Source organism: Haemophilus parainfluenzae ATCC 33392 (genome assembly GCF_031191205.1).
GTDB lineage: Bacteria > Pseudomonadota > Gammaproteobacteria > Enterobacterales > Pasteurellaceae > Haemophilus_D > Haemophilus_D parainfluenzae.
In genome coordinates this window covers 1,851,745-1,909,415 of record NZ_CP133470.1, presented here as the reverse complement: position 1 = coordinate 1,909,415, position 57,671 = coordinate 1,851,745, and the positions used below count along the sequence as shown (strand labels likewise).

42 protein-coding genes, 1 tRNA gene and 1 pseudogene (2 of these 44 only partly in view) are annotated in these 57,671 nt (G+C 38.1%); 18 read left to right on the top strand and 26 right to left on the bottom strand.

Translation table 11 applies throughout. The features are described 5' to 3' along the window. The 3 genes from uspE to RDV53_RS09195 form a co-directional block, all read right to left on the bottom strand. Window positions 1-162: the 5' portion of a universal stress protein UspE gene (uspE, locus tag RDV53_RS09205; RefSeq protein ID WP_005696126.1), read on the bottom strand. It extends 762 nt beyond the left edge of the window; only the first 162 of its 924 coding nucleotides appear in the window; the start codon lies at window positions 160-162; its stop codon lies off the left edge, out of view. Between the two features lie 134 nt (window positions 163-296). Next, the gene (fnr, locus tag RDV53_RS09200; protein ID WP_005696125.1) at window positions 297-1,070 is read right to left on the bottom strand and encodes a fumarate/nitrate reduction transcriptional regulator Fnr; all 774 of its coding nucleotides are present in this window, start codon (window positions 1,068-1,070) and stop codon (window positions 297-299) included. Between the two features lie 282 nt (window positions 1,071-1,352). Continuing rightward, complete coding sequence (locus tag RDV53_RS09195; protein WP_005696124.1) at window positions 1,353-3,530, bottom strand: YadA family autotransporter adhesin; 2,178 nt, start codon at window positions 3,528-3,530, stop codon at window positions 1,353-1,355. A 447-nt stretch (window positions 3,531-3,977) separates the two neighbouring features. Here RDV53_RS09195 and mukF point away from each other — a divergent pair, with 447 nt between their 5' ends. From mukF to RDV53_RS09145, 10 genes are all read left to right on the top strand, one after another. After that, entirely contained in the window at window positions 3,978-5,312 is a 1,335-nt protein-coding gene (mukF, locus tag RDV53_RS09190; protein ID WP_005696121.1) for a chromosome partition protein MukF, read from the top strand. A 46-nt stretch (window positions 5,313-5,358) separates the two neighbouring features. Further along, window positions 5,359-6,111, top strand: a complete 753-nt coding sequence (gene mukE, locus RDV53_RS09185; RefSeq protein WP_005696120.1) for a chromosome partition protein MukE — start codon at window positions 5,359-5,361, stop codon at window positions 6,109-6,111. Then, on the top strand, window positions 6,111-10,628 hold the full coding sequence (gene mukB, locus RDV53_RS09180) for a chromosome partition protein MukB (RefSeq protein ID WP_005696119.1): 4,518 nt from the start codon (window positions 6,111-6,113) through the stop codon (window positions 10,626-10,628). The genes mukE and mukB overlap by 1 nt, the downstream gene beginning before the upstream one ends. Window positions 10,629-10,697: 69 nt before the next feature. Beyond that, entirely contained in the window at window positions 10,698-11,570 is an 873-nt protein-coding gene (locus tag RDV53_RS09175) for a DMT family transporter (protein WP_005696118.1), read from the top strand. Window positions 11,571-11,572: 2 nt separating this feature from the next. Beyond that, window positions 11,573-12,994, top strand: a complete 1,422-nt coding sequence (sbcB, locus tag RDV53_RS09170) for an exodeoxyribonuclease I (protein ID WP_005696116.1) — start codon at window positions 11,573-11,575, stop codon at window positions 12,992-12,994. Between the two features lie 769 nt (window positions 12,995-13,763). Beyond that, window positions 13,764-14,249, top strand: coding sequence for a non-heme ferritin (gene ftnA, locus RDV53_RS09165; protein ID WP_005696115.1), 486 nt, complete (start codon window positions 13,764-13,766; stop codon window positions 14,247-14,249). A gap of 19 nt (window positions 14,250-14,268) precedes the next feature. Then, window positions 14,269-14,769, top strand: a complete 501-nt coding sequence (gene ftnA, locus RDV53_RS09160) for a non-heme ferritin (RefSeq protein ID WP_005696114.1) — start codon at window positions 14,269-14,271, stop codon at window positions 14,767-14,769. A gap of 194 nt (window positions 14,770-14,963) precedes the next feature. Then, window positions 14,964-15,049 (top strand) — tRNA-Leu (locus RDV53_RS09155). Window positions 15,050-15,107: 58 nt separating this feature from the next. Continuing rightward, on the top strand, window positions 15,108-16,037 hold the full coding sequence (gene ttcA / locus RDV53_RS09150) for a tRNA 2-thiocytidine(32) synthetase TtcA (protein ID WP_005696113.1): 930 nt from the start codon (window positions 15,108-15,110) through the stop codon (window positions 16,035-16,037). A 1-nt stretch (window position 16,038) separates the two neighbouring features. Continuing rightward, window positions 16,039-16,368, top strand: a complete 330-nt coding sequence (locus RDV53_RS09145; RefSeq protein WP_005696112.1) for a TusE/DsrC/DsvC family sulfur relay protein — start codon at window positions 16,039-16,041, stop codon at window positions 16,366-16,368. A gap of 95 nt (window positions 16,369-16,463) precedes the next feature. Here the strand turns inward: RDV53_RS09145 and RDV53_RS09140 are convergent, their stop codons facing one another. From RDV53_RS09140 to RDV53_RS09085, 12 genes are all read right to left on the bottom strand, one after another. Next, the gene (locus RDV53_RS09140) at window positions 16,464-17,912 is read right to left on the bottom strand and encodes a hypothetical protein (RefSeq protein WP_005696111.1); all 1,449 of its coding nucleotides are present in this window, start codon (window positions 17,910-17,912) and stop codon (window positions 16,464-16,466) included. Window positions 17,913-17,921: 9 nt separating this feature from the next. Further along, a complete protein-coding gene (locus RDV53_RS09135) occupies window positions 17,922-19,412 on the bottom strand; it encodes a VWA domain-containing protein (RefSeq protein ID WP_005696110.1) in 1,491 nt (496 codons plus the stop codon). A gap of 104 nt (window positions 19,413-19,516) precedes the next feature. Further along, window positions 19,517-20,002: a hypothetical protein gene (locus tag RDV53_RS09130; RefSeq protein WP_005696109.1), complete on the bottom strand. Its 486-nt coding sequence runs from the start codon at window positions 20,000-20,002 to the stop codon at window positions 19,517-19,519. Window positions 20,003-20,017: 15 nt separating this feature from the next. Beyond that, window positions 20,018-20,722: a glycine zipper domain-containing protein gene (locus tag RDV53_RS09125; protein ID WP_032822432.1), complete on the bottom strand. Its 705-nt coding sequence runs from the start codon at window positions 20,720-20,722 to the stop codon at window positions 20,018-20,020. A gap of 20 nt (window positions 20,723-20,742) precedes the next feature. After that, window positions 20,743-22,320 (bottom strand): SUMF1/EgtB/PvdO family nonheme iron enzyme, encoded by a 1,578-nt coding sequence (locus RDV53_RS09120; protein WP_005696107.1) that lies wholly within the window; start codon window positions 22,318-22,320, stop codon window positions 20,743-20,745. Then, the gene (locus RDV53_RS09115) at window positions 22,313-23,521 is read right to left on the bottom strand and encodes an ABC transporter permease (protein WP_005696106.1); all 1,209 of its coding nucleotides are present in this window, start codon (window positions 23,519-23,521) and stop codon (window positions 22,313-22,315) included. Before RDV53_RS09115 ends, RDV53_RS09120 begins: the two co-directional genes overlap by 8 nt. Window positions 23,522-23,539: 18 nt before the next feature. After that, window positions 23,540-24,259, bottom strand: coding sequence for an ABC transporter ATP-binding protein (locus tag RDV53_RS09110; protein WP_032822434.1), 720 nt, complete (start codon window positions 24,257-24,259; stop codon window positions 23,540-23,542). A gap of 13 nt (window positions 24,260-24,272) precedes the next feature. Continuing rightward, window positions 24,273-26,276, bottom strand: coding sequence for a vWA domain-containing protein (locus tag RDV53_RS09105; protein ID WP_005696102.1), 2,004 nt, complete (start codon window positions 26,274-26,276; stop codon window positions 24,273-24,275). Next, complete coding sequence (locus RDV53_RS09100) at window positions 26,276-27,265, bottom strand: hypothetical protein (protein ID WP_005696101.1); 990 nt, start codon at window positions 27,263-27,265, stop codon at window positions 26,276-26,278. Before RDV53_RS09100 ends, RDV53_RS09105 begins: the two co-directional genes overlap by 1 nt. 10 nt (window positions 27,266-27,275) lie before the next feature. Beyond that, a complete protein-coding gene (locus tag RDV53_RS09095; RefSeq protein WP_032822435.1) occupies window positions 27,276-29,957 on the bottom strand; it encodes a putative virulence factor in 2,682 nt (893 codons plus the stop codon). A gap of 12 nt (window positions 29,958-29,969) precedes the next feature. Beyond that, a complete protein-coding gene (locus RDV53_RS09090; RefSeq protein ID WP_005696099.1) occupies window positions 29,970-33,008 on the bottom strand; it encodes a virulence factor SrfB in 3,039 nt (1,012 codons plus the stop codon). Window positions 33,009-33,044: 36 nt separating this feature from the next. Further along, window positions 33,045-34,631 carry an SrfA family protein gene (locus RDV53_RS09085; RefSeq protein WP_032822436.1) on the bottom strand — a complete coding sequence of 529 codons (1,587 nt, stop codon included), beginning with the start codon at window positions 34,629-34,631 and terminating at the stop codon, window positions 33,045-33,047. A 328-nt stretch (window positions 34,632-34,959) separates the two neighbouring features. Between RDV53_RS09085 and RDV53_RS09080 the strand changes: the two genes are divergently transcribed. The 6 genes and pseudogenes from RDV53_RS09080 to RDV53_RS09055 all read left to right on the top strand — a co-directional run. Beyond that, a complete protein-coding gene (locus RDV53_RS09080; protein WP_005696096.1) occupies window positions 34,960-35,946 on the top strand; it encodes a FecCD family ABC transporter permease in 987 nt (328 codons plus the stop codon). Beyond that, window positions 35,946-36,734: an ABC transporter ATP-binding protein gene (locus RDV53_RS09075; protein WP_005696095.1), complete on the top strand. Its 789-nt coding sequence runs from the start codon at window positions 35,946-35,948 to the stop codon at window positions 36,732-36,734. Before RDV53_RS09080 ends, RDV53_RS09075 begins: the two co-directional genes overlap by 1 nt. 21 nt (window positions 36,735-36,755) lie before the next feature. Next, on the top strand, window positions 36,756-37,790 hold the full coding sequence (locus tag RDV53_RS09070; protein ID WP_005696094.1) for an ABC transporter substrate-binding protein: 1,035 nt from the start codon (window positions 36,756-36,758) through the stop codon (window positions 37,788-37,790). A gap of 80 nt (window positions 37,791-37,870) precedes the next feature. Then, window positions 37,871-38,080 (top strand): TOBE domain-containing protein, encoded by a 210-nt coding sequence (locus tag RDV53_RS09065; protein ID WP_005696093.1) that lies wholly within the window; start codon window positions 37,871-37,873, stop codon window positions 38,078-38,080. Between the two features lie 232 nt (window positions 38,081-38,312). Beyond that, window positions 38,313-38,954 (top strand): TonB-dependent receptor plug domain-containing protein, encoded by a 642-nt coding sequence (locus RDV53_RS09060; protein WP_005696092.1) that lies wholly within the window; start codon window positions 38,313-38,315, stop codon window positions 38,952-38,954. A gap of 15 nt (window positions 38,955-38,969) precedes the next feature. After that, window positions 38,970-40,580 (top strand): annotated as a pseudogene (locus tag RDV53_RS09055) (TonB-dependent receptor); the annotation flags it as partial. Window positions 40,581-40,643: 63 nt separating this feature from the next. On the opposite strand, the gene RDV53_RS09050 reads toward RDV53_RS09055, so the two are convergent. Both RDV53_RS09050 and RDV53_RS09045 read right to left on the bottom strand, forming a co-directional pair. Continuing rightward, window positions 40,644-41,666, bottom strand: coding sequence for an ABC transporter substrate-binding protein (locus RDV53_RS09050; protein ID WP_005696090.1), 1,023 nt, complete (start codon window positions 41,664-41,666; stop codon window positions 40,644-40,646). 232 nt (window positions 41,667-41,898) lie between these two features. Beyond that, window positions 41,899-44,283 carry a FepA family TonB-dependent siderophore receptor gene (locus RDV53_RS09045; protein ID WP_005696087.1) on the bottom strand — a complete coding sequence of 795 codons (2,385 nt, stop codon included), beginning with the start codon at window positions 44,281-44,283 and terminating at the stop codon, window positions 41,899-41,901. Between the two features lie 245 nt (window positions 44,284-44,528). On the opposite strand from RDV53_RS09045, the gene metE reads away from it, so the two are divergent. Then, window positions 44,529-46,802 (top strand): 5-methyltetrahydropteroyltriglutamate--homocysteine S-methyltransferase, encoded by a 2,274-nt coding sequence (metE, locus tag RDV53_RS09040; protein ID WP_032822439.1) that lies wholly within the window; start codon window positions 44,529-44,531, stop codon window positions 46,800-46,802. A gap of 87 nt (window positions 46,803-46,889) precedes the next feature. On the opposite strand, the gene cdd is transcribed toward metE, so the two are convergent. The 7 genes from cdd to RDV53_RS09005 all read right to left on the bottom strand — a co-directional run bounded on the left by cdd (window position 46,890) and on the right by RDV53_RS09005 (window position 54,545). Then, window positions 46,890-47,765, bottom strand: coding sequence for a cytidine deaminase (gene cdd / locus RDV53_RS09035; protein ID WP_005696085.1), 876 nt, complete (start codon window positions 47,763-47,765; stop codon window positions 46,890-46,892). A 91-nt stretch (window positions 47,766-47,856) separates the two neighbouring features. Continuing rightward, window positions 47,857-48,399 (bottom strand): RNA 2'-phosphotransferase, encoded by a 543-nt coding sequence (locus RDV53_RS09030; RefSeq protein ID WP_032822440.1) that lies wholly within the window; start codon window positions 48,397-48,399, stop codon window positions 47,857-47,859. Between the two features lies 1 nt (window position 48,400). Next, on the bottom strand, window positions 48,401-48,772 hold the full coding sequence (locus tag RDV53_RS09025) for an SMI1/KNR4 family protein (protein WP_005696083.1): 372 nt from the start codon (window positions 48,770-48,772) through the stop codon (window positions 48,401-48,403). A gap of 139 nt (window positions 48,773-48,911) precedes the next feature. Next, window positions 48,912-49,724 (bottom strand): ABC transporter ATP-binding protein, encoded by an 813-nt coding sequence (locus tag RDV53_RS09020; RefSeq protein WP_005696082.1) that lies wholly within the window; start codon window positions 49,722-49,724, stop codon window positions 48,912-48,914. A 1-nt stretch (window position 49,725) separates the two neighbouring features. After that, a complete protein-coding gene (locus RDV53_RS09015) occupies window positions 49,726-51,702 on the bottom strand; it encodes a dipeptide/oligopeptide/nickel ABC transporter permease/ATP-binding protein (RefSeq protein ID WP_005696081.1) in 1,977 nt (658 codons plus the stop codon). Then, on the bottom strand, window positions 51,702-52,655 hold the full coding sequence (locus RDV53_RS09010; RefSeq protein WP_005696079.1) for an ABC transporter permease: 954 nt from the start codon (window positions 52,653-52,655) through the stop codon (window positions 51,702-51,704). The genes RDV53_RS09015 and RDV53_RS09010 overlap by 1 nt, the downstream gene beginning before the upstream one ends. A 291-nt stretch (window positions 52,656-52,946) precedes the next feature. Beyond that, complete coding sequence (locus RDV53_RS09005) at window positions 52,947-54,545, bottom strand: ABC transporter substrate-binding protein (RefSeq protein WP_005696077.1); 1,599 nt, start codon at window positions 54,543-54,545, stop codon at window positions 52,947-52,949. A gap of 351 nt (window positions 54,546-54,896) precedes the next feature. On the opposite strand from RDV53_RS09005, the gene RDV53_RS09000 reads away from it, so the two are divergent. Beyond that, window positions 54,897-55,379 (top strand): Dps family protein, encoded by a 483-nt coding sequence (locus tag RDV53_RS09000; protein ID WP_032822441.1) that lies wholly within the window; start codon window positions 54,897-54,899, stop codon window positions 55,377-55,379. 88 nt (window positions 55,380-55,467) lie between these two features. On the opposite strand, the gene RDV53_RS08995 is transcribed toward RDV53_RS09000, so the two are convergent. Then, complete coding sequence (locus tag RDV53_RS08995) at window positions 55,468-56,598, bottom strand: tetratricopeptide repeat protein (protein WP_005696075.1); 1,131 nt, start codon at window positions 56,596-56,598, stop codon at window positions 55,468-55,470. A 106-nt stretch (window positions 56,599-56,704) separates the two neighbouring features. After that, on the bottom strand, window positions 56,705-57,671 hold the 3' portion of the coding sequence (locus RDV53_RS08990; RefSeq protein ID WP_005696074.1) for a tetratricopeptide repeat protein. It continues 290 nt past the right edge of the window; only the last 967 of its 1,257 coding nucleotides appear in the window; the start codon falls outside the window, past its right edge — the gene reads right to left on this strand; the stop codon is at window positions 56,705-56,707.

The window sequence follows — 57,671 nt, the reverse complement described above, 5'->3', positions numbered from 1 at the left end:
AAGCGCAGACATTTCATAAGATAAGTCATAGACACTCAGCAGAGTGGTGATTTTTACTTTTGTCTCATTTTGCTGTTCTTTAACAAGACGAACAGCACGAGCAAGCGCATATTGTTTTTCGTTATCAGGGTTGAGTACAACAAGAATATTATTAAATTTCATAAAGCCTCCAAGATATGGGATATCAATAGGATAGAAAAGATTTTAAGTGATGACAAGAACCGATTGTAAAAAAAGTGATCTCGTGCAAATTTTTTTTCAAATACTAAAAAAGCGTGAATGTTCACGCTTTTTATCTATTCGGCTAATTGGATTTTAGTTTTATGTACGCCAGTTAAATCAACTAAGGCATTTATATCATTAATAGTAATGTATTTCCCTTGAACAGAGAGTACACCTAATTTTTGGAAACGTCCAAGCAAACGACTGATCGTCTCAACCGTTAGACCGAGGTAATTACCAATATCGCTACGAGTCATAGTTAAACGGAATTCTTTCGCCGAGAAACCACGAGCCGAATAGCGTTTGGATAGGTTATGGATGAATGCGGCTAAACGTTCTTCAGCATTCATTTTAGACAGTAATAAAATCATTTCTTGATCACTTTTGATTTCACTACTCATTAAACGCATAATTTGTTGACGAAGTTTCGGCATTTTGCCAGATAAATCATCCAAGATATCAAATGGAATTTCACATACCATAGCAGTTTCCAACGCTTGAGCAAAACTGGGGTGTTGCATATTGGTGATAGCATCAAATCCCACTAAATCGCCAGGTAAGTGAAAAGAGGTGATTTGTTCTTCACCTGCTTCATTAATGGTGTAAGTTTTAATGGTGCCAGAACGGATCGCATAAATAGAATTAAGCGTATCACCCGCTTTAAAAAGGACTTGAGATTTTTGTATAGGCTTTTTACGCTCAATAATATTATCAAGCTGATCGAGCTCATGTTCGTTTAATGTGAAAGGAATACAAAGTTGACTAATGCTGCAATCCTGGCAATGAATCGCACAACCACCAGATTGAACTCTGCGCCCTGATTTAGTTTCTGAAACGAAATTATTCATTAGTTCCTCAAATCGATAAATATAGTGTAAAATTGATCTAACGCAATTATTCTACCACTAAATAGTAAATTAAAGAAGTTATCTACGAGTAAATAGGTATGGCAGCAGAAAAATTAACCAAAAAACGTTTAATACAAATTATTATTATGTTGATTATTTTAGTCAGTGCATTTGTTTGGCGATATATCTTGTAATAAGTGCGGTCAAATTTTTCATTGTTTTAGAGGATAAAAAAGAGCCACAACACAATTTGTGGCTCTTTGTTTTTAAGTTTAAGTCAGATTACCATTCGTAACCAACACCAGCCCCAACAGTCCATTGACCTCGAGTATCTGCTGCACCGTTTACATTTGATGACCAATGACCATTATCTGAATTGCGAGAGGCTTTGATTGCAATTGCGCTTTCGCCTCGGTGATGAGCAACACCTGTTGAAATCATGCTCTTACCATCCTTACGTGCAGATGGGGCAGAAGCAATCGCTGCAACGCCAGCAATTCCAGCACGAGATTTGCGATCAACATCATTTACTTTCTTATTTAAATTATTGATTGCTCTCGTATTGTTTGAAATAGCTTGAGTGTTATTTGTAATACTCGATTTTACTTTATTCAATTGTGATACATTCACAGCATCCGTTGCATTTGTTCCTTCCGCAACATTGGTAATGTTCTTATTACCTGCATTAATTCCATTTTGATCAATTTTAATATTTGAATTGTTGACGCTATATGAATCTGCTTTAAGGTTTTTTGATGTACTTACTTTAAAGGTTTTTTGTGGATTAGTTGTGCTAGTTGTTTTTTCAACAACAATGTTATCGCCAGCTGTCACTTCAACATCTTTGCCATTTTGAGCACTTTGTTTAATGCTCTCAATAGCTTCATGTATTGTGTTTTTTCCAGTATTACCAATATTAGTTGCATTAATAGTGCCGTTTGGATTAATAGTTGCATTTCCTCCAATAATATTTTTCATTGAGTTTGCGATATTACCGACGGTATCCGTAACGGAATAAAGTTGTGAGCCATTAATTGCATCTGTAGATGTTTTAGATATTTCACCAGCACCAACATTCACAATTTGACGAGTGTATTGTGCATTTTGTGTTGCACCGACTGATACAGTGGCAGTTGCATCAGTTCCTGCAAAATTACCATAAGAAAGATTATTAACAGTTGCATTTTTAACACTTTTAGCTTGTTTGGTCTCTGAACCATTACCTAATGCTACACTTGAGCTATGTTCCGCTTTTGCTTTTGCACCGATAGCTAAACCATATCCTGCAGTTGCTTTTGATTGTTCACCAATAGCAACAGATCCTGTACTTGAAGCTACGGCGTTTGAACCGCTTGCTATAGAGGATAAACCAGAAGCTGATGTTTCGACACCTGTTGCAATGGAACCAATACCAGAAGCATTGCTCTTATAGCCGACAGAAATGCCTTGATGATATGCTGAAGCTTCTGCACCAATAGAAATTCCTCGAACTGTTGAGCTTGTATTTGCACCGATAGCAATAGAATCATCTGACTGAGCATTAGAATTTAAACCAGCTGCAAAACTACGCACACCAGAGGCCGTAGCGCTATCTCCAACAGCAGTTGCAAAAATAGCAGTTGCATTTGTAGATTCACCTAAGGCAACAGAAGATTTTGCTGTTGCATTTGAATCATTACCAATTGCGACAGCAGAATCCTGTTTGGCTTGGGCTCCTGTTCCGACGGCTAATGAGCTAGTTCCCAAAGCATTTGCTTGTGATCCAAATGCATTGCTATTTTGACCGCTCGCTTTCGCTTTTTGGCCAATTGCAATGGTTTCATTAGCAGAAGCTTGAGATTCAGTGCCAATTACAATGGCATTAGTCGCATTTGCTGTTGAATTAAATCCAATAACAGTTGCATTTGTTGTTGAAGTATCTGTAATTTTATTATCTTTGCCTAAAGTAAGGATATTGTTTCCAACCACTGTATTATTTAAACCAAATACAGAAGCTGAATTTGTATTTGTATCAGCTTCTCGTGTTGCTTTAGGCGATTTAGCATCAGACGGTTGTGTACCAATTTGATTCTTGATGCCATATCCAATAGATTCATTTGCATAAACTTTATTGCCGTCTCCAAAGCTTTGAGTTTGTTTACCATATGCATCATTACCATCGCCAAAAGCGTTAGCATGTTGACCTCTAATTGTATTTTGGTTACCGAATGCAGAACTAGATCCTTGATCTTCAGTTGGGTCATTTGATTCAGGCACTGAATAAATCAAATTACTTTGCCCGATAGCTGTGTGGCTAGGTTCATCTACATTAGTTGCGTCTGCATGATTTAGGAATACTGAACCGCCCGAATATAGTACGTTTTGATTAGGCTCAGGATTTGTGGTTCTTGCCGCATGAGCTGTTGCTACATTTAATCCTACGACTAATGCTGTAATTGCATTGATTTTAAAGTTTTTCATTATTTCCTCGCTTTAAAAGAATGTTTTTTGACACAGCAATTGTGTAAAAACTAGAGTTGGGTAACTTGGTGAAATCTATAAAAATAGATGGAAATGCAGCAAGCGAGTAATGAACTGATACTGATTAAGAAAATCATATTGGTAATAATATTCTTCATTTAAGAGAATAAGTGCGCGCTTGCGTGCTTCAGCATTGTAGTTTGTTTAGTTCTGATAGTGAAGTAAATAGTTGACTTCTTTTGTAAAGATTTGTAATTAAATGTAAATCTATGTAAATTAATGTATGCTTTGTAAGTTTTTAGGATGGCTAAAGTACGTTATAAATAAATGATCAAGCGGTATTAAATACAAAAAGTGCGGTCAATTCATAAGAAGATTTTCAAGATTGACGAAAAATCCTGTATAATCTCAAAAATTTTTTGTTCAATTTTAAGCTTTTGTAACCGAATGATAGAAACCTCACAAACCATTCCTGAGCTCGTCTCATGGGCGAAAGAGCGGGAATTTTCGTTAAATCTGCCGACAGAGCGCTTAGTGTTTTTACTGGCCATCGCTATCTATAACAACGAACGCTTAGACGGTGAGATGCTAGAAGCCGATTTAGTGGATATTTTCCGCCACACAACCAGTGCCTTTGACCAATCAACGGATGCGATTGCCACCCGTGCGAATAATGCTATCAATGAATTGGTGAAGCAGCGTTTTCTTAATCGTTTCAGTAGCGAGTTTACTGAAGGGCTTTCTATTTATCGTTTAACCCCATTAGGCGTTGGTGTATCAGATTATTATATTCGTCAGCGTGAATTTTCTGCATTGCGTCTTTCTGTACAGCTCTCTATTGTGGCAGATGAAATTCAGCGTGCATCCGATGCAGCAGAGGAAGGGACTGCAAAAGGGGAAAATGAGCATTTTTGGCGTCGTAATGTATTTGCACCATTAAAATATTCTGTAGCAGAGATTTTCGATAGTATCGATTTATCACAACGTGTGATGGATGAAAATCAGCAAAGCATTAAGGAAGAAATTGCGAATTTGCTTACAAAAGATTGGCAGGCGGCAATTTCTAGCTGTGAACGTTTATTAGATGAAACCTCAGGCAATTTACGTGAGTTACAAGACACCTTAAATGCAGCGGGTGACAAGTTACAGGCTCAATTATTACGTATTCAAGATTGTGTAATTGGTCATGATGAGCTGTATTTTATTGAACAATTAATTACCGATTTACAATCTAAGCTCGACCGCATTATTAGCTGGGGGCAACAAGCCATCGATCTCTGGATTGGTTATGACCGTCACGTGCATAAATTTATCCGTACCGCCATTGATATGGATAAAAACCGTGTATTCTCACAACGCTTGCGTAATTCTATCCATAGCTATTTCGATCATCCTTGGTTCTTGTGGACTGCTCAAGCGGAACGTTTGGTCGATCTGCGTGATGAAGAAATGGTATTACGTGAAGATGATGCATTGGGGGAATTACCTGAAGAATTGCAATACGAGTCTTTGGCTGATTTACATGATCAAATCGTCGAGCATATGCAAGGCTTATTAATTCAATATCGTGAAAATAATCGTCCGATTGATTTAAGTTTAGTCTTAAAAGAACAATTAGAAGCTTATCCGCTTTCCCGTCATTTCGATGTGGCGCGTATTATAGTGGATCAAGCTGTGCGTTTAGGTATGGCAAATGATGATTTAGCCGGTATTTATCCGCAATGGCAGGAAATTAACGATTACGGCGCAGAAGTGCAAGCGCATGTGATTGATAAATATTAATTTCGTGGCTTACCCAAAAACGAATTCATAAAATGAGAAATTAACTATGACAGATATTCAAGATGTAATTTCCCCGAAATTGGCAAATGCCATTGCGAATCCTATTTTCCCGACAGTGGACAGCTTGTTGCGTTCAGGTCGCCATATCAGCACCGATCAATTAGATAATCATGCTTTTTTAATGGATTTCCAAAATGAGTTGGATGGTTTTTATCGCCGTTACAATGTGGAATTAATTTGTGCTCCAGAGGGCTTTTTCTATTTACGTCCGAAAGCAACAACCTTAATTGCACGTTCAGTGCTTTCTGAATTAGAAATGTTGGTTGGGAAAGTACTTTGTTATTTGTATTTAAGTCCAGAACGTTTGGCGCAGCAAGGTATCTTCAGCATGCAAGAAGTCTATGATGAATTGCTGAATTTAGCGGATGAAGGCAAGTTGTTGAAAGCTGTCAATCAACGTTCCAGCGGTTCAGATTTAGATAAGCAAAAATTATCTGAAAAAGTACGCGCGGCGATCGGTCGTTTACGCCGTTTAGGTATGATTCATACCGTGGGTGAACAACACAGCAGTAAATTTACTATTTCAGAATCAGTCTTCCGTTTTGGGGCTGAAGTGCGTTCTGGTGATGACCCGTTAGAAGCACAAGCTCGCTTAATTCGTGATGGGGAAGCTGCAACACCGCAATCTCTGGAATTGGAAAAACAAGCAAAAGCGGCGAGCAATGCTGATGATCTTGATGATGAAGAAAGTGCGGTCGAAATTGATGAAGAATTTGATGATGCAGGAGAACAAGAATAATGTCTGATGTATTAGAACTTGAAAACGAAATCTATCAAGACGAACCTGAGCAATCAACTGAACAGGTTGAAGAAGAATTCATTGCTCCTGTATTAAACCAACATAATGGGGTAGAACGAGGTAAATTCCGTTCACTGACCTTAATTAACTGGAATGGTTTCTTTGCCCGTACCTTTGATTTGGATGAATTGGTGACCACACTTTCCGGTGGTAACGGTGCCGGTAAATCAACAACCATGGCGGGTTTTGTCACAGCATTAATTCCAGACTTAACCTTATTGCATTTCCGTAATACCACAGAAGCAGGCTCGACAGGCGGTTCGCGTGATAAAGGGTTACACGGTAAATTGCGTCCTGGCGTTTGTTACGCAGTATTGGATACCATCAATTCCCGTCACCAACGAATTCTCGTGGGTGTGCGTCTGCAACAAATTGCGGGTCGTGATAAGAAAGTGGATTTAAAAACCTTCTCGATTCAAGGGGTAGAATTATCCTTAAATCCGACCGCACTTTTCACCGAAACAGTCGGTGAACGTCAAGCACGCGTACTCAATTTAAACGAATTAAAAGACAAAATTGAAAACCTTGGTGCGCAATTCAAGCAATATCATTCCATCACCGATTATCACGGCATGATGTTTGATTTGGGCATCATTCCAAAACGCTTACGTAGTGCCTCAGACCGTAGCAAATTCTATAAATTAATCGAAGCTTCTTTATACGGTGGTATTTCCAGCGCTATTACCCGTTCTTTACGTGATTACTTATTGCCAGAAAACTTTGGTGTACGCAAAGCTTTCCAGGATATGGAAAGTGCATTACGTGAAAACCGCATGACCCTTGAAGCAATTAAAGTTACCCAATCTGACCGTGATTTATTTAAACATTTAATTACCGAAACCACTAATTATGTGGCATCAGATTATATGCGTAATGCCAATGAACGCCGAGGCAATATTGAAGCGGCTCTAGGTTTCCGTCGTGATTGGTATAAAGCAAAAGCTGAGCAAGAGTTATCACAACATCGCTTAATTGACTTAAGCCGTGAAACTGCAGAATTGGCAGAAAATGAACGTACTTTAGAAGTAGATCACCAAAGTGCGGCAGACCATCTAAACTTGGTATTAAATGCGTTACGTCATCAAGAAAAAGTATCGCGCTATCAAGAAGACGTAGCTGAGCTTACAGAAAAATTAGAAGAACAAAAAATGGTTGTGGAAACCGCAACCGAACAGCTTGAAGAAAGCCAAGCACAATTTGAGCAAACTGAACTTGAAATTGACCAAGTACGTGCGCAACTTGCGGATTATCAACAAGCATTAGATGCACAACAAACCCGTGCATTGCAATATCAACAAGCAATTGCCGCGCTTGAAAAAGCGAAAACCTTATGTGGTTTAGCGGATTTAAGCGTGAAAAATGCGGAAGATTACCATGCGGAATTTGCTGCCCATGCAGAAAGTCTTACCGAGCAAGTGCTTGAGTTAGAACATAAAATGTCTATTTCTGAAGCGGCTAAATCGCAATTTGATAAAGCCTATCAGTTGGTGTGCAAAATTGCTGGCGATATGCCACGTTCAAGTGCTTGGGAAAGTGCTAAAGAATTATTGCGTGAATATCCAACACAAAAAATTCAGGCACAACAAACACCTCAATTACGTGCAAAATTACATGAGTTAGAGCAGCGTTATGCTCAACAACAAAGTGCGGTTAAATTATTGGCTGATTTTAATCAGCGCGCTGATTTATCTTTAGAAACCGCTGATGAACTCGAAGCATACCACGCTGAACAAGAAGAACTCATTGAAAGTTTGAATGAAGAACTTTCAGAGCAAGTGGAAAACCGTTCAACCTTACGTCAAAAACGTGAAAGTTTAACAGCACTTTACGAAGAAAATGCTCGTAAAGCACCGGCTTGGTTAACTGCTCAAGCCGCTTTAGAACGTTTACAAGAGCAAAGTGGTGAAACCTTCGAGCATAGCCAAGATGTAATGCATTTTATGCAATCACAATTGGTGAAAGAACGTGAGCTGACTATTCAACGTGACAATTTAGAGAAACAACGTCAACAATTAGACGAGCAAATTTCTCGTTTAAGCCAACCAGATGGTTCTGAAGATGCTCGTTTAAATGTGCTTGCAGAACGTTTTGGTGGGGTATTGCTTTCTGAATTATATGATGATGTTCCAATTGAAGATGCACCTTATTTCTCTGCACTTTATGGTCCTGCGCGTCATGCTATCGTTGTTCGTGATCTCAACACGGTACGCGAACAATTAGCTAATTTAGAAGATTGTCCAGACGATTTATATTTAATCGAAGGTGACCCAAATGCCTTTGATGACAGCGTACTTTCAGCCCAAGAACTTGAAATGGGCGTTGTGGTGCAAGTGTCTGATCGTGAATTGCGTTATTCAAAATTCCCGCAAATTCCATTATTCGGCCGTGCTGCACGTGAAAAACATTTAGAAGAATTACAAGCTAAACGTGATGAGATTGCGGAAGAATACGCACAAATCGCCTTTGATGTACAAAAATGTCAACGTTTACACGAACACTTTAGTCAATTTGTTGGCTTACATTTAGCGCTTGCGTTCCAACCAAACCCTGAAGAGGTTATGGCGGAAATCAATCAAGAACGCAATGAAATTGATCGCGAACTCAATCAATTCTCAAGTACTGAGCAACAAATTCGCATTAAATTGGATAATGCCAAAGAAAAAATGCAATTGTTGAATAAGTTAATGCCGCAGCTTAACTTACTTGCTGATGAAGAATTACTTGATCGCATTGAAGAATGCCGTGAACAACTAGATATTGCGGAACAAGATGAAAGCTTCATTCGTCAACATGGAGTTGCGTTGTCACAATTAGAGCCGATTGCCAATACCTTACAAAGTGACCCAGAAAACTATGAGCGCTTAAAAGCTGATTTAACCCAAGCCATTGAACGCCAAAAACAAGTACAACAACGTGTATTTGCTTTAGCGGATGTGGTGCAACGTAAAAATCACTTCAGTTATGAAGATGGGGGGCAAGCAGAAACATCAGAGCTTAATGAGCAACTTCGTCAACGTTTGGAACAATTGCAGTCACAACGTGATGCTCAACGTGAACAATTACGTCAAAAACAAAGCCAATTTGCACAATACAATCAAGTATTTATTCAATTGCAAAGTTCTTACGACAGTAAAAATCAATTGTTGAAAGAATTAATTGCTGAGATTAGTGAATTGGGCGTACGTGCTGATGAAGGAGCAGAGGAACGTGCGAGAAATCGCCGTGATGAGTTATATCAACAACTTTCAACCATCCGTCAACGTCGTTCTTATGTCGAAAAACAATTAACACTCATTGAAAGTGAAGCGGATAACTTAAATAAACGTATTCGTAAAGCAGAACGTGATTATAAAACTCAACGTGAATTGGTTGTAGCTGCGAAAGTCAGCTGGTGTGTGGTTCTGCGTTTATCTCGCAATTCTGATGTGGAAAAACGACTCAATCGCCGTGAGTTAGCTTATTTATCTGCTGATGAGTTACGTTCAATGTCGGATAAAGCCTTAGGTGCGCTACGTACTGCGGTGGCAGATAATGAATATCTACGCGATGCATTGCGTATTTCTGAAGACAGCCGTAAACCAGAAAATAAAGTCCGCTTCTTCATTGCGGTATATCAACATCTTCGTGAACGTATTCGTCAGGATATTATTAAAACAGATGATCCGATTGATGCAATTGAGCAAATGGAAATTGAGCTTAATCGCTTAACAGAAGAATTGACTGGCCGTGAGAAAAAATTGGCGATTAGTTCTGAAAGTGTGGCAAATATTATGCGTAAAACCATTCAACGTGAACAAAATCGTATTCGCATGTTAAACCAAGGTTTACAAAATATTGCCTTCGGTCAGGTGAAATCGGTACGTTTAGTGGTCAACATTCGTGATACACATGCGATGTTGCTTGATGCACTGTCAGGTAAACAGGAAGAATATCAAGATTTATTCAGTGATAATCGTATTACCTTCTCTGAAGCCATTGCGAAACTTTATCAACGTATTAACCCGCATATTGATATGGGCCAACGCACAGCACAAACTATCGGTGAAGAATTATTAGATTACCGTAATTACCTAGAGCTAGAAGTTGAAGTCTTCCGTGGTGCGGATGGCTGGTTACGCGCTGAAAGTGGCGCATTATCGACAGGTGAAGCGATCGGTACGGGTATGTCAATCCTATTAATGGTTGTACAAAGCTGGGAAGAGGAAAGTCGCCGAATTCGCGGTAAAGACATCGTACCATGCCGCTTACTATTCTTAGATGAAGCAGCGCGTTTAGATGGTAAATCTATTTCTACCTTGTTCGAACTTTGCGAACGTTTGGATATGCAATTACTTATCGCTGCGCCAGAGAATATCAGCCCTGAAAAAGGGACAACCTATAAACTGGTGCGTAAAATTGCCGGCAACCAAGAACAAGTTCATGTGGTTGGTTTGCGTGGCTTTGGCGCAACAGAGTAGTTTTTTAAAGCGGTCAAAGCAATTGGCCGCTTTTTTCATTGTTATTTTTATGAGAATTTAGGACGAATTATGCATAACCTTATTTTAGCCATTCTATGTAGTGTTGCCGTATCGGTATTACTCAAAGTTGCGCGCAAGAAAAATATCATTATTGAACAAGCCATTGCGTTTAACTATATTGTCGCCATTTCATTAAGCTATTTCTTACTCAAACCTGATTTTAAAGGATTAGAATTTACTGAATATTTAGCGCAAAGTGATAGCACACCTATTTTCCTGGCGTTAGGGATTTTATTACCAACCGTATTTATCATTATGTCTAAAGCCGTTGAATTTGCGGGTATCGTGCGTTCAGATGCAGCACAACGCTTATCGTTATTTCTACCGATTGTTGCGTCTTTTATTATCTTCCATGAAACATTAAGCCAGCCAAAAATCGTTGGTATTATTTTGGCATTCATCGGTTTATTTTGTATTTTGAACAAATCAAATGAACAAAGTGCGGTCACTTTTAAAGGTGTTTTAGGCTTAATCGGTGTTTGGTTTGGCTATGGCACCATTGATATTTTATTTAAACAAGTGGCCAAAAGCGGGGGAGCATTCCCAACTACATTATTCATCGCTTTCTCATTAGCCGCTTGTGTCATGTTCCTATATTTATTCCTAAAACGTACTCAATGGACTGTGCCAAGCTTTATTGGTGGAATCATTTTAGGTGTATTGAATTTCTTCAACATCCTGTTTTACATTAAAGCGCACCAAAGTTTCGGACAAAATCCAACCTTAGTTTTTGCGGGAATGAACATTGGTGTTATTTGTTTAGGCACCATCACCGGCGCATTTTTCTTTAAAGAAAAAATCAGCAAAATAAACTGGTTTGGCGTACTTATCAGTCTTTCAGCAATTTTCTGTTTATATTATTTAGATAAAATTTTGGCTTAATTATGGCAAACGATTTTAGTTTTTTTATCTACGATTACGAAAGTTTTGGTATCAATCCGGCAAGTGATCGTCCTGCTCAATTTGCTGGTATTCGTACCGATGCAAATTTTAATATTATTGGCGAGCCTGTTATGTTGTATTGCAAGCAAACCAATGATTATTTGCCTGCCCCGGAAGCCGTAATGGTCACAGGAATTACACCACAAGAATGTAATGAAAAGGGAATTCCTGAACCTGAATTCGCCGCAAAAATTCTAGCTGAATTTTCACAACCCAATACTTGTGTGATGGGTTACAACAACATTCGTTATGACGATGAAATGACTCGTTATACCTTTTACCGTAACTTCATCGATCCCTATGAATATAGCTGGAAAAATGGCAATTCTCGGTGGGATTTACTGGATTTAGTACGCGCCTGTTATGCTTTGCGTCCTGAGGGTATTAATTGGGCTTATGACGATGATGGCATGCCAAGCTTTCGCTTAGAAAAGCTAACCAAAGCAAATGGCATTGAGCATGAAAATGCTCATGATGCCATGGCGGATGTGTATGCAACTATCGCTATGGCTAAATTAATCAAAGAAAAGCAGCCTAAATTATTTCAATTCTTCTTTGAGCATAGAGGCAAAAAGGAAATTGAGAAACTGCTCGACACCGCTGAAATGACACCATTAGTGCACGTTTCGGGCATGCTAGGGAATTATCGCGGTAATTGTGCTTGGGTAGCACCATTAGCATGGCATCCAACTAATCAAAATGCCGTAATCGTCTGTGATTTATCAGGTGATATTGATAATTTACTCAGTAAAAGTGCGGTTGATTTGCGACAAGATTTATATACCAAGAAAAGCGAGCTAGAAGAAAGGGGAGTTTCATCAGTTCCATTAAAATTGGTTCATATAAATAAATGCCCAATTTTGGCGCCTGCAAAAACTTTACTGCCAGAAAATGCGGCTCGTTTAGGGATAGATAGACAACATTGCTTAGATAATTTAGCAAAATTGCGCCAATCCTTAGATATTCGCGAGAAAGTTATTGAAATCTTCTCAGAAGAGCGTGAATTTGAGCCGAGTGATAATGTAGAAACTGAGCTTTATAACGGCTTCTTTAGCAGTGCCGATAAAAATAATATGGCTATTTTACGGGATTTACCAGCTGAGAAATTAGCTGGACATGGTTTAGCATTTGAAGATAAACGGATTCCTGAATTGTTGTTCCATTATCGTGCAAGACATTTCTACAAAACCCTAAATCGTGCTGAGCAAATAAAATGGCAAAAATATCGCCAACGTAAATTAGAACAAAGTGCGGTTAAATTTGAAGAAAGCTTACAGCAGTTAGCAGAGGAATATTCTGATAATCCAACCAAACTGAATTTACTGCAACAGGTTTATGAATACGGAGCAAAACTGTTATCTTAATCTTATACATATCGAGACATAGTCACACAAATGCCATTCATCAAAACGTAAATCCTAATCCCTGAGATTTACGTTTTTCTTTTTTAAATCTGATGATATTCACCTCATAAAATAACGCAGAATTCACGTAACGTTGTCATTATTTGATACATATAAACTTCTTTATTTTTTCCTTACATAACAACTTTAGAGTGTATAAATCATTACTTCATCTTATTGCAAGGTGCTTTAGAGCCAGGTTTTGCATCGCTTAAGTGGTATTTACAACCTGTGTATAACTCTGTGATTTTATTAATACGTAGCTTTCACTAACCTTGTAATTGATTTCGCACAATGTATATTATGTTAAATCGAATATATGGGTACGTCACCAATCAAAACAGATAACTATCCTACTTTTATGCACTGGTTAAAATAAGGTGATTTTGGGTTATGGATATAAAAGAAATAAATGGATGTCTTTGAAATGGAATAATTAGAATTAGTCTGAAATTTTTAGATAACGCTACGTGAATTCTGAATACAATTACGTACATCAATTCACCAGATTTCATCATTCTTGATCTGATAATGAGAATTTATTTTACAAACATCTCATAAATGAGAATAATTAACATTGATTTTTCTTTTATTATTAGTGAGTTATAAAAAATATTTTAAAAAAATACTTGATTATTCTCATTTGTGAGATTAGAATGCACACCGATGACAAGTTAAGCAGTCTTGTTTTTATTTTTAATCTCTACTTAATAAGGAAAGGAGTTGGTTTATGCTTAATAAAGCAATCGCAGATAAGTTAAATGAACAAATCAATTTAGAGTTCTACTCTTCTAATGTTTATTTACAAATGAGTTCTTGGTGTAGCAAGCACGGTTACGAAGGTGCTGCAGCATTCTTACTTCGTCATGCTGATGAAGAATTAGAACATATGCAAAAATTATTCCAATATGTAAGTGAAACAAGTGGTATGCCACTTTTAGGTAAAATTGATGCACCTAAAAATGACTACAAATCACTTAAGGAAGTATTTGAAACCACACTTGAACACGAAAAATTCATTACTTCTAAAATTAATGAATTAGTTGAAGTGACTTTTGCAAACAAAGACTATTCTACTTTTAACTTCTTACAATGGTACGTTGCAGAACAACACGAAGAAGAAAAATTATTCAATAGCATTATTGATAAATTTAACTTGGTGGGTGAAGACGGTCGTTCGCTTTACTTTATCGATCGTGATTTAGCAACTTTATAATTTAAAAAGGAGAATACAAATGTTATCATCAAACGTAATCAAATTATTAAATGATCAAATGAACCTTGAGTTCTACTCTTCAAACCTTTACTTACAAATGAGCGCATGGTGCGAACAAAACGGTTTTGAAGGTGCAGCTAAATTCTTATCAGCTCACGCTGCAGAAGAAATGCAACACATGCGTAAATTATTCACTTATTTAAATGAAACTGGTGCATTAGCGGTAATCACTGCAATTGAAGCGCCTGCGCATGAGTACAAATCATTAAAAGAAATCATTGAATTAACTTACGAACACGAAAAATTGATCACAAGTAAAATCAATGAATTAGTGGGTAAAACTTTTGAAGAAAAAGATTACTCAGCATTCAATTTCTTACAATGGTATGTTGCAGAACAACACGAAGAAGAGAAATTATTCAGCGGTATTTTAGACAAGTTAAATCTTCTTGGCGAAGATGGCAAAGGTTTATTCTTAATTGATAAAGATTTAGGTAACCTTGCAGGTCAAACCGCTTAATTAGATAATCATAAAGCTTAGTAGAAATACTAAGCTTTTATTTTACTCATAAATAGTGACAACGTATCAAATTATTTTAAACTTCCCTTTCATCTTTGAATGCAAGTTGATGAAATTTAAAACAACCACACGTTTTTAATGAAATTTTACTTGCAACGAAGTAAGATAAACGTATAATTCAGAACAACCTAAATGCCTGGGTGGCGAAATTGGTAGACGCAGCGGATTCAAAATCCGCCGGTGAATAACCGTGTCGGTTCGAGTCCGACCCTAGGCACCACAGAATTTATAAGCTCTGAAGTTGATTCAGGGCTTTTTTATTAGCTAAAGTAATCAATATGACAGAACAAAACCAAGATAAAAAACAAACTTATAATTTCAATAAACTGCAAAAACGTCTTCGCCGTAATGTAGGCAACGCAATTGCTGATTTTGGCATGATTGAAGATGGCGATAAAGTGATGGTTTGTCTTTCTGGTGGTAAAGACAGCTATACACTTCTTGATATTTTGTTGAATTTACAACAAAGCGCACCGATTAAATTTGATATCGTTGCAGTCAATTTAGACCAAAAACAGCCCGGTTTTCCTGAGCATGTTTTACCTGAATATCTGCAAAGTATTGGTGTGGATTATAAAATCGTTGAAGAAAATACTTATGGCATCGTAAAAGAGAAAATCCCAGAAGGTAAAACAACGTGTTCTCTCTGCTCTCGCCTACGCCGTGGTATTTTATATCGTACAGCAACTGAACTTGGTGCAACAAAAATTGCACTTGGTCATCATCGTGATGATATGTTAGCTACCCTGTTTCTGAATATGTTCTACGGTGGAAAATTAAAATCGATGCCACCGAAATTAATTTCAGATGACGGCAAGCAAATTGTGATTCGTCCATTGGCTTATTGTAAAGAAAAGGATATTGAAAAATATGCCATAGCCAAAGAATTCCCAATTATCCCTTGTAATTTATGTGGTTCTCAACCTAATCTACAACGTCAAGTGGTGAAAGAAATGTTGAATACTTGGGACCGTCAATATCCTGGACGCTTAGAAACCATGTTTAGCGCCATGCAAAACATTACGTTGTCACACTTATGTGACCCAAAACTCTTCGATTTCAAAGGCATTAAACATGGTCAATCACTTGATGGCATAGAAGGTGATACCGCATTTGATGAAGAACGTATCGAACCAATGAAATTTGATGATGAAGATGCGTCTGACTATTCCGATAATGAAATGATCAGCTTTAAAGAAGTGAATTAATATGATTACCGTACAAGGAAAACAAATCGAAACCGACGCCTTTGGCTATTTACTTAATATTGCTGATTGGAATGAGGATGTAGCAAAACACATCGCTCAGCTAGAAGGTGTAGAACTGACCGAAGCTCACTGGGAAGTGATTTATTTTGTGCGTGATTTCTATCAAGAATATAACACCTCCCCTGCGATTCGAATGCTGGTAAAAGCAATGTCAGAAAAATTAGGCGCCGATAAAGGCAATAGCCGCCATTTGCAACGACTCTTCCCTGACGGACCTGCTAAACAAGCAACCAAACTGGCGGGTCTGCCAAAGCCAGCTAAATGCTTATAGAATAACGTAACCGCGCGATAAAGTGCGGTTATTTTTTTAGAAAAAATTTAAAAGAATTCTTATATTGAAAAAAAGGGCGTTAAACGCCCTTTCCATTATTCATCACAGATTTCTTGCTGTACTGGTTCCATTGATTTCTTAATGGCTTCAGTTAATTTAACTTGATTCGTCATATCACCGTTTAGAATTTCACCACCAGTTGTCTTAGCTAGGCAATCCGTATTATGCCAAGGCGAATTAATATTAACGATATTAATTTTTAATTTTGGTCTTTCTTTCGCTTCTTTTTTAATGAGCTCACAGACGTTTCTATTAGTGCAATCACCATTACCTTCGGTAATTAACACAATTAACGCTTCACGTTCTTTACCATCAATAATAGTTAAGGCTTTTTGTAACCCTTCATAAATTGGTGTGCCTGGAACCTGATTTTCCCGCACCTGCATTTTATTAAGTTTAGTTTTTAATGTACTGCGTTGTGCCGCAGTAAATATGCCATGATTGGTAGCATAAGATGCTTTTTTCGAGGTAGATAAACAACTTTTTAGTTCGACTAAACCAATATCCACTGCTGTTGGAATATTATTAATTAATTCCGCTACCGATTTTTTAGAAGCTACGGACCGATTTGGTTTACGGTACATATAATAGACATCTTGTTGCGTGATGCCATATTTTGCTGGATTTCTTAATTTTTCGTCAAAAATCGCTACTTTTTTGGCGCTTTCTAATAAGGTATAGCGCATCCCTGAAGCATTATTAAAAATAATAGCCAGTTGCGGTGCATCAGTTGGTTTTTCCACTACTCGGCAGTTTTTCTTCGGTTCTGGTTTGGGCTCCTCTACTTTCGGTTCTTCTTTTGGTGGTTCTTGAACCGGCTCCGGTTTTGGTTCTTCTACTTTAGGCTCCTCTTTCGGTGGCTCTGGTTTAGGCTCTTCTTTCTTCGGTTCTTCGACCTTAGGTGGTTCTACTTTAGGCGGTACAACCGGTTCGCGATTGAGCCACCACCAAGCCAATAAGCCTAGTAGTAATAAAAGAAGCGGTAAAAGCCAATAGCACCAACGGTGTTTTGGTGCAGTAAGGGGAACAACTGGTGGCGGAGCCGGTGGTTCTACTTTTTTTCCAATACCCCAACCAGTAATAACTGGTTCATTATTTACTAAATAAATTTGACGGGTATCATGAGTCGCCCCTTCCACCAATTGAGCTAACCAAGCACTTTGTTCGGGTGTCAGTACACCTTTAGTCATAAGCTCCTGATTCAATGTCATAATCGCATTTAGGCGCTGTTGAATCAGTGAAATTGTTGGTTTAAATCGCTTATCTTCTTGCATTTCTTGAGTAATCAAGACTGGCTGGCCTTCTAGCTCGCTATACCATTCCACTGTAACCTGATCGGCTTTTATTTCTGGTTTTGCAAATAAAGTGGCGGTACTTGGTGGCAAATGGCTACGCAAGATTTTAATTATTTCATCATAATGGACAAAAAGTGCGGTCACATTTTGATTAATTTCTTGCAATTTAAAACGAGCTAGACGTTGCATAAGCGTTCCTTATTCACACTCATCAGTTTTAGTCATAGGTTTAATAGCTTGATTCACCATACTCACAACTTGTTTCTGATTATTTGCGGTAAATACTTTTCCGCCAGTAGCGCTGGCTACACAGTTGGCAGCTCTAGCCCCACCAATATCAACCACATTCACTTTTAAACGCGGTTTTTCTTTGGCTATTTGATTGGCTAGGCCACAAATATCTGCTGTAGTACAGCTATCTTTGCCATCACTTAGAAGCAAAATAAAGGCATCGCGTTTTACACCATCAATCATGCTGCTTGCAATTTGTAATCCATTATATAGAGGAGTTCCGCTATTCTCTTCTCCTGGTTTCATTGCTTGAATTTTGGCTTTAAGTGCATTACGTTTACCTGGTGAATAGAAACCATGGTTAGTTGCAGCCGGACAAGTTTTTAATGAGACTAAGCCGATATCTACATTTTTGCCAATGCTATTAATAATATTGGAAGAGGCTTTTTTGGCAGTGGCTAAGCGATTTGGTAAACGACGCATATACTCAAGCTCCTCATTACTTACACCATACGCATCCCAACGCTGTTCAAAATTACTTATAGTTTGTGAGTTCTCTAACAAACTATAAAGCATTGATGCAGAATTATCAAAAATCATTACCATCTGTGGTGTTTCACCTGGTTTGTATTTCGGCTTACACACTTTTTGTGGTGGTTGTTTAGGCTCTTCCTTCGGTGGCTCAACAACAGGAGGTTCTACTTTCGGCTCTTCCTTAATAGGCTCTTGAACAGGCTCTGGTTTAGGCTCCTCAATCTTTGGTTCCTCCTTTAGAGGCTCCGGTTTAGGCTCTTCAACCTTTGGCTCTTCTTTTGGAGGTTCTGGTTTAGGCTCCTCAATTTTTGGTTCTTCTTTTTTCGGTTCTTCTACCTTAGGCGGTTCCACTTTAGGGGGAACAACAGGCTCACGATTAAACCACCACCAAGCCAATAAACCGAGTAGCAATAAAAGAAGCGGTAATAACCAATAGCACCAACGGTGTTTAGGTGTTGCCACAGGGACAATCGGTGGCGGAGCCGGTGGTTCTACTTTTTTTCCGATACCCCAACCAGTAATAACCGGTTCATTATTTACTAAATAAATTTGTTTGGTATCATGACTAGCACCTTCAACTAATTGTGTTAACCAAGCGTTTTGTTCAGGCGTAATTAAGCCTTTCTGTGTAAGACTTTGCGTAAGACTATTAATTGCATTTAAACGCTGCTGAATAAGTGGTGCTATTTTCTGTAATATCGTATTTCCAGATTCATTACTGGATACAAGATAAGGCTGACCCTCTAATTCGCTATACCATTCCACAGTAACTTGATCTGATTTTATTTCTGGTTTAGCAAATAAAGTTGCTGTACTTGGTGGAAGATGAGATCGTATTATTTTGATTATTTCATCATAGTGTTCAAATAACACAATGGCATTTTGATTAATCTCATCTAGTTTAAAACGTGCTAAACGTTGCATAAAGTCCTCTATGTTTGAGTCTGTATTATTAGAATAAAAACGAATGATATTCTTATTCTAATAACAAGAGCTGACCTGAAAAGATCAGCTCTTAATCCTTATGATTACTTGATAGCAAGTGCTTTTTTATAAGCTGTTAATTTACGCTGTAACGCTTGCAACTCTTTCGCTTTTGCCTCATCAGAAGCATCAGAAGTATTTACTTGACTCATCTGTTGTTCTACTTCTTGAATTTTTGCTAATACTTCACTATTACCTTTTGCTTTTTGTTTAAGTAAAGCTGCATTATTTTGCAAGTCTTTATTTAAATTAGCTAATGCGGCTTTCTTTTGATTAAGTTGTTTAGCTGATTTATTTTTAGCTTCTTGGGCATGCTTGTTTTTAGCCAATAATTCCGCGTTCTTAGCTTGCTCTTGTGATAATTCACTTTCTTTACGTTGAACGCGAGCATCATAACTACCCGAATTAACACAAGCCATTTTTCCCCAAATGCTTTGTTCTACATTGGGATTACATTCTTCTGGTGTTGCAGAACAAGATGCTAATAATGCTGTGGCTGAAAGTGCGGTTAATAATTTAATTATTTTCACATCCCCCTCCCCTTATTAGCCAACTTGAATTGCTGAACGTTGTTTTACTTGAGCTTGTAATGCTTGCTCATAAGTTGAAACTTGTTTTTTTAATTGAAGAATATCTTGATCTAATCTTTTGCTTGCACTACCAGAAGAGCGTTCAGATCTAGCGGCTTCGCTAAGCATATTTAAATTAGATTTCATTGCAGTTAAGCGCTCTTGGGCAGCTTTAATATCAGCATCAACTTGGGCTAACTGTTGTTTTGCTTCAGCTTTTTGGATTGCTCCTGATTTTAATTGACTATTCACTTTTGCGATCAACTGGTTATTTTTAGCTGTTGCAGCATTTAGTTTTGCAGTAGATTTTTGTACCATCTGTGAATTTTGACGAACATCAGCAATATAAGCATTTAGGCGATCTTCTTTTTTCGCATAAGTTTTACGTTGCTTTTCTAAATAGTAGTTTGAAGTCATACCAGCTGCACAGCCTGCAGCGCCACCAATTACGGCACCCGCTACTGTACTTTCAGTATCACCACCAGTCAATAATCCTGTTAAAGCACCTAATGCAGCACCTCCTGCAGCTCCCCAAGCACAAGAACCCCAGCCTGATGAGCTAAAAAATTTAGCATCATCACCGCTATCTAAGCTGCTTGAACTACTACCTGTACCAGCACAGCCTGCAAGGGCTAATGAACTAGATAAAATTAGTACACCAAAGGTCTTTTTCAATTTCATAAGATTTTCCTTATTTATCATTAGTGAGTTTGAGGTTTAATTTGATTACATTGCTGTAACCATTGTTCTCGGGTAATTTTGCCATTCTGATAATATTGGCTTAAATGTTTCCAATATAAATCAAGGTACTGGCTCAAATTCGTCGCTTGTCCATTAGCAAGTTTTTTCTCATTCATCATGGATTTTGTTCTTTCTACTTGTTCTTTTACATTAGCAAGGCTATAAGTGTCAAATGTACTAGTAATTGTGCCTGCATAATATTGCACAACAAAATCTCTAGCCTTTTCAGCTTCTTGTAATCGTTGTTTAAAATCAGATTCTTTTTGCTGATAAATTTGTTTTAAATCGGTATCCTGTTCATTTTTTATTTCCTCAGCAAAAGCTTTTACTGCTGTTTCTTGCTGTTCTACTTCTGCCTGTAAATCAGAAACATTAGCACAAAGGAATCCACCTAATTGTAAGGCCGAACGAATTGCGGCATCTCGCTGTTCATCTCGTGCCAGGTTTGCTGCTCGCAATTCATCTTTGGTCTTAGTAATTTCTTGTTTAAGTTTTTCATCTTCAACGTTCGACGCTAATTTTTCCAGTTTACCGACAATATTTGGATCATTACTTTCTTTACTATCTGAGCCTAAAGCAGACCATTCTTGACGTAATTGATTAATACGATTATTTGATGTTAATAAAGGTGCGGTAATTGCTACACGGAATCCCATATCTTTTTTCTTCATCGTGCCATTATTATCGTAATAAGGAACCTCAATACGTGAAGTATTGTTGACTTCACTTTCTCCTTTAATATAGCTTCCACCTCGGGCAATCATGCCTCCCTCTTGACCATGATAGCGACTTAGCTTATTAGCACGAAAACCGTCAAATACCATTTCAGAAACATTCCCCAATGTATCAAATAAACCAAGTGGATTCGGCTCAAGTAAACCTATAACTTGCAAACGACCATTAGCATTTTTAGATGACCATGCATAACGAGCAATACCATCTGGCATAGGAAAGGTATTTTCACGGAATGCAGCTTCATCAACCGCAACCCCACCTCGAGAAGCAAATTCCCATTCAGCATTAGTTGGCAAACGGACAAAACCTTTACTTCCATCTTCCGTTGGAAGTTTATCTGCTGCATTTTTAAGTAGCCATTCATTATATTTATGGGTAAATTCTATCGCATCAAACCAACTCATATTAATTGCGGGTAAACTGGTTTTCATATTTACTGAAGGACATTGCTCGCCTTTCATTACGGCATTAAACTGAGCTTCTGTCACCTCATATTTTCCCATTAAGAAATAGCGTTCTTGTTTTTCATTGGCAAAACTACCCGAAATATAATTTGGCGTAGCATATTGCGCATAACCATCTTCATCATTGCTATTGCCACCGAGAGTGACTTTAATATCTTCTAATGGTTTTTTGGTGTTAGTTTTAATTACTCGAAAAACCATACTCCCTTCACAAGGCATGGGTAATACAATATCACCATCTAATTTTTTCGGATTAAAAAATTTTTCTTCCCAAGGTTGGGCTAATACAGCCGTACTGGCCATAATTAATGCTAATAAAGAAAAACGATATTTAAACATCTCGCAGACTCTCCGCAGGTTGAATTTTTACTGCGCGAACTGCCCCTATAGCAGCAACCACGCCAGCAAGTAGAAAAGAGAAAATAAAAGCCAAGCATAAATGTATTGGAGCCAAACGGCTAACAAAATGGGAGCCACTTAAGCTTGTTCCTAGTATTTGATTAAATAATTGACTGCCAAACAAATACAGCCCATAAGATAAAATGAAAGCAATACTACTGAGTACGATTGCTTGAAAAACTAAATAAATACCAACCGCACTTTGTTGAAAACCTATTAAACGTAAAACAGCAATATCCTTACGTTTTCGATCAATATTTGCAAGAAATGCGCCAATAAGAGATAGCACGCAGCCCACTACAGAAGTAAAAGCAATAACCATAAAAATAACATTTAATACACTATCAATCGCTTTTACATTTTCAATCGCTTTGGATTCCGTTCGAGTATCAATATGAAATTGTTCACGTAGCTTTAGTGCTAGAGGTGCCACATCATCCAAGCTTCTAGCATAAATTCTCGCTCTAGCAAAATTTTTACGGAGTTTATCATTTGGCTTTCCACTTGCTGCAGGGAAAAGTTCCGTTTTCATACCATCGCGAAAGTCTTCAACACCAATTAATAATGACATAGGCACAAAAATTGCAGCACGAGGAAATTGTTGCTCATTTAAAATAGCCTGCACTTTTAATTGCAATAATGCCTTTTCTTCTTGTCCATTTTCATTTCGAGTTGCAACTAAAGTAATACTTTCACCTTGTTTAGCTTGTAGTTTTTCTGCACTTAATGCACTTAAAATAATGGAATTCTCATTTTGCAAAGATTGTTGAGTAATTGGATCGCCTGAAGTGGTTGGAATTAACTCCACATTACGAACAAAATTTGCCTCTTTCTTCAAATCAATAATTGTATTAAGTGAACGCGTTAATGGAATAGAGAATTGGGTTTCCGGCTGTTGTTTAAGCCAATCAAACCAGTCTTGAGAAAGATTTAAATTACCAACAATTTTAATTTCTAAATTGGTTGGATCATTAACCAACTGATGACGTAATTGAGAAACAATGCCATATTTCAAACTAAAAAGAAGCAATAAAGGAGCAATTACTGCTACCAATGAAGCAATAATACAAAAAGAAACCTTACGATCATAGAAAATATCGTTTAGTGCTAATTTTGCCAATAATGTAAATCTATTTTTCATCAAGATACCCTATTCTTGCTAGTCATTATTGGCTTGTTCAATAAAACAAGACTGACGTAAAGACATATCCAATTTTGCACTAAAAGTACGAAGTTCATTACGTTGCACTAAATCCCAATCGTGAGTTACTAGCAGCACGGCAATTTTTTGCTGTTTTGCTAAGGATAGCATTAAATGAAATAAAATCTCTGAGTGGTGGGGATCTAATGCAGATGTTGGCTCATCCGCTAATAATAAAAGTGGTTTATGGGCAATAGAGCGAACAAAAGCGACCCGTTGACGTTCACCTATAGAAAGCTGCTTTGGATATTTTGTCATTAAATGATTGATGTTTAGTTTTTCGCATAGATGATGTAACCAACTTTCATCAGCTAAAATTCCATTTGTTTGACAAGGTAGCAGAATATTTTGCCATACGCTTAAAAAAGGTAATAGCCCACCATTTTGTAACATAAAGCCAAGATTTTTAGAGCGAATCTCAGCCAAAGTCTTTTGCTTATTACTCAGAATAAGGGGGGCTAAATCCATGCTTAAAGTAGCTGAGCTCAATTCATATTGGCTCAAGTTATCCGGTTTTAAAATTAGCCCCATCATTTCCAATAGCGTGCTTTTTCCACAACCGCTCGAACCACAAAGTGAAACGACCTCACCTTCAGCCAAAGATAAATGCGGTAGGGAAACCGTAAAACTTTGCTCCCCTTGTCCGCGAGTTATGGATAAATCTTTAATGGTTAGCACGCTATATCCTTTTCTATGGTAAGGCATCCAATGGTACTGGATATACATTATCGCGAGGATCGGCTCCTTCTGATAAAGAAATCCAACGAGATTGGTCCTCGTTAAAAATACGATAATGACGTAACTTACTATGCAGATCGCGAATAAATTTCTCTTGTTCCTGCACACTCATACCTTTCCAAGTATCTTCATCAATTCCGGTCACTTGACTCTTATAAGGAATGCCATCCAAATATTCACCAAGTAAACCTAAATCTGCCAATTTAGTTGATTTATCTTCCTTAATTTTATTTGGATCTTGTCCCATTGCTGCAGCTACTGAACGAAGTTGTGAAAACATATCTGTTGGTGAAATTAACCCGCTATTTGCCGCATCCGCAATTTTCTTTACTACATCACTCAAATCACTTAGTTGTGATTTTGTTAGTAATACTCGAGCCTCGGCGGTTGGGACTGTTGGTTTAGCAAAATCACGGTCACTCACCCAAGCTTTAAATACTGGTGGTGCTTTTGTACCTTTTACTTCCCCTAAATATGCCAATTGCATTGCTTTACCTAATAAAACAGCATCTTCTTCAATTTCAGATTTTTTCGGATCTCCGCCTGTTTTTGTGGTGGCTGTTAATACGCTACCAGCAGCCTCTTCACCTGAATAAGCTTGTTTGACTTGAGCAGTTAAAGCACTGGCAAGAGTATCAACTTTTTGTCCGAACTCATTTACATCACCAGCATTTACTGGATAGTAAAGTGGTTTATTCAAATAATTGTTGAAAGAGAGTTCATTATACTGTGCTTGAGCTATTTCATGGTTATTTTTACCAGATGGTGTTTTTAGATGTAATGTATAAAGTGCAACACCTCGATGCTGAGCCTCTAAACGTAATTGTTTTGCATCTAACCCCGTAGTCGAAATTGGATTATCCCCTTCAATCGCACCGGCGTCAGTAATCAATACTAAATAACGGCCTCCAAAATTGTTCCAATTAATTTCATTTAATGCCTGTGACACACCGGCATAAGCATCTTCACTAAATTCTTTTGAAGAAACAGTAGCTTGTTTTAAATTCGCCACTTTATCCATGAAATCTTTACCATCTTTTACGGTACTTGGATCAACGAACATTTTCGAAGTGTACTCTAATCCAGGTACTGCTTTAGTGCTTGAACGGAACGCCACTAAACCAAACTTAACCTGTTTACCCAAGTTCTCTTTTTCGATTTTTTCATAAACTTTTTTAATTGCATCGCGCGTTCTATTGATGTAGGGGTCCATAGAAATCGTCGAATCAATAACAAATACTACCGCAGCACTAAACCCAACAATTTCTTGAGGTTGGTTTTGACCTGTTTTGTTGGTTTGATTATTGTTTGTTGTACTTGTAGTTGGTTGAGTGACCGGCTTATCATTTTTGCTGACAGATGCGACTTCTAACAAGCGCTCATAAAATCCTTGACTATCCATCACTTCTTCTCCCTGTAAAACAGGTAATAGATAGAAGTTTTTTTGGAAATCTACAAATTCCTTTGGTTCTTCCGCTAACACTTTCTCACTACTTTTCTTTTGGGAAAGTTCAGCACGAATTGACTCAACTGCTTTTGCTGGAGAATTGTCATTAATAATACTTTCAAGAGTTGCTTTATCCTTAAAGAATAATAAAGACCCCCGATCGGATGGGTTAGTAAAGACCATTGTCATTTGCATATTCCAAGGTACAGCACAATTAGCATCTAACCAACCGACAGTTTTACCAAAGCTATCTGGGCCTACCTGTAATAAAGCCTTATTTCCTACATTTTCCCGTTTATATACATAATAGCGGGAAAAAGCAGGAATTTTTTGACCGCTCTTAGCATCACTTTTTTCTAATAACTCACAACTTGGTGTACTTAACACGCGTTGGTAAAGTGTGGTTTTACCTTCTTGCAGTAATGGTTTTATCTCTTCAGCAAAAACTGACGGAGACATGATTGCTGTTAAGCAACAAAGAGATAAAGTAGAAAGTCTTAACTGTTTCATTATTTTTTCAATGCCTCTAATTTTTCTTTAGCTGTCGCATTATTCGGATCATTACTTAATGCAGTTTCATACCAATAAATTGCTGTTTCCTTATCAGCTTGGAAACAAGAACTACCTTTTTCATATTCCTCTGCATAAGCCAGTGCAATCTCTACATTGCCACCTTGAGCTTGGTTGGCATAAAGTCGTTGAGCAATCGCACATTTATTTGCTTGTTTAGCCGAAGCAATAATTTCTAAAATTTGTTTTGGCTCTGGTTTAGTTTTCAGACAGCTCTGAATAAACGCCAATTCATCATTAGTATTTGTATCCACTGCACAGTCAGATTTTGCCACTGGCTCATCTTTCTTATTTAAGAAGAAATAAGCTCCAACACCACCGCCAATTAACAGAGCTAAAATTAAGGCAATTAAGCCTCCTTTACCTTTTTTCTTTTGCTCTACTGTAACTGGTACTTCAATATTCTCTGCTGGCTCAGTCTGTGTTTCGTTTTGCGCTAAATCTTCAAATACTATAGCTGGTTCTGTTGATTGCTCATTTTCAGCTACAACAATGGGTTCCACCAAAGGCTCTTCAATGACTGGTTCTGGTTCAGCTTGCACATGACTTTGTACATTGTCTTCTCGACTGGAGTCACCACCAGCAAGAGAAGCTAAGATATTACCAACCATTCTGACTGGGCCACTATCAACAATCGTACCGTTCTGTACATCACGGACAGACATCATATAACGCACATTACCGATCTGTTGAACAAGGCTATCAATTAGCCATTTACCAATAACACCTTGCAATACATCATTTTCTAAGGTTAATCCCTCCACCTTATGCCATACTGGTTCTGGATTCCATGGAGTATCATTGCCATTAAAATAGCAGCCATCCTGATTTCGCTGTACTGCAATTTCAACTTCTGTACTACCATTCCATTTCGTCGCAGTGAATTTAGCGTATCCTGGACGATCTTCCTCTAATTGAATTCGTAACATTTTCTATTCCTTAGCATTGTGCAGAACGATATAAATCTAATACCGAACCTAACCTTGTATTGCTGACCTGATCAATTTCCCGTCCAGCGCTGTGTCCGGCATTTCCTTCAGCAAAGTGACCAAAGGCTACAAACCAGTCAAAAAGATAATTTTTAGTGTAATTATTAGTTTGGTCATCTAATTTAGGTAAACCGTTTACCTTTTCAACTTCCCTATTTTCAAATATTGCTCGCTCATTCATCACGCGACTAGCCGGACGTTGAGTCAGTGGTTGATTAACAAAATCCAACCATGCAATAAAATCCGCAATTTCAGTATTAATGGAAAATACTTGACGCTCAGCTAATTGATCACGTTTACTTCCTGCGTTTTCATTACGGAAAACGACCTTAGAAAGTTTATCCTGTAAATGAAGACGATTTGCACCAGTAATCAATTCACCAACTAAACCTTCAACGGCTTCTTTAGTAAAACCAAAGAATTGCATCAAATGCTGATCAGAAGAAATTGAACGCAAATGTTCAATCCAGGATTTAAATGCAGCCATAGCAAAACGAGATTCCACAATTTTTTCAGCCGGTTTCTCTTCTACAACAACAGGAGCCGGTTCAGCAAATAAATCAAATCCTTCTGAACTAAAACCAAAACCAGCATCAAAGGTATTTGCTGAATTTTCTTGTGCTTTAGTTTCTTCTTCACCTTTGTTTAGTAAGACCTCTTCATAATCAGAAAAATATAAAGAACGAATTGTCTCTTCAGGTAATTGAAGACAACGTAAAAACTCACCGACCAAAAGTCCTTTTTTACTTAATTCACCAACAATCATTTGTGCTAATTGACGTTTTTTATTGACTTCTTCAGCACCTTCACTTTGATACCAAGAAGAAAAACGGTTTTCTACAATATGATGGATAGATTCATTAAGTTGCTCAGTTAAACGTTGAGCTTTCACTTCTGGCAAAGCAATCGTTTTCAAATAATCACTAATTCGTTGCATCCCACCATCATTCAATTTCATCATTGCATCCCAGGCTTCTTGAGGTTGAGCAACATGTTTTTGAATATCAGGGTCATTAGCAAAAGTACTACGTAAAAGATTAAGCTGCCCAGCCTCTTTTGGATTAATGGCTAATTCTTCAGTATTATCCATATCTAAAAAAGCCACTTTGAAACCCGGTTTACGTACTAAAAAAACATTATCAAACGGCTTGCCATTTGCCCATTCATTTAGCCAAGAATAGTTTCCGAAGCGCTCTAAAATCGTTTGTTTCAGCAATCCACCTTGTCCCCAAGACATTTTCAGCATATCTTCATCTTTGGCCAAATCACTACTGATACGCATATCAAACATGGTTATCGCCCAAAGAAGTCCGGGTTTACGTTTAGCACGATCAGTCGGATTATCTCCTTGCGTTTTATTAATCCAGCGCTCCAATACAGGACCTACACTATTCACATCGGATTGTTTGGTTGATGGAGTACAAACAATCAAAATGTTCATTTCTTGACTATCGGTATAACGCTCAAAAAGATAAGCTACTTTGCCCCTTAAAATGAGTTGAGATACAGGATTACCTTCTTTTACTTCACTTAAAGAAGTGATTGCTAAACGACCACGGTACCCTGGGAAATCTAATAAATCAACCGTTTCAACAGCCGGCACTTTAGTTGGGTTAATCAACGGGAAAACTAATTCTGCGGTAAGTGCGGTTAATTCAGCCAAAGAAATGGAAACAGGCTCACCAACATGGCCTTCTTCAATAAGAGGACGAACAGCAATTTGTTCATCTCGATTTGTACCTAAACGCTCAAGCATATCAACGTTCATAATACTGTCAGCTTGAGAAAGACCGCCAGTACCATTATCTTTTACTACTGCGGTAAGCGGTGCATAAACACGTTCAGGATTACCTAATTTAGCCAGTGTTTTTGCAAATTGAATATAGATTTGAGTCAACTCTGGAATTTCTGCCCATAATATGGAGAATAAGGTTGCTCTATCTTCAATGCTCAGTCTTGGTGCCATGGCTATCGCTCTAGCCCAATAATTAGCCTGTAATACAGATAAAGATTTTCCGAAGCTTTCCTGGGCGTAATCCTGCAAATCAACTACGTCATCTTCATTAACACCTTTTACAGGCTGAGCATTTAATTTAGCATTTAAAGGTTTAAGTATTTCATTAATGCGAGATTGTTCCAATTGATAAGTCACACGTTCTTTATCAAAATCGTTGAAATAAGCATTAACTAAAATTTTGGCAACTTCAATTTCATGAAATAAGCGAAGTTCTAAAGGATAGCCTGTAACAGCCGCTTTTGCTGAGCGAGTAAAACGAGTAACCAAACCCGTTGCTTCTTTTCCGCCACCAGGAGGATTGATATGTTTAATGAAATCCAACTGTTGACCGTCAAAAATCGTTTCCAAGTTGCCCTTTTGATCGGCTGCCAGTGCTGAAATTAAGAAAGATTTACCTGCCTGTGATAACCCAAAAAAACCAGCTGTAATTGGTTTAGAAGAAACGGCACCTAGGCGTTTTGCTGTATTACGTAAACGTCTTAATTCAAGAATTAAACCATCAGCCTCATTATTTAAACGGGCAACATTTGGGCGAACATCATTTACCCAATCAATCGCTTGTTGTGATGCTTGGAATACCTTATCCCAAGATTCTGTTAATTGATTATCCGTCATTTTCTCTTCCACCTATCGTTTCACACAGCCAGTATCTAACCAATATAATTTTTGATCACCAAGTCCCGCATCGGTCATTGTGTTTAGATGAAGGGTAATATCCCTTTCTCGTACGCAAGAACGGCCATTTGATGCTGTCACATTTTTTATGTAGAAATTTTCTGCTCTTTCTTGGCTATTACGGCTATTTTTTATACCTAATGTTACTTGTAATACCACACCTTCATTATTCAACATCGCTTTCCATTCACGGCTTTCTATAGAAAGCATATAAAGTGGAGAAGCAACCCAACGCTCCACATTTAATTGGCGGAAACCTAAACGGGTATCACCGCGTACTTCAAAGGAAGTATCTGGGAAATCATAATCCTCATTGTCTAAATCAATATCGTGATAATAAACGTTGCTGTCTTTAATTACGTTATTGTTATCTAAATACCCAATGTATTTCACTGTGGAATAAGCTGTCATTGCCATTGAACGTAAATAGAAGTTGGTTAAACGCATATCTTTACATAAGAAACAAAGCATAGCACCCACTGCTGCAGTCGTTTTTGGATCATCTATACGACCTTGTTTGTGGAATGGATACCAGTTTCCTGTGCGGTAATGATGTAATGGTAAAATCCGTCCGACTGGTAAAGGTAAACGAGAACGGAAGAAGGATTGTACACCAGGCAAACGAGATGGTCGGCCAGTCAGTAACAACACATCACATTGATAGCTGTTGACGACCTCACACAAAGCGTTGAAGGTTTTGCAGATATCAAAATAATCACCACGAATAAATAAACTGTGAATACGTTCTAAATTCACCTGAACCGGTAAATCTAAAATATTAAAATCTGAACGACCTAAGGCACGGCGAATCGGTTCATTAATATAGTCCAACACACTTTCTGTAGGCTGTTCTACGTCTTCTAATAATTCACCAAAAGTCTTCCCATTTAATGCATTGGTCTTTTGCATTGGATCATAACCTTCGTACTCTTTCAATACGCGCAAGCCAATTGGGCTGAATACTTGTAATGTCAATTGTTGGCGTAATAATGCATCTTGTACTTTTAATGCCTGATCGCCAATCAATTCAGAAAGAATAGGTTCAGGATCACGTAAACCTGCATTTTTCAAACCAACAGTTAAAGATTCCACTACTACATTACGAATCATATCTAGCAAAATATCATCACCGGCCACTTTGAAACCATCACGGAAACGCTGAGTCGGGATAATATAGGCATTACTACCTGAACCACCGTTTTCTCCATAATCCAGCGAGTAATCGTTGATTACTAAGTCTGTTGTACCACCACCTATATCAATAGTTGCGATAGTAATACGATCCTTTTCTTTTTTATCTGGACGTTGCAATGCAGCAATAAATTCTTCTGGTCGACCGCCATAGTTATTTTGAGTTTCATTAAATAGATAAACAACTTGCCCACAGGTTGCTTCATCCCATTGAATAATCACCTCAGGTAAAATCGGCCAATATTTTTCTCTTGCACTTTGTGAATTGAAGTCAAAATCATCATCAGATTTATCCCAGCCAAGAGATTTCCAAACTAAGCCGATAGCCTGATAAATAGATTGACGGAAAATTTCTCGTTCAGGTTTAGGCATTGCTGGTGGTACAGTCAAAATAATCGAACGTAAAAAACGCGGTGCTTTAGAATGTTCCAATTTAGCTCGTTGAGCAGGGCTGTTAATCTGCATTAATGCTTGCATCAACACTTCTGATAACATAAACGTCATCAATGAACGACGAGAATATTTAGGTTGGAATACAGGCATTTTGCGTTCAAATTCTTCATCAATATCATCCCGCAAAATATGTAATGCTTCACCATACTCATTGATTAATCCAGAAAGCGGATCTGCTGTTGCATAAGGCTCGTAATCTGTTTTTACATAGGATGAGTTAAAACGCCAGCCTTGTTCGTAACGAGCATCATCCCATAAATAACGTTTTGGACTAGATAAACCTGTTGAACCTTCATTTCCCTCTCGACGACTTGCTAAACGAGCGGCTTCCTTCCCTACACGCGCAATTGTTGCCCATTGGAAAGCATCACGACGCCCACTTTGTACAGAAAAATGATCTTTGCCAAAAAACGCTTGGGCAAATTCAACTCGACTTTCAAATGGTTCGGAGTACACTCGTTCCGGGCGCGTTAAATCACGTAATTCCAATTCATAGCGTTTTTTCAAACCATCTTTTTCCTGCACGTGATCTTCAATTAAAATTCCACAAGTGCGGGAGTTTCCTACATCCAATACCATATCAACTGGAATTGCACGATTAATTTCATCAGAACGATTGGAAATCATTTTAATCCGTGGAATATCAATTTCTTCACCTAGAATAGCCAAAATATTCAAGTAATGACCTTGATGAAATTTAGCAGCAATGTCCATTTTCAGATCATCAGGATGAATTTTTAAACGATCATTTTCTGGCGCTAGTTCAGTGAAAAGCTCCAATAACCATTCATTTATCCATTTGTAGTCCAAAAACCACGACATTTGATGAGATTGATAAGCGAGACCAAAAACCGCGCCAGAACGCACATCTTCTTCAGTTGGTGCAAGGTAAGCAACATCAGCACGATTAGGAAAAATTTTAGTATCAAAAGCTAAAGTAACTCGATAAGTATTGCCTTCTACATCTGGTTCAGCTAGTTTAACAATTCGTGCACGCGCCCAGTTATAAGGGCCTTCATCAAAACCATCTGTAGAAGCTACTGTACGCAAAACAGGAATAGGTAACCAAACACCATCTAATAATTTGAATGACTGTTCTACACTGATTTCATGTTCTACTTTAACCATTCGGCTCAAATCACTGCTATCACAATAACCTTCACCGCTACGATGTTCAACTAATCGACGAATTGGATGGTTTTCACCGCCAGAGGCGAAGTTTCCCATACTTTTGGTACGCCATTCTTTGTCTTTCCAATCAATTTTTAAACCGAAGTCTAAAAATTGCACCCCACTATTCATAATTAGTGAGATTTCTTTTCCGTAATGATGTAAATCCGGTAACATTTTTATTCTCGCTTCTATTCGTTGTTTATTGGTTCACTAATTCGATTTCATTGTCATTGGGAAGCTCTGTCCTGAGCCATATCCACCTTGACAATCGGCAATACTCTTCGCGCCAGGTTTACAAATTACTTCAGGCAGCTGATAGCTTGAGCCATCGCTACATTTTGCTACACCTTTATTAGTAATATTCAAACCACTGCCTTGCATTTTTGCAGAAACATCTCCCGTGCATTGTACGCCGTCACCGCGTTGTACTTGTACTTGACCTACGCCATTTGAGAATGCATATTTTAAGCGTAGAGGCTTACCAGTAGTTTTATCCTGAATCCCCGCTCCAGCATTCCACTGGCCATTTAGAAAATCTACATTACCATTTTGTGTACTAGTTGTTGGAATTTGTAATGGTTTAGCATTAGCATTAGAAGTGGTTTGATTCTTTTTATCATCTTCTTTATTTTGTCCAGCCTGAGTATCTGATTTATTTTCGGCTAACGGATCTACTGGTGGTTGCTGTGTTTTTTCATCTACTTTATTTTGATCCTCTTTAGTATCCGATTTACCCTCTGCTAGAGGGTCTACTGGCGGTTGTTGTTTATTTTCATCTTTATTTTGCTCTGCTTTGGCATCATCTGCTTTATCATTTTTTGATTCATCAGCTTTGGCAGCATCTGTTTCTGTTAATGGTGTATTAAGACCTTCACCTTGCATATTTCCTTCTCCAACAACTGGAGCATCGCCTAGTTGATTTAAAACTGAAGGATCTGTCACAGCCACACCCTTTCCATCAACCCAGCGTCCATTCAGATATCGGTAAAGAACATCTTTCAATTTACGTAATTCTTTTTCTTTCGGTTTTTTGACAGTTTGGGTTTGAGATTCAGAAACTGTGACAGGGTCATTTTTTACTGTTGTTTCCTCTTTAGGCCACCATAAATCTTTAAACCACCAAGCCAATAATAAAAGTAATCCGAGTAATAATGGCAATACCCACCAGAACACACGACAAGGGTGTTTTTTCGCAACTACAGGTTCAATCACTGGTGTTGTAGGTGAAGCGGGTTTAATTGGTTTTGGGGCTGCAGCTTGTAAAGAAAGGAATGGATTACCATGAGCAGCGGCATGTTTTTCAAGAAATCCCCAGAAGGTAATTACGGGGCGATCATTGACTAAATAAACATGTTCTGGATTAGGAAAGCGTAAGGCTTTGAGATTTTCAGGATCAGTAATATCGTCGGGGTTTCCACCGCAAAGCAAACGAGCAAATAGTAATTGGTCACCTTTTGAGGAGGGAGATTGAATCAGCTCTTTACCTAACTCTAATGCTGTGCGCTCAAAAATCTTCAATTCTGAGCGGGCATTTTCACGTTCTTCTTCCGTAGCCGAAGTCCAAGGGATAATCATATATTGCCCATCTGCACGAGTGGAATCAAAGGGTACATACCAATCGATTTTATCCCCCTGTTCATTACGCTGTGGAATCGCTAAATATTCAGCAAAGGAACGACCTCGCTTAAACTTAAGTGCATCTCGCAACTGGGATGCTACCGTATAAACTGCCATGCCATCTTGGCCTAATGGCGTATAGTTTTTGATTTCACCACTTCTCAATAATGCACTTAACATAAAAAAACTCCGCAGGCTAAAACTTATTAAAATAGCTACCATTCTATAAAAGTTGGGATGAAAAATGAAGACATATTTATATGTTTTGTAAAGAAATATAACTTTTAAATCATTAAATTTTATATGGGATAAATAAATTTCTTAATACTATTAAGTGATGCTTCATAGAAACACTCTTAATTAACGCAAATACTATAAAATAGTTTTACGTAGCACTCTATTTCATCATTCTGCCGTGCTAAAGTGCGGTTACCTTTTACTCAAATTTCGCTATATACAAAAAAATACAATCGCTATATACTTACAAAAACAGCGAATTTTGAGTTATATGAACAAATCTTCTCTTACTTTTCCTCTTTTACTTTGTCTCCTTATCGGGTTGGTTTTATTTTCACTCTCTTGGGGGCGTTTTGCGATTCCACTTGAGAATGTGGTACAAAGTCTTACTGGCGGTAACACTAATGATGTGCAAAACAACATTATTTTTAATCTTCGTTTGCCTCGTGTAATTGCAGCCATACTTGTCGGTGCCTCCTTGGCCATTGCTGGCGTGGTATATCAAGGTATTTTCCGTAATCCATTGGTTTCACCTGATATTTTAGGGGTATCTAATGGCGCTTGTGTTGGTGCAGCATTAGCGATTTTAGTTGGTTCTAGCATGCTTGGCATTCAAACCTTTGCCTTTGTTGGTGGTTTGGTTGCAGTCATACTTACTATGAATTTACCGCGTTTGATTCAACGTGATTCTACGATTGTTCTAGTGCTTTCAGGCATTATCGTTTCAGGTTTTATGATGGCGACATTAGGCCTATTAAAATATCTTGCTGATCCTGAAACTCAGCTGGCTGACATTGTGTATTGGCAATTAGGTAGCCTAACCAAATCTAACTACGACAACTTGCTCATCCTTTCACCAATTATTTTACTTACTACTCTTGGCTTATTTTTAATGCGTTGGCGTATCAATGTGCTTTCATTGGGGGATCGTGAAGCAAAATTAATTGGGGCAAATATTCGATTAGAACGAGGCTTAATGGTGGTTTGTGCCACATTGTTGACCGCTTCATCCGTTTGCTTAAGCGGGACAATCGGTTGGCTTGGTTTAGTGATTCCGCATTTAGCGCGACTTTTTATCGGCGATAACAATGTCAAAAGCCTGCCGCTTGCTGGACTTATTGGCGCGATTTTCTTGCTCGTTATCGATACCCTCGCCCGTAATTTATACATTCAAGAAATTCCACTTGGCATTCTCACCGGCTTTATCGGTGCGCCATTCTTTGCTTGGGTACTGATTAAACAAAAGGTGGTGGACTAATGCTGAAAATTGACAATCTGTATTACTGGCACAATGTTGAACATTCTCTACTCAATGGCATTGATTTAACCTTACAAAAAGGCGAATTACTGACGATTCTTGGTGCTAACGGTCGTGGTAAATCCACGTTATTAAACTGTATCGCGGGGCTTTTAAAACTAAAGAGCGGTCAGATTTTGCTGGATAATTGCAAATTAAGCGAAATGAGCAGTAAGCAAATTGCTCAGAAAATTGCTTATGTCTCGCAACACAGCCCACAAACCTATCAATATCGCGTGCGTGATTATGTGGTACTCGGTCGTGCTGCGCATTTAGGTGTTTTTGATAAGCCAAGTGAAGCTGATTTTGCATTAGTTGATGAAGCCTTAAAGAAACTCGGCATCAGTCATTTTGCTGACAGAATTTATATGCAAATGAGTGGCGGTGAAAAGCAACTGGTCAATCTTGCGCGTATTTTGGTGCAACAACCGCAACTGATTTTGTTTGATGAACCCACTTCGGCATTAGATTACGGCAATGTCTTTAAAACCTTAAGCCTAATAAAAGAGCTCTCACTACAAGGCTTTACCATAATCATGACAACACATAACCCCGATCATCCGATGTTGTTGCATAGTGCCCTGCCCCATAGCCGCGTAACCATATTAAATGAACACGGCAAATTACAAACAGGCACCGCACCAGAAATTATTACTGAAGCTAATTTAAAAGCACTTTATCAAACCGATTTGCGCTTAGTTGATGTACCTGCATTACAACGCCAAATTTGTGCGATAACTCATTTATAAACCCACTAGAAGGAAATTCATATGTTGAAACATTCTCTAAAAAAAGGCTTGATTGCCCTTTCTCTTGCTGCCTGTTTTGCCCTACCGCTGCAAGCGAAAGTTATCACGGATGTTGAAGGAAATAAAATCGAACTACCAGACAACGTTCAACGTGTTGCTGATCTTTGGCATGCGAATAACCAAATTGTCTTACTATTAGGCGGCGCCAATAAACTGGTTGGCACGACCACATCTATCGCAGCCAATCCTTGGTATAGCGAAGTGTATCCAAATATCAAAAACGTACCGGTATTAACCAACGGTGAAACCATTCAAACGGAAGAACTGTTAAGTCATAAACCAGATGCGGTATTGCTCTCGAAAAAATCGATGTTAACTGAAGTGGAGCAAGCCGGCTTGAAAGGCGTGCGTGTAAGTTTCCAAGATTTTGATGGTTTGAAAAAAACCGTACGCATCACGGCTGAAGTGTTAGGTGATAAAGCCCCTGAAATCGCAGAAAACTATATCAAAGAATTAGAAGGCAATATTCAATTTGTGGAAAGTCGTCTTAAAGGCATCAAAGATGAACAACGCCCTACGGTGTTACATATCACTAAAGGTTCTGACTTATTGATGATTGACGGCGGAAAATCGATGATTGGTGAATGGATTAAATTAGCCGGCGGTAAAAGCGTGTTACCTGATGAAGCCAATATGGTGACCGTGACGGTAGAAAGTATTATTCAAGCGAATCCTGATGTCATTATTATCGGCAGCAGCGGTAATAAAGCACAAGCGGCTATTGAAAAAATCAAAGCTGACCCAGCATGGCAATCAATAAGTGCGGTCAAAAATAATCGTATTTATGCCAACCCAACCGGCACGTTCCCATGGGATCGCTATAGCGCAGAAGAAGCGTTACAAATTCTTTGGGCGGCTCAACTTTTTCATCCTGAGCAATTTAAAGATTTAAACATGGTGGAAAAAACACAAGCCTTCTATAAAAAGTATTATGGTTATGAGCTAAGTAAAGAAAATGCTGAGCAAATCTTAAAAGGTCCATTACCTCTTAAGTAGTATTTGCATTTCTAAAAATTGTCGTTATAATATGCGTTATTTTTTGATCTTAACTTTAACTTAACATAAGGAAATGCTTTATGAAAATTAGCGCAAGAAATCAACTTAAAGGTACTGTAAAATCAATCGAAACCGGTTCTGTGAATGCAATCGTACACATTGATATCGGTAACGGTAACATCATTTCTTCTACCATCTCTATCGATGCAGTAAAAGAATTAGGTTTAGCTGTTGGTAAAGAAGCATATGCGATTATCAAAGCAACCTCTGTAATGGTTGGTGTTGAATAATCTCAACTAAACCGTTTAAAAAGTTTATATAGCCGCACTTTAAAGTGCGGTTTTTTATTCTTTAAAAAGACAGCCTAATTGACCGCACCTGTTTATAAACAAACAGAAAATCTCATCAATATTTCATATTATCCCCTCTGGGGTATTTTACATCTCATGTTTTAGTGATAAATTTATCTATCGTTATATATTATTATATATAAGATATTTGTTTTTATCATATGGAGGTTTTATGTTACACAAAAAGTACAAACTCAGTTTATTGAGTTTGGCGCTCATTTCTGCATTTACCTATGAAGAAGAACAATTAGAGGAAATACAGGTATCAGCAAATAGTAGCGCTGAACAGTCACAACAAGGTTTTAATACAAGCGTTGTCTCAGCTAAAGAAATTGCTAAACAACCTGTTGTTAATGACATTGCTGAATTAGTAAGAATGCAGCCTGGTGTGAACTTTACATCTGGTAATAGTAATGGCTCTTACGGCAATAAACGTCAAATTGATATTCGTTCTATGGGGCCAGAAAATACACTTATTTTAATTGATGGCAAACCGGCTACTTCACGTAATAGTGCACGTTACGGACGATTTGGTGCGCGTGATACACATGGTGACAGTAAATGGGTTCCGGTGGAAGAAATTGATTCTGTTGAAGTGATTCGTGGTACATCAGCAGCGCGTTATGGTTCAGGTGCGATGGGTGGTGTGGTAAACATCAAAACAAAACCTGTTACAAATGAATTAAAAGGCGGCCTTTCCTATTATTTAAATTTACCAGAAGACAGCAAATACGGTACAACTAATCGTACGACGTTTAATTTAAGCGGTCCTTTAATCAAAGATGTATTAGGATTCCGTTTATATGGTAGTTGAAGTAAAACTCGTGCAGATTCACCATCTATTAATGAAAATCCAGATGGCACATGGTCTTATGCAGGTCGTGAAGGTTTACGCAATAAAGATATTGCCGGTCGTTTAGATTGGAATATCACCTCAAATCAAACTTTAACCTTAGATGCAAGTTATAGCCGTCAAGGCAATATTTATTCCGGTGATAGTGAATCTTGGGGCGCAAATGAAAGCGAAAAAGAATTAGCGGGACGAAATTTAGAAACTAACCGTGTTTATCGTCAAGCTTATTCTCTCACTCATAAAGGTAAATGGTCTTGGGGTGAAAATGAAACTTACATTGCTTTTGATAAAACAACTAACGCACGATTACCTGTTGGCTTGGGTTTTGCAATGGAAGGACATTGGAATGGCGGTGATTTAAACTTTACTGATAGTAATCTTACCAATACTCGCTTTAGCAATGAGTTACGTATTCCATTCACATTGGGTGCAGAACATCTATTGACTATTGGGATGGAGGCCAATCACAGTAAACTCAATGACCCAAGTTCAATGAGTTATAACTTAAAAAATAATAAACCAATGAATTTAGGTGTCATTCCTTGGTTACAAAGTGAAAACCGTAGTGGTGAAACCAGCTTAAGCGAATACGGCATCTTTGTTGAAGATATCATTGACTTTGGTCAAGGAACAGTTGTTACCCCAGCCATTCGCTTTGATCATCACAGTGTTTCAGGTAGTAACTGGACACCGAGCTTAAATCTTTCACAAGAAGTGAATCCATATTTAACCTTAAAAGGTGGTATCGCTCGTGCCTATAAAGCTCCTAACCTTTATCAAATTACAGAAGGTTATGTATTGGCAAACCGTCAAAATAACTGCCCTGCAACCGCTGCCAATATTAGAACGGTGGGCGCATGTTATACCATTGGTACGAAAGATCTCAAACCTGAAACCAGTGTAAATAAAGAGATTGGTTTTGAACTTCATAATCAAGATGGTTATAAATTCGGCTTAACCTATTTCCATAATGATTATCGAAATAAAATTGAAGCAGATGAAACCTTGCTTGGTACAACCTTTAACCCAAGTTTCTCTCGCGTTACACGTTATGGGACAAAAGCCAACCAAAAAGATTACATTAAAACCACCAATATTTATAAATGGGGTAATGTAACTCGTGCAACAGTTGCTGGTTTTGAAGGCTATTTAAACTTACCTCTTATTGCGAATAAATTAAGTTTAAATACTAACTTTACTTATTTCACAAAAAGTAAAAACCGTGCAACAGGTAACCCATTAAATCTTTCACCAAAATATACGATTAGTTCTACACTTTCTTATCAAGTGACAGATAACCTCGATTTTGCCACAACTTATACTCGTTTTGGTAAACAGTTTAGCAAATCGACAGGAACACGTTATATGGATTTCAGTCGTAATGGTTTAGCACAAGATACAACGCTTCAAGAAAGCCAAGGTAGTTATGGTATTTGGGGCGCAAGTATTGGTTATAAATGGCAAAACTTTAGTGCGCGCATCGGTGTCAGCAATATCTTAAATAAAAGATTATATGTTGATGGCAAAGCACAAAGTTATAATGAGCCAGGACGTGCTTATTACACAACTTTAAAATATAGCTTCTAATCTCTTAAAATAAAAAAGAGCGATGAAAAATCATATTCATCGCTCTTTTATTTTATCTATACCTTATTTTAAAGGCGGTAAGCCTTGTAAAATTTGCTGTGCATTTTCTTTGCTTAGATCATAGTTATAGTATTTTTTATAAAAAGCCTGTGTTTTTTCTACCATATCTAAATCTTTAAACAAGTCTGGATGAAAAACCTGTGCGGCCCAAAGAACTTGCAAGGCTTCTTCTGCACTATAACGATCCCACAAGAAGATACCCATTGGGTTGACAAAAATACGATTATTTTTAACCGCACTTATACTTTGCCAACGAGGGCTTTGTTTAATCTCCGTAACTGCACGTGCTGCATTTGGACCACCAACAGTAATCACATCAGGATTAACTTTAATCACTTCTTCTAATCCCACCTCGACTGCGCTGTCTAATTCAGGGAATGCACTTCTCCCCCCTGCTTGACGGGTCCAGGCTCCGATAATACTTTTTCCACCGTCTACCACAGTCAGATTTTCATTGCCTGTAATATGCATGACCACGGGTTTCTCTGACTCAGTAAGATGTTTCGTTCTTTCCTTGGTGAAAGCAATATTACCTTCTAATTCTTTAATGTACTCTTCTGCAATATTTTTCGCATCACCACCGATAATATCTGCGGTTAATCGAACAGTTTTCTTAAGTCCATCAAAATCTTTGAAAATGGCTAAAACCCCTTTTAATCCTGCGCGATTAACTTCATCGACCATGTTTTGACTAGGAAGAATTACGACATCTGGTTGTGTACCTAATAATTCTTCAGTCTGTAAATCACGTCCGTTGCCTAGCGCAGTCACAGTTTTGATTTTAGGATAAACTTCTGCAAACCAAGGATGATCATGAATATAATTAGTGGTGGCAACCACTTTATCCATTCCGCCCAATAAAAGGACGATTTGGTTGTTTGCATTCCATAAATCCGCGATACGTTGCACATTATCAGCAATTTCAATTTTATTGCCGGCTACATCTTCAATCATTTTGGCTTGCAATGCGCAGCAAGGGGCAACTAATAAAGCAATCAAGCTCAGTTTTATCGCCTTTTTCCACATATTTTTTATCTCCCTGATATTTAGAAAAGTTAATATCAATACTTCTCAGAAACCAATCAGCAGATTTTATCTCCTCTGATGAAGTTCCATTTTCACCTTAAAATAGCCTTCCGTCTCTTAAATCTACGGCGACGGTGAATTATAAATTAAAATATATAATGATCGTTACATCAAAATAAAAAAGGCGGCCAAATTGACCGCACTTTGCTTACGATGATAGAGGATGAAAAAACTAGAAACTGTATTTTAAATTCGCAAAATAGGAACGATCGCGCTCGTTATAAGTACGTGCAGTACCCGCATTACGATAAATACGTTTGTCTAAAATATTATTGACACCAACACGTAGGCTTAAACTGTCATTAAATTTATATCCAACATTCGCCCCCCAAATACCATAACTACCAAGCTGATATTGTGTAACAAGGCTTTCACCTGTGGTATAAATTACTTGCATAAAGTTTTCAGCATGCTCAACCGTTTTTTGTCTACCATAGCGAGTATAAGACGTATTGAAGTCCCAATGATCGTTAATTTTCCAGTTTAAATTACTGTTCACGGTATATTTCGGTACAAGCGAAATCGGGTTGCCCGTTGTCTTGTTTTTATTTTTGAGCATATAAGTGAAATTCGTGCTGAATACTAACGCATCATCTAAGAATGGTAAGGTAATATTCCCTTCTAATCCTTCAATAATTGCTCTTGGTGTATTCCCCCAACGATAAACGTTAGTTGCCGTGTAATTACGGTAAATCGCTTTTCCATTTGGTGTATTGCTTGAACGAATTTCACGATCATAACCACCAACAGGCGCATCAATCGTGGTTAAGAATTCACCATTTGAAACGATTTTGTTACGGTAATCATTGTGGAAATAAGCGAAAGAGAATAATTTGCCGTCTTTTTCATATTCCACACCAATCTCTTTATTCCAGCTGGTTTCTGGTTTGATATTTTCATTACCGAGGAAGTAACAAGCACGTCCCCAGTCAAATCCTCTAGGATTGCTGTTTGTATATGGATTTTTAACTGTACCCGCACCACCAGTCGCATTTAATGCGTTAGGGTTATTCCAGTTATTCGCGCTATCAATCGGACAACCATTACTTGCGTTAATTAATAGATAATTTGGTGAAGACTGATAAAGATTAGGTGCTTTATAAGCTCTGGCTACCCCACCTTTAATTTTCCAGTTATCGCTAACTTGGTGTGAGAAGTTTAGTGATGGACTCCAATTTGATTTAGAGTTCGTACTAGAATCAAAACGAATCCCTGGTGTTAAAATAGTTTTGTTATTAGGCAACATAATGTTGTCTTCTAAGAATGCCGCCCATTCATTTTGCGCCACTTTACCACTACGGCCTTTATCGGCTAACCACGGCACAATCGCATATACTTGCATAGTTTGTGTCATCGAAGCCGCATCATTTAATTCCGAGCGAGAGCCTTCCATACCGACAGTCAACATATGTGCTGTTTTACCTGTAGTGAATGGAATATAGAGTTCATTGCTGAAACGATAATTTCTGAGTAAACCAACAGACTTGTTTAAGCCGTTATAAGCCCCTTCTGTACTACCTAATAAACCTTCTGGATAATGATAGTTGCGCGTTTGATCAAAGGTAAAATAAGTTCGGTTATCGAAAGCGCCCCATTTTCCTTCATGGGTTAAGCTATAACTTTGACGATAAAGTGTTGAGGTTTCAGCTTTTTGTAAAGCAAGATCACGACTGGTTGTCATTGCTTTACTGACTAAAACTGAACTGTTTTGAGTATCACCATTATAAATATTACCTTGACGACTATATGCCGCATCAAAGGTTAATTTTTGATTGGGTGTAATGTTCCAAACTAATTGCCCTGCAATATCACGGTTACGCACGCCTTCACGACCAGCATAACGTGTGTTGTCTTGTGTTCCTGCATTATTATTAACGCCAGCATCTTCCCCTGCGTTAATATCTAATGCATCCGCCAGTGTTTTTGCAATATTACCGTATAAACGGAAACCTAACACATCTTTAACTAATGGCCCACTGAAGTTAAAACCAAGACGATTGGTGTAACCTTCTTTGCTGTCTTCTGGCTGCTCGGTGAAAAGATTTAAACTGCCGTGATATTCACTGGTTGGTGATTTCGTTTTGATATTGACGACACCGCCCATTGCACCAGAGCCATAACGTGCAGCTGCTGGGCCACGTAATACTTCAATAGATTCGATTGCATCTGCCGGTACCCAGTTGGTATCGCCTCGAGTATTACGTGTACCATTACGTCCATAGCGTTCAGAATTACGGGATTTTACAGGTTTGCCATCAATTAAAATTAACGTATTTTCTGGTCCCATAGCACGAATATCTACTTGGCGTTTATTACCACGCGCACCGCCCGGTGCGTTGGTACTTAATGTCACACCAGGTTGTTTTGCAATAATTTCAGATGCATCATTTTCAATTGGATCGCGTTCTAAATCTTTTTGCGAAATGACTGAAACACCGAGTGACTGTTTAATTTGTTGCTCAGCCGTGACATTAATGGCTTCTAACTGCTCTTCTGCATAAGTGGTATTAGAAATGACAAGTACCGCTAACAAGCTGAGTTTGTGTTGTTTTTTCATTGGTTTATCCTTAAGAAGTCGCTATATAAGCATAAATATAGAGGCTGTATTTTACATTGCTATATAAATATGTAAATAACGAATGTGCATTAAATCCTATTTGCACCATCAAAAAATTAATCATTAGTTATATTCATCCAAAACTTGAAAATTATGAAGTTGTTTAATTTTAAATTCTATTGCATTCTATGTTCGAACAGACCTTTAGACGTCTAAACCAAACAAAAACAATAGAAGGATTCATTATGACAACATTTCATTTAGCAGGATTTCCGCGTGTAGGCGCAAAACGTGAACTTAAATTTGCTCAAGAGCGTTATTGGCGTGGCGAAATTGCAGAAGCGGATTTATTAGATATCGCAAAAAGATTACGTGAACTAAACTGGCAACACCAAGCCAAGGCAAATGCTGATTTTGTCGCGGTGGCTGATTTCACGCTTTATGATCATATTTTAGATTTACAAGTGGCAACAGGTGCAATTCCTACTCGTTTTGGTTTCGATAGCCAAAACTTAACGCTCGATCAATATTTCCAATTGGCGCGTGGCAATAAAACCCAATTTGCGATTGAAATGACAAAATGGTTCGATACCAACTATCACTATCTTGTACCCGAATTCCATAAAGAGACACAATTTAAAGCCAATCCCGAACATTATGTGACACAAATCCGTGAAGCTAAAGCACTTGGGTATCAAGTTAAACCAACAATCGTTGGTCCACTCACTTTCCTTTGGTTAGGGAAAGAAAAAGGCGCTGCATTTAATCGCTTTGATTTATTAGCAAAACTCGTGCCAGTTTATGTTGAAATTTTAAATGCGTTAGCTGCGGAAGGTGTGGAATACATTCAAATTGATGAACCTGCTCTCACCTTAGATTTACCGGCAGAATGGATTGCCGCTTATAAAGCGGTTTACGCCACTTTTGCTGAACAAGTGAAAGCGAAATTATTGCTTGCGACTTATTTTGGTTCTGTGGCAGAACATGCTGATTTATTAAAAGCCTTACCTGTTGCAGGTTTACATATTGATTTAGTACGTGCACCTGAACAACTTGTTGCCTTTGCAGATTATGACAAAATCTTATCTGTGGGCATTATTGATGGCCGTAATATTTGGCGTGCAAATTTAAATCAAGTATTAGATGTGGTTGAACCATTAAAAGCGAAATTAGGCGATCGTTTATGGATTGCGCCAAGCTGCTCTCTCCTTCATACACCTTATGATTTAGAAGTCGAAACACAGCTACAAGCTAATAAGCCTGAACTCTATCAATGGTTGGCTTTCACGTTACAAAAAATTCAAGAATTACGTGTTATTAAGACTGCTCTAGAGCAAGGCCGCGAAGCGGTTCAAGCAGAATTAGCTGCCTCTCAAGCCGCTGCGGATGCTCGAAAAAACTCGCGTGAAATTCACCGCACTTGTGTCGCAGAACGTTTAGCAAATCTGCCGAAAAATGCCGACCAACGTAAATCGCCATTTGCGGAACGCATTAAATTACAAAATGCGTGGTTAAATTTACCACTTCTGCCAACTACGAATATTGGTTCTTTCCCACAAACAACAGCCATTCGTCACGCTCGTGCCGCCTTCAAAAAAGGCGAGCTCAGCTTAGCGGATTACGAAGCTGCAATGAAAAAAGAAATTGAATTAGTTGTACGTGAGCAAGAAAAATTAGACTTAGATGTATTGGTACATGGCGAAGCAGAACGTAACGACATGGTGGAATACTTCGGCGAATTACTCGATGGTTTTGCTTTCACCAAATTCGGTTGGGTACAAAGCTATGGTTCACGTTGCGTGAAACCGCCGGTGATTTACGGTGATGTTACTCGTCCAGAACCAATGACGGTACGTTGGTCGCAATATGCCCAAAGCCTTACCAATAAAGTGATGAAAGGCATGCTGACTGGTCCGGTGACGATCTTACAATGGTCTTTCGTGCGTAACGATATTCCTCGTGAAACAGTCTGTAAACAAATTGCAGTAGCGCTTTCTGATGAGGTTTTAGATTTAGAAAAAGCAGGCATCAAAGTGATTCAAATTGATGAGCCTGCTATTCGTGAAGGTTTACCGTTAAAACGTGCAGATTGGGATGCGTATTTGAAATGGGCGGGCGAAGCTTTCCGTTTAAGCTCAATGGGTTGCCAAGATGATACCCAAATTCACACACACATGTGTTATTCCGAATTTAATGACATTCTACCAGCTATTGCCGCCTTAGATGCTGATGTCATTACTATCGAAACCTCGCGTTCTGACATGGAATTACTCACTGCATTTGGTGATTTCAAATACCCGAATGATATTGGTCCTGGTGTATATGACATTCATAGTCCACGCGTACCTGCAGCAGAAGAAATTGAACATCTTCTTCGCAAAGCATTACAAGTGGTACCGAAAGAACGTTTATGGGTAAACCCAGACTGTGGTTTGAAAACACGCGGTTGGCCTGAAACAATTGCGGCACTAAAAGTGATGGTTGATGTCACGAAAAAATTACGTGCTGAATTAGAATAAAATCAGTAAAAAGAAAGGCGAACATGAGAGATTATCTCTGTTCGCCTTTTTCTTTTACTTCAAAAACACATTCATTTTTAACCGCACTTATAGGCTAATATATTCCATTTTTACCTTGCAGAGACTCTTCAATAACTGCTCAGCCATCTTGCGGTGACTTAAACGCAACGGTTTCTCTGCAAATACTACACGCTCAATTTCCGATACATCCAATTGATTTAAGTAAGCAAAATTAATCGCCGTTTGCATAGCCGGTAAGCTTGGATTAAATGCTGCATTTTCTGCATAGCGACCACAAATCATTTCCCCATTTTTAAATAAAATGCCGACACCATGAGGGCTTTTAGAATAAGGTGAATGTGCTCGATTTGCCCCTAAAATCGCTTTATTTGCCACTTCATCTTCCGTCGTCAAAGTGAAACCTTGTTCTTCTTTGTTTAATAGAAGCAAATCAACACCTAAATCTTTCGGGCCAAAGCTATCGGGTAAATATTGAGGAAGTGGATTATTTTGACTGTGTGGCAAATGGATTTTCAAATCTTGCGCTTGATAAAGCTCATTCATAAATTGACGGCAATGACCGCAAGGCGTGTAATTTACTACGATATCCGTGATGCGAGGTTCATTGCGTAACCATGCATGGCTAATCGCACTTTGTTCAGCATGGATGGTTTGAGCCATACTCCCCCCCTTAAATTCTTGATTCGCACCAAAGTAAAAATCACCACTTTCACCAATCGCAATCGCGCCAACATGAAATTCTGAAATGGGTGTGTGGCTATAACAAGCTGCCACAGGTAAAAGCGCCAAACCTAATTGAACAGGCGTAAGCTTAAATTCATCACAAATTGACCGCACTTTCTCAGCCGGTAAAAAACCTTTCCATTCTTGTTCTTCTAATGCAGAAAGAATTGCATTTGAAAGTGGCGAATCGGCTAATGCTTGTTGAATTTTTTGTTGCATATTAAATCTCCTTATTTTTATATGCCCATTCTACGCTATTTGGCGAAACTTCACCGCAAAAATGATCACATAATGCAAATATGCTTAATCATTAATTATCTTTTATAAACTCAGGCAAAATGTAATCTGATAACCAGACTTTTTCATTGCCAATATAAAATTTGATACCCTTAGATTGTGCTAGTTCTGTATCAATTTTTAGAAGAATTGTCTCTCCTTTCTTTCTATTCCCAACCAATGTTGCTGTTTCAACATCCTCAGATAAATGTACATATTGACGAGACATCGGCTTCAATCCATTTGATTTAATATCATCTAAATAATTTATACTTGTCCCATGGTATAAATACTTTGGTGGATAACCAATTTCTTTAGAAATTTTCATTGGAATTGAATGCCCATAGAAAGCTCTTATTTTTCCATTTTTAATCTCATGTCTTTTCTTTTCCGATAGGTTGATCATTTTAACTAGATCGTCTTCGGTTAACGTATTCCATTTTTCATCACTATTTCTAAATGATGAAATTAATTGTTCGACAGAAACCCAACCTTCAGAATCCAGTTCTAATTCATATTCCCATGGGGCATGACGAAGCGCATAGGAAACTTCTTTACTTAAATTTAAATAGTCCATTTTAATACTCTTTTGCACTTTTGATTTCTTCCGCTAACCACTCATCAAAATCCTTACATTCATATTTATTGGCTTCATTACCAAGATCGTGAACATAAACTCTCGGATTTCCAGAGTAATCCGTTAATTTGAAACAAGCTGCCCAATCGCCATCTCTAGCAAATGCAATTAAATCAGCCACACCAGTAAGCTCTTCAATAGCCTTACTATAAAGATAAACATTATCCTCAAACTCAGAATCCTCAAACCACCAAGGAAAATATTTCAATTCATTTATCTTTTCCATATTACTCGATAAATCAATATAAGACTGAGGAAATTTAAATTTTTCAGGTAATTGTTCTTTAGGATATAAATTAAATTTAGTTTGCATAATGGCTCCACAATTACAATTCATCAGTAAAAATAAGTAATCTTTTATCTAAGTTTTCAAGTCTATGCAAGAAAAATCATAAAAAAATAACCGCACTTTTAAAGTGCGGTCATAAATTAAGATATTTTATTTACTCGTTTTATAACAATGATGGAGCCACACCAAGTAATTTTCGGGTGTAATCCACAGTTGGATGATTGAAAATATCTTCAGTGCTACCTGTTTCCAAAATTTGACCGCCGTACATCACGACAATGCGATCAGATACTTGGCGTACGGTTTGGATATCGTGAGAGATAAACACCATGGCAAGATTGAGTTCTTTTTTCAAGTCTGCCAATAAGTTTAATACCTGAGCACGAACAGATACGTCTAATGCAGAAGTCGGCTCATCCGCCACAATCAGTTTTGGATTCAGCGCTAAAGCACGTGCAATCGCCACACGTTGTTTTTGTCCACCTGATAAACGAGTTGGCTCAACTTGTGCCGCAGAACGAGGTAAACCGACGCGAGAAAGCAAGTCATACACGCGTTTTTCCCGTTCATGGGGTTGTAACACATTGTGAATATCCATTGGGTCACGCAAAATATCCAATACTTTCATACGAGGATTCAGTGCAGTTGCCGGGTCTTGGAAAATGACCGACACTTGGCGACCGAATTGTTTTCTCGCTTCTGAGCTGCCATATTGCATTTGTAAACCGTTGAATTTCACTAAACCTGACGTTGGTTTAAGCAGTCCAATGATCACGTTGGCTAAGGTAGATTTCCCGCAGCCAGACTCCCCAACTAAACCAATGGTTTCCCCTGCTTTGATGCCAAGACTCACATTGTTCACCGCAGTGAATTTTTTACGTCCAAACAACGAACCGTCGCGAGAAGGAAATTGCACCACGATATTTTCTAAATCGATGATGTTTTGTTCTTTAATGACTTTAATACTACTGCTCATATTATGCTCCTTTCGCTTCCGTTACAGGCTTAGCTAGATGAGAAGCCCACAAGTGAGACGGCTCGCCTTCCACAGCGGTTAATACCAATTTTTGTTCTGGATTTGCATCTGGTCGCAATGAACGACTTGCAAAACGGTCACCTGTAGCAAAATCGTAAGGCGATGGTACGCTGCCTGGAATTTGATATAGGCGTTTCGCACGGACTTCAGTTGAAAGTACAGAGCCCAATAAGCCACGGGTATATTCGTGAGTTGGATTAGCAAGCAATAAGGATGTTGGTGCCATTTCAACCACTTGCCCTGCATACATTACCGTAATGTGGTGGGCTAATTGAGCAACCAAGGCTAAATCGTGGCTGACAAACACCATTGCAAACCCCAGTTTTTCACGTAGTTCATTCAATAATTTCACTACTTCAGCTTGAACGGTTACGTCTAATGCAGTTGTTGGTTCATCGGCGATTAATAATTTCGGTTCACGAGTTAATGCCATTGCAATCACCACACGTTGACGTTGACCACCAGAAAGTTCGTGTGGATAACGATTCAACACTTTTTCAGGATCAAGGTGTACCCATTCCAACAATTTTTCTGCGGTATGGTGACTGCCACGTTTGATGAGCTGTGCCATTTGATCTTTAATACGCATTGATGGGTTTAACGCACTTAAAGAGTCTTGGTAAATCATCGCAATTTCAGAACCACGCAATTCACTTAAATTGTTAGAATTAAGTAAGCTATGTTGTTTGCCACTACGGTCGGTGAAAAGCACTTCCCCGGTAATTTTTGCTGTTTTTGGTAACAAGCCCATGATAGAGAATGCGGTAATAGATTTACCACAACCAGACTCACCTACTAACCCCATGGTTTCCCCTTCATTTACGGTGAAGCTGATATTATCTACCAATGGAATGTCACCATAACGATTTGGGAAACGAATAGATAAGTTTTTCACTTGTAAAATCGGTTTTGCATTTGGATCTAATTGCATACGATTAGTACGTGTGATTTCTTTTTCATGTAATTTGAGTAAGTAACGTTTTAACGCAAGACCTTCAGAAAGCGCTTCTTGTACGTCAGTAGAAAGACGTTCATCTGATTTGCCTTCTGGTTTTTTACCGCCTTTTAAGCGCGGGTTAACCAATGCATCAGTAAGACCTTCCGCTAAGATATTTAAGGCTAACACGGTTAAAAGAATCATCACACCTGCAAAGGTTGTCGCCCACCATGCACCATTTAATACGATGTTACGACCTTCAGAAAGGATGTTACCCCATGAAGGATGTGGTGGTTGTACACCTGCACCCAAGAAAGAAAGTGAAGCTTCGAATACTATAGCATCTGCCACCATTACGGTTGCGAAGACTAAAACCGGTGCAGCAGTATTGCGTACAACGTGTTTGAGAAGAATATAAGTACGGCTACCACCAATCACGCGTTCAGCACGCACATAGTCTTCATCCCATTGTGATACCACGTTCGCACGAACCACTCGAGCAAGTTGCGGGGTATAAACTACGGCAATGGTGATGATAATGACCGGTACAGAGTTACCAAAGGTTGCTAATAACACTGCCGCTAATGCGATACCCGGGAAAGCCATTAAAATATCCATTAAGCGCATAATAATTTCATTGCCCCATTTATCAGATGTCGCTGCAGTAGCCCCTAAAACACTACCGAAAAGAATGGCACAAGCTACCGCACCTAAACCGATAAATAAGGACGTTTGGGCGCCGTAAACAATACGAGAGAAAATATCACGACCAAGTCGATCAGTCCCAAACCAATATTCCGCACTTGGAGCACGCATACGTGCGATCACTTCTAATGGATCATGTGTTGCGACCCAAGGGGCAAACACCGCCACTAAAGCAACGAAAACTAAGAATAATAATGAAATTTTTGATGCGGTGGAAAGTGCTCGGAATCTCGCACCGCTTGCAGCTAATCGATCTGCTAAACCTTGACGAAACATTATAGACTCCGAATTTTAGGGTTAATCAATACATAGAGAATATCAACGATAATATTCACTAAAACGAAGGTAAAGGCGATTGTTAGTACCACACCTTGTACTAAGTGCAAGTCATGGTTGACGATACCGTTAAAAATCAATTTACCCATACCTGGTAAGTCAAAGATTTGTTCGATAACTACCGCACCACCAAGTAAGTAACCTACACGTAAGCCTAATACAGTCACAGGTGTAATTAAGGCATTACGTAATACGTTGTGACGAATAACGGTTGCATAAGGCACACCGTTACCAATCGCTGTTCTCACATAGTCTTTATCCATTTCTTCAACCATGGTTGTACGCACCACACGAATTAATGACGCACATACTGGCACAGCAAGTGCAAGAGATGGCAAAATCATGGAATTGATATACCCCATTGGGCTTTCGCTGAATGGTACAAAACCACCAGAAGGCAACCAATCTAATTCCAAAGAGAACCATTGAATAAGTAAGATACCTAACCAGAATGATGGGGTCGCAACCGCTGCAACAGAGATTAAACGAATCACTTGGTCTACCCAGCTATCACGATAAAGCGCTGCAAGTACACCTAATGAGAAAGACACTACTGCCGCAAACACCACGCCAATTAAGGTAAGTTGTAATGTGATTGGGAAAGATTTCGCTAGCATGCTACTGATGGATAATTCTGGTGGCATCGTCACACCAAAATCCAATACAAGTAAGTTGCCTAAGAAACGAAAATATTGAACAAAGAGTGGATCATTTAAGCCATGTGATTCGCGGTAAAGTTGTTTTGCCGCTTCACTAGCACTTTCGCCTAATGCCACTGTAGCAGGATCACCCGGCGTGAATTGAAGCACGACAAAGACGAGTGCTGTTACACCAAGTATCATGACCGGCAAAGCCATCAATCGGCGTAACAATAATCGAAGTATCATTTCCATCTGACCTCTCCTATTCTATTTTGAGAAATTCATTAAATTAAAAATGAAGTGAAACAATCAAATTAAAAAACAAAATGATTTATACAAATCATAATATCCGCTCTATACCCTGTCAATCCAAGTACCTAGGGCAAAGTTCAAATCTGTGATCGGCTTCACAAAGATTTTTTTGAAATAAAATAGAGAGCAAAAATGATTAAAAAACAGGGGAAAAAATGACCGCACTTTGGTGTTAAAAAGAAAGAAAAAAGGCTGTTGATTGCTCAACAGCCCAAACATTAAAAAGTGCTTTTATTTACGGCCCACACCGAGGAAAGATAAACCGGTTGTCGCTAATGGTTGATAACCTTCAAGGCTGCTATCATCCCATGCTGAAGGGAGTTTACGGTGAACAATCGGATAAAGTGGTACTTCAGCCGCAATAATGTTAATCGCTTCTTCCCATGATTTTTTCGCTTCAGCGTGATCTTTTGCTCTCACAGCTGCATTGAGCAATTCTGTCACTTTCGCAAATTCAGGGGTGTTGCTCCAGCGGAAACGACGTTTCGGCCATACATCACCACGATACCACCAGCTTAAAAGCAAGTCTAAGTCGTTACCAAACACGGATGGGTCACCCGGCGCGATGGCTACTTCATACACACCTGGATCCACGTTGTTGCTATATAACGCACCCGATTGTAAGTGTTGTAAAGTGACTTTCACACCTGGAATCTTGTTCCAAGACTCTAAAATCAATGGTGCAGATTCTTTCACCCAGTCGTGGTCGGTTGCGAGCAATTCAAATTTAAGCTCTGTCACACCAGCTTCTTTCAATAATGCCGCGGCTTTTTCCGGATCATAAGGATATTGAGTTGATGCCTTAATATAATCTGGGTGAGTGGTTTGTAGGTATGATGTCGCTGCTTCTGCATTACCATCAAATACAATATCAACAAGTTTTTCAGTGTTTAAACCATAGTGTAATGCTTGACGTACTTTCGGATTGTTAAACGGTGCTTTTTCACAGTTAAACATTAAGAATAGTAAGCCGAAAGATTGAACAGATTGCACTTGTTGTTTTTTATTTTTCAAACGGCTAATGTCTAAATAAGGCACACTTTCCATTGCTTGAGTACGTTTAGACTCTTGTGCAGTTACACGAGCGGCTGCATCAGAAAGTAATAACCAAGACATTTTTTCAACTTGTGCTGGATATTTACCATTGTAAGGTTCATAAGCTTCAAAGACGATTTTGTCATCTTTCACTGCTGAAACAAATTTGAATGGGCCAGAACCAATTGGGTGTGCATCAAATGCAGATTGTCCCACTTTATCGATCACATGTTTCGGTACAATTTTCACGCAAGTTAAGCGGTTAGCGAATAAAGCAAATGGATATTTCAATTTAAATTCCACCATTTTATCATCTACCGCTTTCACACTTTCAACGAAATCAATAAACATCACAAATAGTGATTTATTGGCTGGATCCATAATACGATTGAAGGAATACACAACGTCTTCAGTGGTAACAGGTGCGCCGTCATGGAAAGTTGCGCCTTCACGTAAGGTTATACGCCATGTTTTTTCATCAACTTGTTCTGGCTCTTTTCCTGCTAAGGCAAGATAAGGTTCACGAGTTGCAGGATGCAAATCCACTAAACCTTCAAAAATATGCAAGTTTGCGGCATAAGGTGAAGCACCGCTTGATGTCATTGGATCAAAACCAGTAGAAAGTGGATAAGCAATCCCCGCTTCAATGGTTTTACCTTTAATGTCTGCAGCAAAGGCTTTTGGTGCAAATGTGCCTAATGTGCCACTAAATGCAAGACCTGCCCCCACGCCAGCCATTAGCTTCATAAAATGACGACGAGATTCATTTGTTTCAAAGGAAAAATGCTTTGTCATACTAAACTCCTGATGAGTAATAAAATCACATTTTGGTTTTTAAACCTAGCCAAACATTTCATTCGAAAATGAAGTAAAGCAATCAAATCTTAGAATAAAATGATTTGCATCAATCATAATCATCTTCGATTCATTCTGTCAAAGGGGAAATATTGAATGTGTGATCTACTTCACAGAGTTTTTTGTACTTGAAATAAAAGTTTTTAACTATGTATAAATTATTATAAATAGATTTTAACTATTGAATTACTAGATAATATGAAATAGCCATCAGAAAAAATGACGCTTATAATGACCGCACTTCCCAGGCAAGGGAATAACATTTTAATCAACAATAAAGAGGAAAATACTATGTCAAAAACATCAATCGGTTTAGATAAAAAAGCATCTGAAAAATTAGCAGCAAAATTAAACGAATTATTAGCAACCTATCAAGTATTCTATACTAACGTACGTGGTTACCACTGGAATATCAAAGGTGTAAACTTCTTTGAATTACACGCAAAATTTGAAGAAATCTACACAGATTTAGTAGAAAAAGTTGATGAGGTCGCAGAACGTATCTTAACTTTAGGTTACACACCACATAACGGTTATTCACAATACTTCAAAGACTCACGTATTAAAGAAGAGTTAGGAGTAAGTGATGCACAATCTTGCTTAAAAGGCACATTAGAAGGATTAAAAGTATTACTTGAGCAACAACGTGAAATTCTTGAATTAGCAGGTGAATCTGATGATGAAGGTACAGCGTCTCAAATGAGCGACTACATCAAAGAGCAAGAAAAACTTGTTTGGATGTTCCAAGCCGCTTGCCAAACTTGCCATGGTTAATTTGGCATTCATATAAAAGAAAACCTGCTGAAAAGCAGGTTTTTATTTTGTTTTAAAATATGTATATCTATACTATTATCTCTTGCTTTTACTGATTCGGTTTCTGCATTTTTTTAAACATATCTAAACTTTTTTCTTGCAGCTTATCTAATTCTTTAAGCATTTCGTCCGTATAGCCTGCTTTTTTAATCCAATACTCTGCTTCTTTAGTATCCATATTGCCTTGTCCACTCAATGCCATAGCGGCTAATTCATCAAGCACTTCTTGGTTACCTGATTCTGCAGCCCTCTTAAGGAAAAATAATGCTTTATCCTCATCTTGCTCGACACCAAAACCCTCACCATAGATATAATATAACTCAAGTGCTGCTTCCGCATTATTGAGCTCTGCAGCACGTTGATAGTATTTAATTGCTTTAGCTAAGTCAGCTTTTTCTGCATAATACAAACCTAATTGATAAAGTGCTTCTGGTTCATCATTGCTCGCTGATTTTTCTAACCAATATAATGCCTCTTTGTTATTCTCCTGCTTGTAGTAAAAAAAATTCATTGCGAGCAAATATTGTGCATAGCCATGTTCTTTTTCTGCAGCTTTAACTAATAAAGGCTTCGCTTTTTTCAATTTATCTTCTTGAATATAAAGATCGGCAAGATTCGTCATCCCTAGCGCATTATTTTGTTTTGCTGCCATTTCATAGTATTTCATCGCCTCTTTGATACTCAAAGAAGTGCCGATTCCAAATTCATAAGCATAGCCTAAAGAATTCGCATAATGCATATCACCAGAATCTACTTTCTTTTTAAGTGCATTGAAACCTTCTTTCATCAATTTTTCATCTTCTTGAATTTCACCCAATTTAATTTTGGCGGCTTCATTTCCCAACTCAAGCGATCTTTTCGCTGTTTGGGTAGCTTCCTTCAAATTGTCATGATTTTGTTGATGAATAGAGAGGAAAAATAAAGCATCCGCATTCTCTAACTTTCCAGCTCCCCCAAAATACTCTACCGCTTTCGTACGATTCATGGGGCGCGTAATGCCGTAGAAATAATCATATCCTTCTTCATAAAGCGCTTTTGCTTTTTCAACGCGCTGGGCTTGTGTCATTGGTATCTGTTCAATTATCACCAAGTCTGTTAGAGCTTCATTCGATTTCACAGGTATAAGATGAGTTTGTAGATTTAATACGGTTGTAGCAATTAATGCGACGATATTTGTCATTTGGATTCCTTTTATTAGAGAATTATTCTGATTCAATTAAGAATGACAAGCGGTTAAATTTCTTCCTTGTATTTGCAAAATTCGGTGAAATTTAACCGCACTTTCATTATTTTTTCTTATTTAATTTTGCTTCTAATGCTTTAATTTTGGCTTTAATTTCTTTATTATCTCGTTTGGTTTCTTTCTTTTCAATTTCGTACCCTTGTTTATAAGCTTCTAATGCTGCATTATCATCTTTGGCAAATTCTTCATAACGTTCTGCAAATTGATAATATAAATTATATGGCGCTTTTTCTTTTTCACTTAAACTTTCATCCAATGAAATTATGTTATTAAATAACGCTTCTGCCATTTCATAATTTCGTTCTACACCTCTACCTTCTAAATAGCGAATAGAAAGCTCATTCATCGCTTCTACATTCTGTAATCGAAACGCTTCTTCTAATAATTCAATGGCTTTCTTATCATCCTTTTCTACACCTTCGCCATTTTCATATAAATAACTTAATTCAAGCATAGCCTGAGAATCATTTAATTCAGCACCTTTTTGATAATAATAAATCGCTTTTTTTATATCCTGATTATGATAATAACTCGCTAAATACATGATGGCTTGGAGGTTATTATTTTCAGCCGCTCTATTTAGCCAATAAAGTGATTCTTCTGAGCCCGCTTCATAAATGCTATAACCTAAATTGTATTGTGCCACATCATTATTTTTTTCAGCCGCTTTCAGCATAAGTGGTTTAGCTTTTTCAATTTTATCTTGTTCAAGATAAAGTTCACTTAAATGTCCTAATGACATCGCATTACCTTGCTCAGCTGAAGGGGTAAAAACTTTAATTGCCTGTTTAATATTCTCTTCAGTGCCGATACCGAAACGGTAAGCATAGCCAAGTACATTGGAATAATGTAAATCGCCCTGTTTAATCTTTTCTTTTAATGCTTTAAAACCAGCCGAATATAGTTCTTCAGAATTCCCTAAATCTTCCTGTTCGGAAATTTCTCCCAATATAAATTTTCCTGCCATGTTTCCTAGTTCAATAGCAGAATCAGCATATTTTCTAGCTTGT

What these genes read in the sequence shown, in the direction of transcription:
- fnr (WP_005696125.1), bottom strand. Translation starts at nt 1,070, where the DNA reads ATGAATAATTTCGTTTCAGAAACTAAATCAGGGCGCAGAGTTCAATCT.
- RDV53_RS09195 (WP_005696124.1), bottom strand. Translation starts at nt 3,530, where the DNA reads ATGAAAAACTTTAAAATCAATGCAATTACAGCATTAGTCGTAGGATTA.
- mukF (WP_005696121.1), top strand. Translation starts at nt 3,978, where the DNA reads ATGATAGAAACCTCACAAACCATTCCTGAGCTCGTCTCATGGGCGAAA.
- mukE (WP_005696120.1), top strand. Translation starts at nt 5,359, where the DNA reads ATGACAGATATTCAAGATGTAATTTCCCCGAAATTGGCAAATGCCATT.
- mukB (WP_005696119.1), top strand. Translation starts at nt 6,111, where the DNA reads ATGTCTGATGTATTAGAACTTGAAAACGAAATCTATCAAGACGAACCT.
- RDV53_RS09175 (WP_005696118.1), top strand. Translation starts at nt 10,698, where the DNA reads ATGCATAACCTTATTTTAGCCATTCTATGTAGTGTTGCCGTATCGGTA.
- sbcB (WP_005696116.1), top strand. Translation starts at nt 11,573, where the DNA reads ATGGCAAACGATTTTAGTTTTTTTATCTACGATTACGAAAGTTTTGGT.
- ftnA (WP_005696115.1), top strand. Translation starts at nt 13,764, where the DNA reads ATGCTTAATAAAGCAATCGCAGATAAGTTAAATGAACAAATCAATTTA.
- ftnA (WP_005696114.1), top strand. Translation starts at nt 14,269, where the DNA reads ATGTTATCATCAAACGTAATCAAATTATTAAATGATCAAATGAACCTT.
- ttcA (WP_005696113.1), top strand. Translation starts at nt 15,108, where the DNA reads ATGACAGAACAAAACCAAGATAAAAAACAAACTTATAATTTCAATAAA.
- RDV53_RS09145 (WP_005696112.1), top strand. Translation starts at nt 16,039, where the DNA reads ATGATTACCGTACAAGGAAAACAAATCGAAACCGACGCCTTTGGCTAT.
- RDV53_RS09140 (WP_005696111.1), bottom strand. Translation starts at nt 17,912, where the DNA reads ATGCAACGTCTAGCTCGTTTTAAATTGCAAGAAATTAATCAAAATGTG.
- RDV53_RS09135 (WP_005696110.1), bottom strand. Translation starts at nt 19,412, where the DNA reads ATGCAACGTTTAGCACGTTTTAAACTAGATGAGATTAATCAAAATGCC.
- RDV53_RS09125 (WP_032822432.1), bottom strand. Translation starts at nt 20,722, where the DNA reads ATGAAATTGAAAAAGACCTTTGGTGTACTAATTTTATCTAGTTCATTA.
- RDV53_RS09120 (WP_005696107.1), bottom strand. Translation starts at nt 22,320, where the DNA reads ATGTTTAAATATCGTTTTTCTTTATTAGCATTAATTATGGCCAGTACG.
- RDV53_RS09115 (WP_005696106.1), bottom strand. Translation starts at nt 23,521, where the DNA reads ATGAAAAATAGATTTACATTATTGGCAAAATTAGCACTAAACGATATT.
- RDV53_RS09105 (WP_005696102.1), bottom strand. Translation starts at nt 26,276, where the DNA reads ATGAAACAGTTAAGACTTTCTACTTTATCTCTTTGTTGCTTAACAGCA.
- RDV53_RS09100 (WP_005696101.1), bottom strand. Translation starts at nt 27,265, where the DNA reads ATGTTACGAATTCAATTAGAGGAAGATCGTCCAGGATACGCTAAATTC.
- RDV53_RS09095 (WP_032822435.1), bottom strand. Translation starts at nt 29,957, where the DNA reads ATGACGGATAATCAATTAACAGAATCTTGGGATAAGGTATTCCAAGCA.
- RDV53_RS09090 (WP_005696099.1), bottom strand. Translation starts at nt 33,008, where the DNA reads ATGTTACCGGATTTACATCATTACGGAAAAGAAATCTCACTAATTATG.
- RDV53_RS09085 (WP_032822436.1), bottom strand. Translation starts at nt 34,631, where the DNA reads ATGTTAAGTGCATTATTGAGAAGTGGTGAAATCAAAAACTATACGCCA.
- RDV53_RS09080 (WP_005696096.1), top strand. Translation starts at nt 34,960, where the DNA reads ATGAACAAATCTTCTCTTACTTTTCCTCTTTTACTTTGTCTCCTTATC.
- RDV53_RS09075 (WP_005696095.1), top strand. Translation starts at nt 35,946, where the DNA reads ATGCTGAAAATTGACAATCTGTATTACTGGCACAATGTTGAACATTCT.
- RDV53_RS09070 (WP_005696094.1), top strand. Translation starts at nt 36,756, where the DNA reads ATGTTGAAACATTCTCTAAAAAAAGGCTTGATTGCCCTTTCTCTTGCT.
- RDV53_RS09065 (WP_005696093.1), top strand. Translation starts at nt 37,871, where the DNA reads ATGAAAATTAGCGCAAGAAATCAACTTAAAGGTACTGTAAAATCAATC.
- RDV53_RS09060 (WP_005696092.1), top strand. Translation starts at nt 38,313, where the DNA reads ATGTTACACAAAAAGTACAAACTCAGTTTATTGAGTTTGGCGCTCATT.
- RDV53_RS09050 (WP_005696090.1), bottom strand. Translation starts at nt 41,666, where the DNA reads ATGTGGAAAAAGGCGATAAAACTGAGCTTGATTGCTTTATTAGTTGCC.
- RDV53_RS09045 (WP_005696087.1), bottom strand. Translation starts at nt 44,283, where the DNA reads ATGAAAAAACAACACAAACTCAGCTTGTTAGCGGTACTTGTCATTTCT.
- metE (WP_032822439.1), top strand. Translation starts at nt 44,529, where the DNA reads ATGACAACATTTCATTTAGCAGGATTTCCGCGTGTAGGCGCAAAACGT.
- cdd (WP_005696085.1), bottom strand. Translation starts at nt 47,765, where the DNA reads ATGCAACAAAAAATTCAACAAGCATTAGCCGATTCGCCACTTTCAAAT.
- RDV53_RS09030 (WP_032822440.1), bottom strand. Translation starts at nt 48,399, where the DNA reads ATGGACTATTTAAATTTAAGTAAAGAAGTTTCCTATGCGCTTCGTCAT.
- RDV53_RS09025 (WP_005696083.1), bottom strand. Translation starts at nt 48,772, where the DNA reads ATGCAAACTAAATTTAATTTATATCCTAAAGAACAATTACCTGAAAAA.
- RDV53_RS09020 (WP_005696082.1), bottom strand. Translation starts at nt 49,724, where the DNA reads ATGAGCAGTAGTATTAAAGTCATTAAAGAACAAAACATCATCGATTTA.
- RDV53_RS09015 (WP_005696081.1), bottom strand. Translation starts at nt 51,702, where the DNA reads ATGTTTCGTCAAGGTTTAGCAGATCGATTAGCTGCAAGCGGTGCGAGA.
- RDV53_RS09010 (WP_005696079.1), bottom strand. Translation starts at nt 52,655, where the DNA reads ATGGAAATGATACTTCGATTATTGTTACGCCGATTGATGGCTTTGCCG.
- RDV53_RS09005 (WP_005696077.1), bottom strand. Translation starts at nt 54,545, where the DNA reads ATGACAAAGCATTTTTCCTTTGAAACAAATGAATCTCGTCGTCATTTT.
- RDV53_RS09000 (WP_032822441.1), top strand. Translation starts at nt 54,897, where the DNA reads ATGTCAAAAACATCAATCGGTTTAGATAAAAAAGCATCTGAAAAATTA.
- RDV53_RS08995 (WP_005696075.1), bottom strand. Translation starts at nt 56,598, where the DNA reads ATGACAAATATCGTCGCATTAATTGCTACAACCGTATTAAATCTACAA.